This window comes from Acidimicrobiales bacterium, from assembly GCA_035540975.1.
In the GTDB taxonomy this organism is placed as follows: Bacteria; Actinomycetota; Acidimicrobiia; order Acidimicrobiales.
The window spans coordinates 1-43,214 of sequence record DATLFN010000139.1 but is presented as its reverse complement, the minus strand read 5'-3'; the positions used below and the strand labels follow the sequence as shown (position 1 = coordinate 43,214).

49 protein-coding genes are annotated in these 43,214 nt (G+C 75.3%); 25 read left to right on the top strand and 24 right to left on the bottom strand.

What is annotated here, in order from left to right; translation table 11 throughout:
• Positions 1–201: hypothetical protein (locus VM242_14115; protein HVM06298.1), on the bottom strand; the 201-nt coding region annotated here is incomplete at its 3' end.
• A gap of 134 nt (positions 202–335) precedes the next feature.
• On the opposite strand from VM242_14115, the gene VM242_14110 reads away from it, so the two are divergent.
• Positions 336–1,496: a DUF222 domain-containing protein gene (locus VM242_14110; GenBank protein HVM06297.1), complete on the top strand. Its 1,161-nt coding sequence runs from the start codon at positions 336–338 to the stop codon at positions 1,494–1,496.
• Positions 1,493–1,669: a hypothetical protein gene (locus VM242_14105; GenBank protein ID HVM06296.1), complete on the top strand. Its 177-nt coding sequence runs from the start codon at positions 1,493–1,495 to the stop codon at positions 1,667–1,669. The genes VM242_14110 and VM242_14105 overlap by 4 nt, the downstream gene beginning before the upstream one ends.
• Before the next feature lie 293 nt (positions 1,670–1,962).
• Here the strand turns inward: VM242_14105 and VM242_14100 are convergent, their stop codons facing one another.
• Both VM242_14100 and VM242_14095 read right to left on the bottom strand, forming a co-directional pair.
• On the bottom strand, positions 1,963–2,436 hold the full coding sequence (locus VM242_14100; GenBank protein HVM06295.1) for an Rrf2 family transcriptional regulator: 474 nt from the start codon (positions 2,434–2,436) through the stop codon (positions 1,963–1,965).
• 20 nt (positions 2,437–2,456) lie between these two features.
• Entirely contained in the window at positions 2,457–2,690 is a 234-nt protein-coding gene (locus tag VM242_14095) for a TOBE domain-containing protein (GenBank protein ID HVM06294.1), read from the bottom strand.
• A 149-nt stretch (positions 2,691–2,839) separates the two neighbouring features.
• On the opposite strand from VM242_14095, the gene VM242_14090 reads away from it, so the two are divergent.
• The 4 genes from VM242_14090 to VM242_14075 all read left to right on the top strand — a co-directional run bounded on the left by VM242_14090 (position 2,840) and on the right by VM242_14075 (position 7,616).
• On the top strand, positions 2,840–4,633 hold the full coding sequence (locus tag VM242_14090) for a nitrite/sulfite reductase (protein ID HVM06293.1): 1,794 nt from the start codon (positions 2,840–2,842) through the stop codon (positions 4,631–4,633).
• Positions 4,618–5,310, top strand: coding sequence for a phosphoadenylyl-sulfate reductase (locus VM242_14085; protein ID HVM06292.1), 693 nt, complete (start codon positions 4,618–4,620; stop codon positions 5,308–5,310). The genes VM242_14090 and VM242_14085 overlap by 16 nt, the downstream gene beginning before the upstream one ends.
• A 66-nt stretch (positions 5,311–5,376) precedes the next feature.
• On the top strand, positions 5,377–6,330 hold the full coding sequence (gene cysD, locus VM242_14080) for a sulfate adenylyltransferase subunit CysD (protein ID HVM06291.1): 954 nt from the start codon (positions 5,377–5,379) through the stop codon (positions 6,328–6,330).
• 2 nt (positions 6,331–6,332) lie between these two features.
• Complete coding sequence (locus tag VM242_14075) at positions 6,333–7,616, top strand: GTP-binding protein (protein HVM06290.1); 1,284 nt, start codon at positions 6,333–6,335, stop codon at positions 7,614–7,616.
• A 103-nt stretch (positions 7,617–7,719) separates the two neighbouring features.
• Here the strand turns inward: VM242_14075 and VM242_14070 are convergent, their stop codons facing one another.
• Positions 7,720–9,027, bottom strand: coding sequence for a VCBS repeat-containing protein (locus tag VM242_14070; GenBank protein ID HVM06289.1), 1,308 nt, complete (start codon positions 9,025–9,027; stop codon positions 7,720–7,722).
• 51 nt (positions 9,028–9,078) lie between these two features.
• Here VM242_14070 and VM242_14065 point away from each other — a divergent pair, with 51 nt between their 5' ends.
• The 4 genes from VM242_14065 to VM242_14050 are packed head-to-tail and all read left to right on the top strand — an operon-like array spanning position 9,079 to position 13,439.
• Positions 9,079–10,404, top strand: coding sequence for a hypothetical protein (locus VM242_14065; protein ID HVM06288.1), 1,326 nt, complete (start codon positions 9,079–9,081; stop codon positions 10,402–10,404).
• A gap of 56 nt (positions 10,405–10,460) precedes the next feature.
• Positions 10,461–11,411, top strand: a complete 951-nt coding sequence (locus VM242_14060) for an alpha/beta hydrolase (protein HVM06287.1) — start codon at positions 10,461–10,463, stop codon at positions 11,409–11,411.
• Positions 11,408–12,682 (top strand): phospholipase D-like domain-containing protein, encoded by a 1,275-nt coding sequence (locus VM242_14055; GenBank protein ID HVM06286.1) that lies wholly within the window; start codon positions 11,408–11,410, stop codon positions 12,680–12,682. Before VM242_14060 ends, VM242_14055 begins: the two co-directional genes overlap by 4 nt.
• 22 nt (positions 12,683–12,704) lie before the next feature.
• Positions 12,705–13,439, top strand: a complete 735-nt coding sequence (locus VM242_14050; GenBank protein ID HVM06285.1) for a hypothetical protein — start codon at positions 12,705–12,707, stop codon at positions 13,437–13,439.
• A 109-nt stretch (positions 13,440–13,548) separates the two neighbouring features.
• Here the strand turns inward: VM242_14050 and VM242_14045 are convergent, their stop codons facing one another.
• Positions 13,549–13,824 carry a hypothetical protein gene (locus VM242_14045; GenBank protein HVM06284.1) on the bottom strand — a complete coding sequence of 92 codons (276 nt, stop codon included), beginning with the start codon at positions 13,822–13,824 and terminating at the stop codon, positions 13,549–13,551.
• A 124-nt stretch (positions 13,825–13,948) separates the two neighbouring features.
• Here VM242_14045 and VM242_14040 point away from each other — a divergent pair, with 124 nt between their 5' ends.
• On the top strand, positions 13,949–14,581 hold the full coding sequence (locus VM242_14040) for a hypothetical protein (GenBank protein HVM06283.1): 633 nt from the start codon (positions 13,949–13,951) through the stop codon (positions 14,579–14,581).
• A gap of 24 nt (positions 14,582–14,605) precedes the next feature.
• Here VM242_14040 and VM242_14035 read toward each other — a convergent pair whose 3' ends face one another.
• Both VM242_14035 and VM242_14030 read right to left on the bottom strand, forming a co-directional pair.
• Entirely contained in the window at positions 14,606–16,291 is a 1,686-nt protein-coding gene (locus VM242_14035; protein ID HVM06282.1) for a hypothetical protein, read from the bottom strand.
• Positions 16,288–16,740, bottom strand: coding sequence for a MarR family transcriptional regulator (locus tag VM242_14030; GenBank protein HVM06281.1), 453 nt, complete (start codon positions 16,738–16,740; stop codon positions 16,288–16,290). The genes VM242_14035 and VM242_14030 overlap by 4 nt, the downstream gene beginning before the upstream one ends.
• Positions 16,741–16,813: 73 nt before the next feature.
• Between VM242_14030 and VM242_14025 the strand changes: the two genes are divergently transcribed.
• Entirely contained in the window at positions 16,814–17,320 is a 507-nt protein-coding gene (locus VM242_14025; protein ID HVM06280.1) for a VOC family protein, read from the top strand.
• Positions 17,321–17,387: 67 nt separating this feature from the next.
• On the opposite strand, the gene VM242_14020 is transcribed toward VM242_14025, so the two are convergent.
• The 4 genes from VM242_14020 to VM242_14005 form a co-directional block, all read right to left on the bottom strand.
• Complete coding sequence (locus VM242_14020; GenBank protein ID HVM06279.1) at positions 17,388–18,338, bottom strand: VWA domain-containing protein; 951 nt, start codon at positions 18,336–18,338, stop codon at positions 17,388–17,390.
• Positions 18,335–19,258 carry a DUF58 domain-containing protein gene (locus VM242_14015; GenBank protein ID HVM06278.1) on the bottom strand — a complete coding sequence of 308 codons (924 nt, stop codon included), beginning with the start codon at positions 19,256–19,258 and terminating at the stop codon, positions 18,335–18,337. The genes VM242_14020 and VM242_14015 overlap by 4 nt, the downstream gene beginning before the upstream one ends.
• The gene (locus VM242_14010) at positions 19,255–20,271 is read right to left on the bottom strand and encodes a MoxR family ATPase (GenBank protein HVM06277.1); all 1,017 of its coding nucleotides are present in this window, start codon (positions 20,269–20,271) and stop codon (positions 19,255–19,257) included. Before VM242_14010 ends, VM242_14015 begins: the two co-directional genes overlap by 4 nt.
• Before the next feature lie 162 nt (positions 20,272–20,433).
• A complete protein-coding gene (locus tag VM242_14005) occupies positions 20,434–21,711 on the bottom strand; it encodes a trypsin-like peptidase domain-containing protein (protein ID HVM06276.1) in 1,278 nt (425 codons plus the stop codon).
• A 141-nt stretch (positions 21,712–21,852) separates the two neighbouring features.
• Between VM242_14005 and VM242_14000 the strand changes: the two genes are divergently transcribed.
• Positions 21,853–22,053 (top strand): hypothetical protein, encoded by a 201-nt coding sequence (locus tag VM242_14000; protein ID HVM06275.1) that lies wholly within the window; start codon positions 21,853–21,855, stop codon positions 22,051–22,053.
• A 22-nt stretch (positions 22,054–22,075) separates the two neighbouring features.
• On the opposite strand, the gene VM242_13995 is transcribed toward VM242_14000, so the two are convergent.
• A complete protein-coding gene (locus VM242_13995; GenBank protein HVM06274.1) occupies positions 22,076–23,089 on the bottom strand; it encodes an acyl-CoA dehydrogenase family protein in 1,014 nt (337 codons plus the stop codon).
• A 111-nt stretch (positions 23,090–23,200) separates the two neighbouring features.
• On the opposite strand from VM242_13995, the gene VM242_13990 reads away from it, so the two are divergent.
• On the top strand, positions 23,201–23,629 hold the full coding sequence (locus VM242_13990) for an ATP-binding protein (protein ID HVM06273.1): 429 nt from the start codon (positions 23,201–23,203) through the stop codon (positions 23,627–23,629).
• Between the two features lie 5 nt (positions 23,630–23,634).
• On the top strand, positions 23,635–24,141 hold the full coding sequence (locus tag VM242_13985) for a hypothetical protein (protein ID HVM06272.1): 507 nt from the start codon (positions 23,635–23,637) through the stop codon (positions 24,139–24,141).
• Between the two features lie 64 nt (positions 24,142–24,205).
• Here the strand turns inward: VM242_13985 and VM242_13980 are convergent, their stop codons facing one another.
• A complete protein-coding gene (locus tag VM242_13980; protein ID HVM06271.1) occupies positions 24,206–24,595 on the bottom strand; it encodes a hypothetical protein in 390 nt (129 codons plus the stop codon).
• Between the two features lie 201 nt (positions 24,596–24,796).
• Here VM242_13980 and VM242_13975 point away from each other — a divergent pair, with 201 nt between their 5' ends.
• The gene (locus VM242_13975) at positions 24,797–25,000 is read left to right on the top strand and encodes a cold-shock protein (GenBank protein ID HVM06270.1); all 204 of its coding nucleotides are present in this window, start codon (positions 24,797–24,799) and stop codon (positions 24,998–25,000) included.
• Positions 25,001–25,192: 192 nt separating this feature from the next.
• Here the strand turns inward: VM242_13975 and VM242_13970 are convergent, their stop codons facing one another.
• The 3 genes from VM242_13970 to VM242_13960 all read right to left on the bottom strand — a co-directional run bounded on the left by VM242_13970 (position 25,193) and on the right by VM242_13960 (position 27,568).
• The gene (locus VM242_13970; GenBank protein HVM06269.1) at positions 25,193–25,690 is read right to left on the bottom strand and encodes a helix-turn-helix transcriptional regulator; all 498 of its coding nucleotides are present in this window, start codon (positions 25,688–25,690) and stop codon (positions 25,193–25,195) included.
• A 145-nt stretch (positions 25,691–25,835) separates the two neighbouring features.
• A complete protein-coding gene (locus VM242_13965) occupies positions 25,836–26,339 on the bottom strand; it encodes a VOC family protein (GenBank protein ID HVM06268.1) in 504 nt (167 codons plus the stop codon).
• Positions 26,336–27,568: a thiolase family protein gene (locus tag VM242_13960; protein ID HVM06267.1), complete on the bottom strand. Its 1,233-nt coding sequence runs from the start codon at positions 27,566–27,568 to the stop codon at positions 26,336–26,338. The genes VM242_13965 and VM242_13960 overlap by 4 nt, the downstream gene beginning before the upstream one ends.
• A gap of 263 nt (positions 27,569–27,831) precedes the next feature.
• Here VM242_13960 and VM242_13955 point away from each other — a divergent pair, with 263 nt between their 5' ends.
• Positions 27,832–28,785 carry a pirin family protein gene (locus tag VM242_13955; protein HVM06266.1) on the top strand — a complete coding sequence of 318 codons (954 nt, stop codon included), beginning with the start codon at positions 27,832–27,834 and terminating at the stop codon, positions 28,783–28,785.
• 4 nt (positions 28,786–28,789) lie between these two features.
• Here VM242_13955 and VM242_13950 read toward each other — a convergent pair whose 3' ends face one another.
• Positions 28,790–30,091: an MFS transporter gene (locus VM242_13950; GenBank protein HVM06265.1), complete on the bottom strand. Its 1,302-nt coding sequence runs from the start codon at positions 30,089–30,091 to the stop codon at positions 28,790–28,792.
• Positions 30,092–30,191: 100 nt separating this feature from the next.
• On the opposite strand from VM242_13950, the gene VM242_13945 reads away from it, so the two are divergent.
• Together VM242_13945 and ygiD are read left to right on the top strand one after the other, a co-directional pair.
• Entirely contained in the window at positions 30,192–30,608 is a 417-nt protein-coding gene (locus VM242_13945) for a hypothetical protein (GenBank protein HVM06264.1), read from the top strand.
• A 20-nt stretch (positions 30,609–30,628) separates the two neighbouring features.
• Positions 30,629–31,489 (top strand): 4,5-DOPA dioxygenase extradiol, encoded by an 861-nt coding sequence (ygiD, locus tag VM242_13940; GenBank protein ID HVM06263.1) that lies wholly within the window; start codon positions 30,629–30,631, stop codon positions 31,487–31,489.
• 52 nt (positions 31,490–31,541) lie between these two features.
• Here ygiD and VM242_13935 read toward each other — a convergent pair whose 3' ends face one another.
• The 5 genes from VM242_13935 to VM242_13915 form a co-directional block, all read right to left on the bottom strand.
• The gene (locus VM242_13935; protein ID HVM06262.1) at positions 31,542–31,970 is read right to left on the bottom strand and encodes a YbaN family protein; all 429 of its coding nucleotides are present in this window, start codon (positions 31,968–31,970) and stop codon (positions 31,542–31,544) included.
• Positions 31,967–32,362 carry a hypothetical protein gene (locus tag VM242_13930; GenBank protein HVM06261.1) on the bottom strand — a complete coding sequence of 132 codons (396 nt, stop codon included), beginning with the start codon at positions 32,360–32,362 and terminating at the stop codon, positions 31,967–31,969. Before VM242_13930 ends, VM242_13935 begins: the two co-directional genes overlap by 4 nt.
• Before the next feature lie 71 nt (positions 32,363–32,433).
• On the bottom strand, positions 32,434–33,924 hold the full coding sequence (locus VM242_13925; GenBank protein HVM06260.1) for a DUF5979 domain-containing protein: 1,491 nt from the start codon (positions 33,922–33,924) through the stop codon (positions 32,434–32,436).
• A 167-nt stretch (positions 33,925–34,091) separates the two neighbouring features.
• Positions 34,092–35,222: a glycosyl hydrolase gene (locus tag VM242_13920; protein ID HVM06259.1), complete on the bottom strand. Its 1,131-nt coding sequence runs from the start codon at positions 35,220–35,222 to the stop codon at positions 34,092–34,094.
• Between the two features lie 93 nt (positions 35,223–35,315).
• On the bottom strand, positions 35,316–36,056 hold the full coding sequence (locus VM242_13915) for a hypothetical protein (protein ID HVM06258.1): 741 nt from the start codon (positions 36,054–36,056) through the stop codon (positions 35,316–35,318).
• Between the two features lie 142 nt (positions 36,057–36,198).
• Here VM242_13915 and VM242_13910 point away from each other — a divergent pair, with 142 nt between their 5' ends.
• Positions 36,199–37,830: a LuxR C-terminal-related transcriptional regulator gene (locus VM242_13910; protein ID HVM06257.1), complete on the top strand. Its 1,632-nt coding sequence runs from the start codon at positions 36,199–36,201 to the stop codon at positions 37,828–37,830.
• Positions 37,831–37,974: 144 nt separating this feature from the next.
• Positions 37,975–38,397 carry a nuclear transport factor 2 family protein gene (locus VM242_13905; protein HVM06256.1) on the top strand — a complete coding sequence of 141 codons (423 nt, stop codon included), beginning with the start codon at positions 37,975–37,977 and terminating at the stop codon, positions 38,395–38,397.
• A 122-nt stretch (positions 38,398–38,519) separates the two neighbouring features.
• Here VM242_13905 and VM242_13900 read toward each other — a convergent pair whose 3' ends face one another.
• The gene (locus VM242_13900) at positions 38,520–38,933 is read right to left on the bottom strand and encodes a TraR/DksA C4-type zinc finger protein (protein ID HVM06255.1); all 414 of its coding nucleotides are present in this window, start codon (positions 38,931–38,933) and stop codon (positions 38,520–38,522) included.
• A gap of 88 nt (positions 38,934–39,021) precedes the next feature.
• Entirely contained in the window at positions 39,022–39,672 is a 651-nt protein-coding gene (locus VM242_13895) for a class I SAM-dependent methyltransferase (GenBank protein HVM06254.1), read from the bottom strand.
• A gap of 51 nt (positions 39,673–39,723) precedes the next feature.
• Here VM242_13895 and VM242_13890 point away from each other — a divergent pair, with 51 nt between their 5' ends.
• The 4 genes from VM242_13890 (at position 39,724) to VM242_13875 (ending at position 43,051) form a co-directional block, all read left to right on the top strand.
• Positions 39,724–40,221 carry a crosslink repair DNA glycosylase YcaQ family protein gene (locus tag VM242_13890; protein HVM06253.1) on the top strand — a complete coding sequence of 166 codons (498 nt, stop codon included), beginning with the start codon at positions 39,724–39,726 and terminating at the stop codon, positions 40,219–40,221.
• Positions 40,206–40,862 carry a crosslink repair DNA glycosylase YcaQ family protein gene (locus VM242_13885; protein HVM06252.1) on the top strand — a complete coding sequence of 219 codons (657 nt, stop codon included), beginning with the start codon at positions 40,206–40,208 and terminating at the stop codon, positions 40,860–40,862. Before VM242_13890 ends, VM242_13885 begins: the two co-directional genes overlap by 16 nt.
• Positions 40,859–41,884 (top strand): non-homologous end-joining DNA ligase, encoded by a 1,026-nt coding sequence (ligD, locus tag VM242_13880; GenBank protein HVM06251.1) that lies wholly within the window; start codon positions 40,859–40,861, stop codon positions 41,882–41,884. The genes VM242_13885 and ligD overlap by 4 nt, the downstream gene beginning before the upstream one ends.
• Before the next feature lie 114 nt (positions 41,885–41,998).
• Positions 41,999–43,051, top strand: a complete 1,053-nt coding sequence (locus tag VM242_13875) for a DUF222 domain-containing protein (GenBank protein ID HVM06250.1) — start codon at positions 41,999–42,001, stop codon at positions 43,049–43,051.
• The last annotated feature ends 163 nt before the right edge of the window (positions 43,052–43,214 follow it).

The following is a 43,214-nucleotide window of genomic DNA, read 5'->3' as shown; positions in this document are numbered from 1 at the left end:
GTGGTGGTCGGGGTGGAGGTCGGTGGACGCTCCCCCCGCGTGACCGGCCCGGGGTGCCGGACCGTGGGGCTCACGGGCGGCCTGGTGCTCGGGGTGGTTGGCGTGCGCCGGCTCCACACCTCCAGCCTGACGCGTTCCGTTGCCGGCGTGCTGTGTGGTCCCGTGCGACATGTCGTCCTCCGTGTCCTTCTCGGTCGGCATGCCCAAATCATATACCCCCATGGGGTACCAAGTCAACCCCCACGGGGTATCTTGGCATCGGCGTGGCGGCACGGTCGTGGCGATGGAGGCCGCAGGCAAACCCACTGTCACAGCCTCGGTGTAAGATCGAACATGTGTTCGGTACCTCGGAGATGAACGAATTGCGGGGGGAGGTGAGCCGGTTCGCAGCCGGTTTCGACCCGGCGCTGATCTCCGCTGCCGATGCCGAGCGCATCGTGGTCGACGCCGCCGCGGCCGAGAACATGCTGGCGACGGTGAAGGCGCTGGCCGCCGCCCGGGTGGCCGAGACGGAGTTGTGGCGCCGCCGCGGTGATGCCAGCGCCGCCCACCACCTGGCCCGCACGTCGGGGACGAGCGTGGCGAAGGCGCGCCAGGCCCTGGAGGCAGCCGGCCGGCTCTCGACGTTGCCGGCGGTGGCCGCAGCCGCCCGCCGCGGCGAGCTGTCGCCGGCGCAGCTGGCGCCCATCACCGACGCCGCATCGAAGGCGCCCGCGGCCGAGCGCCGCCTCCTGGCCGCCGCGGGGTCCACGTCGCTGGGAGAGCTGTTGGACGCCTGCGCCCGCACGAAGGCAGCCGCCGATCCCGATCACGAGGCACGCCACCGTGCCATCCATGCCGGGCGGTTCCTCCGCCGGCGTCGCTGCCAGGACGGCGCAGGCGAGCTCCACTACCGCTCGACCCTCGAGGAGGTCGCCGAGATCTATGCGGTCGTCCGCGCCCACGCCGATCGTTGCTTCCGGGCCGCACGGGCGGACGGCCGGCGCGAGCCCTCCGAGGCCCATCTCGCCGACGGGCTCCTGGCGGCAACGCGCGCGGCGGTGATGAGGACGACTGCGGCCACCACGGCAGCACCCGAGCCACCGCCGCCATCGGAGGACTTCGCCGACACGGGCACCGAGAACGACCCGGTCGCCGGTGACCGGGCGATGCCGCCGTCCAGCGCCCCGCCGGTGCCCGCCAAGGTGGTGGTGAGGATCGACTGGGACACCCTGCTACGGGGATGGCCGATCGACGGCGAGGTCTGCGAGATCGCCGGGCTCGGCCCCGTGCCCGTGTCGGCGGTGAGGGCCATGATCGGATCGGGCAACGCCTTCCTCGCGGCGGTGGTCACCCGCGGCGTCGACGTGGTGAACGCGCCCACCTCGGTCGCAGCCCGACCGCCTACCAGCGCAGCGCGTTGCAGTGGCTCAGCCCGTCGTGCACGGTGCTCGGCTGCAACGCGACCGAGCACCTCGAGATCGACCACCGGGAGGACTGGGCGACGTCGAAGGTGACCCTGCTGTCGGCGCTCGATCCGATGTGTGACCACCACCACGACCTCAAGACCAGGGCGTCGTGGGCGCTCGTCCACGGCGCCGGGAAGCGCCCCATGGTCCCGCCCGCCGACCGCCGCCACCCCCGCCACGCCCATGCGGCGCGGGCGCCCGACGAGGAGGGCGCCGCATGAAGCGGCGGCTGAGCCCGGGTTCGCCAGTGCGCAGGCGCCCGCCTCTGGGGGGGCCGCCGTGCCGAGGCCATCCCCGGTCGACCACCCGGCCACCGCCGGCGCCCTCGTCAGGCGCCCTCGCAGGCGCCCGTCTGGCGGCGGCGCCCGTCCCGGAGGTGGCGCTCGTCGGGCGATCCACAGGGCCCCGACCCGTCGCAGGCGGCCGCCGGAAGCCGTGCGCCCGCCGGCGCCGGCGGCCACCGGCCAGCCGGTCTCGTCGTCTGCGGGCGGACCACGCCGGTGGCCGCGATGGCTCAAGAGACCGGGCGGCGGACCCAGGCGTCGGCGGCCTTGGTGAGGCGGTGAACGACGTCGGGGAGGTGGCCGGTGGCGACGTCGGCGATGGTGACCTCCTCGAGCACGGCCCGCAGGCTGGCCCGGGTGGCGACCCAGACGGCCCGGAGCGACTCCGCCGGGCCGGGGTAGTCGAGGTCCTCGAGCGGGCCGCCGCGGACGTCGGCGAGGGGCCCCTCCACGGTGCGGATGACGTCGGCGACGGTGATGGTGTCGGCCGGTACGGCCAGCCAGTAGCCGCCGACCGAGCCGCGCTGGCTGGCCACCATGCCGGCGCGGCGGAGGTCGGCCAGGATGTTCTCGAGGAAGTTGACGGGGACGCCCTGGCGGGCGGCGATCAGGTCGCCCTTGACGGGACCGGCCGATGCGGTCGCGGCGGCGGCCAGCTCGACCAGGGCGCGGACGGCGTAGTCGACACGGGCGGAGACGCGCACGGGGCGAGCGACCCGACCCTCTACCGGCGCCGCGGCATCCGCTCAGCCTGCCCGGCCGGCGGCGGAGCCACGGAGAGCCCGGTGTCCATGGCCCTCACGTGTACCTCGGCGCCGGGGGCGAGCGCCAGCCGGTCGGCCTCGCCCCGGGTGAGCTGCACCCACAGCTGCTCGCCGCCGGCCGGCAGGTCGACGCATAGCCTCGAGCCCGGCCGGACCAGGCGCACGACCGTGGCGGGCACCGTGGCGATGGACACGCCCGGCTGGCCGCGAGGCGCCGGCTGGCCCTCCGAACGAGATTGTTGTAAAACCTGATCGGAGTACTCGGATTTTGGCGTAGGCTTGACGTCACCGAGGGGTCCCACGGCGCGGGCGCCGCCGGACCGCCCGAAAGGAGGGCCGCCGCATGAGCCAGACGATCGACGTGGAGGTCGGACCGGGCGCCATCAGCCCCGCTGCCCTGGCCGACATCGAGAAGTTCGAGGCGCTGCTGGAGCAGTACCTGGCCGGGGAGATCGAGGAGGACCGCTTCCGCATCTTCCGCCTGAACAACGGCATCTACGGCCAGCGCCAGGGCGGTCACAACCAGATGATCCGGGTGAAGGTCCCCTACGGGTCGCTCCAGCCCGAGCAACTCGACATGCTGGCCCACATCGGCGAGGAGTACTCCCGGGGCTGGGGCCACATCACCACCCGCCAGAACATCCAGTTCCACTTCGTGCAGCTGGAGCGGGTCCCCGCCGTGATGCGGGACCTCGCCTCCGTCGGGCTCACGACCCGGGAGGCGTGCGGCGACACCGTCCGCAACGTCACCGGCTGCCACCTGGCCGGCGCCTGCCCGTACGAGGTGCTGGACATCTCGCCGTGGGCCGAGGCCACCTTCCGCCACTTCCTGCGCAACCCCTACGCCCAGCGCCTCCCCCGCAAGTTCAAGATCAACTTCTCGGGCTGCGTCACCGACTGCGGCCAGGCCATGTTCAACGACGTCGGGGTGATCGCCGTCAACCGCCCCAACCCCGACGGCACCGTCGAGGCCGGCTTCCGCGTCTTCTTCGCCGGGGGCCTCGGGGCCAACCCCCACCCGGCGGTGGCGCTGGAGGAGTTCACGCCGCGCGAGGAGCTCATCCCCACCATCGAGGCGGCCCTGCGAACGTTCGACCACTACGGCAACCGCGACAACAAGCTGCGGGCCCGCATGAAGTGGCTGCTGGACACCATGGGCGCCGACGAGCTGCGCAGGCGCATCCTCAAGGAGCGCCGCCTCCTCCTCGCGGCGACCACGTGGACCCGGGTGCCCGAGTACGTGCAGGAGCACGGCGACGCCCCGGCGGGCACGTCGGGGACGATGTCGCCGACCCCGATGGGGTGGGGCACCAACGTGGTGCTCCGCTCCCGGGACGCCTACGGCCGATGGGAGGACGCCAACGTCGTCCGGGGGAACGCCAAGGGCACCGTCTCGGCGTACGCCTACGCCCGCCTGGGCGACGTCACCTCGGACCAGTTCCGGGCCGTCGCCTCCATCCAGCGCGAGCTGGGGCTCGAGGTCCGGGTCACCAACCGCCAGAACTTCGTGTTCCGCGGTCTCAGCGAGGAGCAGCTGCGACCGCTGCACGACCGGTTGTCCGTGCTGGGCATGGCCGAGCCGGGCGCCGAGCTGGCCCGCGACGTGGTGAGCTGCCCGGGCGCCGACACCTGCAACCTGGCCGTCACCCAGTCGCGGGGCCTGGCCGACGCCATCGGCGCCGCCCTGGAGGAGGCCGGGCTGGCCGACGTGGGCGGCGTGCGCATCAACATCTCGGGCTGCACCAACTCGTGCGGCCAGCACCACGTGGCGGACATCGGCTTCGTGGGCCTGGAGCGCCGGGCCCACAAGCGGGCGGCACCGGGGTACCAGATGCTGCTGGGCGGCCACGTCGGCATGGAGGCGATCCAGTTCGGCCGCAAGGCCACCCGCCTCCCGGCCAAGAACGCGGGCGTCGCCACCGTGCGGGTCATCGGCCGGTTCGCCGCCGAGCGGGAGGCGGGCGAGTCGTTCACCACGTGGCTGGCCCGGGTGGGCGGCGCCGAGGCGATCGGCGCCGAGCTGGCCGAGCTCGACATCTTCCCGACGTTCGAGGAGGACCCCAGCTTCTACGTCGACTACGACGAGACGGGCCCGTACGTGGCCGAGGTGGGCGTCGGGGAGTGCGCCGGGTCGTGACCGCCGTCGACCGCGCCGCCGTCCCCGACCTGGCCGAGCTGGCCGAGGTCTCGGCCGGCCTGGAGACGCGCTCGGCCGGCGCCGCCGTGCGGTGGGCGTACGAGCGCTTCGGCGACGACCTGGTCCTCGCCGCCTCCTTCCAGGACGCCGTGCTGATCGACGTCGCCGTCGAGGTGGCGCCCCGCATCGAGGTGGTCTTCCTCGACACCCAGTACCACTTCGCCGAGACGCTGTGGTACGTCGAGGAGCTGCGCCGGCGCTACGACCTGAACCTGAGGGTGATCGAGCCCCTGGTCGAGCCCGACAACCGCTGGCGGACCGACGTGGAGGGCTGCTGCGGCGCCCGCAAGGTGGAGCCCCTGGCCCGGGCGCTGGCCGGCAGGGCGGCCTGGATCACCGGCCTGCGGCGGACCGACGCGCCCACGCGGGCCAACGCCCCCATCGTGTCGTGGGACGTGGCCCGCTCCATGGTGAAGGTGAACCCCCTGGCGCCGTGGACCGACGCCGACATGGCCGGCTACGTGGCCGACCACCAGCTCCCCGTGAACCCGCTCACCGAGCGGGGGTTCCCCTCGATCGGGTGCTGGCCGTGCACCCGCCCGGTGATGCCGGGCGAGGACCCCCGCTCGGGGCGGTGGTCCGGCAAGGGCAAGACCGAGTGCGGGCTCCATGCCTGACCCCACCGGAACGACGACTCGAGGCACTCGACGCACTCGACGCACCCGCCGCAGGAGGGCGGCCTCATGACGACGACGCCGATCGATCCCCTGTCCGTCCTCGACGACCTGGAGCTGCAGTTGGCCGCCGAGCGCACCCACCTCGACGCCCTGGAGGCGGAGGCGGTGTTCATCCTCCGCGAGGTGGCGGCCGAGTTCGACCGCCCCGTCCTGCTGTTCAGCGGCGGCAAGGACTCGGCCGTGCTGCTGCACCTGGCCGAGAAGGCGTTCGCGCCGGGGCCGCTCCCCTTCCCGGTGATGCACGTCGACACCGGTCACAACTTCCCCGAGGTCCTGGAGTTCCGGGACCGGCGCACGACGGGCAGGGGCCACCGCCTGGTCGTGGCCTCCGTGCAGGACACCATCGACCGCGGCCGCGCCTCCGACTCGGGCGGCGGCAGTCGCAACCGCATCCAGGCCGTCACCCTGCTCGACGCCATCGCCGAGCACGGCTTCGACGTGTGCCTGGGCGGTGGCCGCCGCGACGAGGAGAAGGCCCGGGCCAAGGAGCGGGTGTTCTCGTTCCGCAACCGCCGGGGCCAGTGGGACCCGTCCGGCCAGCGACCGGAGCTGTGGAACATCTTCAACGGCCGCGTGCACGAGGGCGAGCACATGCGGGCCTTCCCGATCTCCAACTGGACGGAGCTGGACGTGTGGGAGTACATCGCCCGGGAGGGCATCGAGCTGCCCTCGATGTACTACGCCCACCGCCGCCTGGTGGTCGAGCGCGACGGCATGCTGCTCGCCGTCTGCCCGCAGGTGCAGCCGGGCGAGGACGAGCCCATGTTCGAGGAGGCGGTCCGCTACCGCACGGTGGGCGACATGTCGTGCACCGGCGCCGTGCGCTCCACCGCGTCGTCCGTCGGGGCGATCCTGGAGGAGCTGGCGCTCAGCCGGGTCACCGAGCGGGGCGCCACCCGGGCCGACGACCGCTTCTCGGAGTCGGCCATGGAGGACCGCAAGAAGGAAGGGTACTTCTAGGCGTGAGCGCCGAGGATCCCACGGGGCGGGACGCGGGGTTGCTGCGCGTCGCCACCGCCGGGTCGGTGGACGACGGCAAGAGCACGCTCATCGGGCGACTGCTGTGGGACGCCAAGGCCCTGCTGGAGGACCAGGTGGCGGCCGTCACCACCGCCAGCCGGGCTCGGGGCCACGACGACGTCCACCTGGCCATGCTCACCGACGGCCTGAAGGCGGAGCGGGACCTGGGCATCACCATCGACGTGGCGTACCGCTACTTCGCCACTCCCCGCCGCCGCTTCGTGGTGTCCGACACCCCGGGCCACTTCGAGTACACCCGCAACATGGTCACCGGCGCCTCGAACGCCGACCTGGCCGTCATCCTGGTGGACGCCCGCAACGGCGTGCTGGAGCAGACCCGCCGCCACGCCGTCATCGCCTCGCTGCTGCACCTGCCCCACGTCGTCGTCGCCGTCAACAAGATGGACCTGGTCGACTGGGACGAGGCGGTGTTCGTGCGCATCTGCGAGGACCTCACCGCCTTCGTCAACCGCTTCGACGAGCCCAGCCTCACCTTCATCCCGATGTCCGCCAAGCTGGGCGACAACGTCGTGGAGCCGTCCTCCAACATGCCGTGGTACCAGGGCCCGCCCCTCCTGCGCTACCTGGAGGAGGTGCCCGCCACCGAGGAGACGGGCCCGGTGGGCGCCCGCCTCCCCGTGCAGTGGGTCATCGAGCCGGCCGGCGACGGGCGGGACCGCCCCGGGTTCGCCGGCCAGCTGGTGTCCGGCGTCCTCCGGGTCGGCGCCGGCGTCACCGTGCTGCCGTCGGGGGCCACGTCCACCGTGGTGTCGCTCGACGGGCTGAACGGCCCGGTGCCCGTGGCCACCGCCGGGGACGCCGTCACCGTGCGACTGGCCGACGACGTCGACGTGTCGCGCGGCGACCTGCTCTGCGCCCGGGGCGCCGAGGCCGAGGTGGCCGGCTCGCTGGACGCCCTGGTGTGCTGGATGAGCGAGGAGCCGCTCGCCGTGGGCTCCCGCTACCTGCTCAAGCACGCCAGCCGCTGGCACGAGGCCACCGTCTCGGCCCTGCACTACCGCCTGGACGTGGAGTCGCTGGGCCACGACGACGCCGCCAGCCTGGGCCCGAACGACATCGGCAGCCTGTCGCTGCGGCTGGCCGCCCCCATCGCCTTCGACCCCTACCGGGCCAACCGCACCACGGGCAGCTTCGTCCTGGTCGACGAGCGCACCAACGCGACCGTGGCCGCCGGCATGATCACGGGCGCCCCCGTCCCGGCGTAGGCTCCGGCGGCAGAATCGGGCGGATAGCGCCCCGATCTGCCGCCAGAACCCGCCCGTCCGCCGACGGCCCGCCGGCGCCCCCGTCCCCGCGTAGGCACCATCGTCAGCCGGCGGGGCGGCCCGTCTGCTCCCACAGCTCGACCGGGCCGCCCTGCCAGTTGGCGCCCACCACGTCGAGGTCGCCGTCCATGCCGATGTCGGCGACCCGGACGTTGTGCGAGCCGCCGCCCGACAGCGCCACGTAGCTCCACGCCCGCCCGCCGCCGTCGTTGCGGAAGATCCCGACCCGCCGGCGGGACGACTGCTGCATCTCGGCGAACACGACGTCGTCGTCCCCGTCGCCGTCCATGTCGGCGACCTCGAAGGTGTGCACGAAGTCCACGTCGTCGTCGATCCGGTGCTCGACCCACCCACCCGAGCGCGGGTCGGGCGGCGCCTCGTACCACGCCATGCGCCCCTCGCTCTCCGATCGGGCCAGCACCACGTCGAGGCGGCCGTCGCGGTCGAGGTCGGCGACGATGACGGCCACGAAGCCCTCGTCCCAGCCGGGCGCGAACGTGTGGCGCGTCCACGCGTGGCCGGCGGTCACATCGGCCGGGGCGGCCAGCCAGTAGCCGTTCTGCACGATGTCGAGGCGGCCGTCGCGGTCGAGGTCGCCGAGAGCGGTGCCCTCGCTCGACGGGGCGGCGGAAATGGTCACCGCCTGCCACGACCCCGGGTCGGACTGGCGGAACAGCGTGGTGGGGCCGGCGTGGCCGCGGGTGACGACGTCGAGCCGGCGGTCGCCGTCCACGTCGCCGACCTCGACGTCGTGGGCGGTTCCGGGCCGCCCGATCTCCACGGGCGTCCATCCTCCGCCGCCCCGGGCCGGGTTACGGTACCAGACGACGGTGCCCTCGTCGTAGTGCGGGGTCACCAGGTCGGTGTCGCCGTCGCCGTCCACGTCGGCCGCCTGCATGTCGGTGGTGAAGTTGTGGCCGGCGGCGATCTCGCTGCGGGCCCAGCCCGGGGCCCGGTACCAGACCAGTCGGGAATCGGTGCCCACGGCGATGTCGGGGAGGCCGTCGCCGTCGAGGTCGCCCACCGCCTTGTTGTCGAGCGACCCCGGCAGCGAGGCGTCCACGACGGTGGAGGCGAACGAGAAGCTGGACGGGCGGGGCGACCCGGCGCCCCGGTGGGCACCGGCGGGCGGAGCCGGACCGCGAGGTGCCGAGGCCGGGGCGGAGCCGTCCGGCGTGGGCTGCGCCGACGCCGTCGTCGTCGTGCCTCCCGCCCGCTCCGACGATCCCTCGCAGCCGACGGCCGCCAGCACGACGGCGGCGGCGACGGCGACCAGCGCCCGTCGGTACCACGGCGACCCGCAACCGCATCTGCGCCGCACCACCACCTCCTCGGCTGCGCCGCGCACCATCGTGGCCCAGGGCCCGCCCGGGTGGTGCGGCGGACGTGCCAGGCTGGGGGCATGCCGGGCGGTGAGGCTCAGCGGGTCCCCTTCAACGTGGTCGACGAGGTCGTGCACAACCTCGACACCGACACCGAGCCGTGGAGCATCCAGCTCGAGGTACGGGTCAAGGGCTCGCTCGACGAGGGATGCCTGCGCACGGCCCTGAGCGAGGCGTTCCTGCGCCACCCGATGGCGCGCGCCCGCAAGGCGCCCACCGGCCGGGCGGGCGAGAACCAGTACGAGTGGGAGATCCCGCCCGAGCCGGAGGTCGATCCCCTGCGAGTGGTCGACTGCCGGGACGACGACGCCCTCGGCGCCACCCGGGCCGACCTCCAGAGCCGGGGGGTGCCCCTCGCCGAGTCGCCACCGCTGCGGCTGCGGCTGGCGCGCAACGACGGCGGCGACGTCGTGATGGTCAACGCCAACCATGCCGCCATGGACGGGTTCGGCACGCTGCGCTTCGTCCAGTCGGTGGCACGGGCCTACGCCGGCGAGCCCGACCCGGTCCCCGACCTCGACCCGCTGGAGGCCCGCAACGTCACCATGCTGGTGGGGACCGGGGACCGGCGGGTGAAGCTGCGACGCCGGGCCCTGCTGGCCGAGAAGGCCCGCGACCTCGCCGTCCCGACGGCCCGCCTCGCCCGCGACGGGGGCCGCGACGGACCCGGCTACGGGCTCCACCACGTCCGGCTGTCGGCCGAGCGGACGCGGGCGCTCGTCGAGAACGACCTGCCCGGGACGGTGAACGACGTGCTACTCGCCGCCCTCCACCTGGCCGTCGAGGGCTGGAACGAGCAGCACGGCAGCCGGGCCGGGCGCATCAGCGTGATGGTCCCGGTCAACATGAGGCCGAAGGACTGGCACGACGAGGTGGTGGGCAACCTGCTCCTGCCCGTCCGGGTCACCACCACCAGGGCCGAGCGCTCGTCGCCCCTCGCCGCCCTGGAGGCCGTCGCCGAGCAGAGCCGGCGGATCAAGGAGGAGGGCGGCGGCGGGGCCCTCATCGAGGTGCTGTCCCGGTCGCCGTCGTTCCCCCTGCGGGTGAAGCAGGCCACGTCGCCCGTCCTGAGCCTCCTCACCCGCCGCCTGGCCGACACCGCCATGCTGTCCAACCTGGGCAGCCTGGACGAGCCGCCCGCGTTCGGGGCGGGGGCCGGGGAGACGGCCGAGATGTGGTTCTCCGGCCCGGCCCGGATGCCGCTCGGCGTGTCCGTCGGCGTCATCACCACGGCCGGCCGGCTCCACGCCGCCGTCCGCTACCGCCACCCCCAGTTCGGCGCCGACGCGGCCCGGCGCTTCACCGAGCGCTGGGTGGGCGCGCTGGACACCTACCTCGCCCTGTAGGGCGTCCCCTCGGCGGCGCAGGCGTGGAGCGGGCGGCCGGCGGGAACGAAGGCCCCATGGCCACGGTCGAGTCGCTGCGTCACGAGCTGGCGAAGGCCCGCCGCTTCGCCCGGCGCCTGAAGGACGAGGAACACGAGGACCCCGTCCCCCCGCCCCTGCCACCCGGCCGCGTCCTCCACGTGCCCGGGCGGGGGGAGATGTTCGTCCGCATGACGGAGGGCGAGGACGACGGGCCGCCCGTCGTCCTCCTCCACGGCTGGACGTTGAGCGCCGACCTCAACTGGTTCTCGGGAGGGTTCGAGGTGGCCGGCCGCCACGGCCCGGTGGTCGCGCCCGACCTGCGGGGGCACGGGCGGGGGCTGCGCAGCGACAAGCCCCTGACCCTGGAGGCCATGGCCGACGACGTGGCGGCCATGCTGGAACACGTCGGGATCGGTCCGGCCGTGCTGGTGGGCTACTCGATGGGCGGCTCGCTGGCCCTGCTGGCGTGGCGTCACCACCGCCCCGTGGTCGCCGGCATGGTGCTGGTCTCCACCGCCCTCCAGTGGCGCAACAGCCTGTGGGAGCGGGTGATCTGGAGCTCGATGGCGGCCGTCGAGTACGGGTTCCGGCTGGGCACCCCCGAGGGCGGCATGGCCGACCGGTACCTGCGCATGGCGGTCGAGCAGTCGCCCGGCCTGGAGCGGTACAAGTCCTGGGTCAAGGCCGAGATCCGCCGCGGCGACCCCAGCGACATCGCCGCCGCCGGCCGCGGTCTCAGCGCCTTCGACGCCCACGACTTCGCCCGCCAGGTGGACGTGCCCAGCGCCGTCGTCGTGACCGCGCACGACCGCCTGATCCGGGCCGAGCGACAGCGCCGGCTGGCCGAGGCGATCCCGGGCGCCCACGTCGTGGAGGTCGACGGGGGCCACAACGCCTGGCTGGTGAAACCCGACGAGTTCTCCTCCGCCCTGGACGAAGCCCTGGGCCATGTGGTGGCTTCGGGCGCCCCAGCCGTGGCAGTATGACGGGCGGACGGCGCCTCGCCGCCGCCGGCGCCGCCGGCCTCGCCGCCGCCTACGGCTGGACGGCCGCCCGGTACGCCAGGGAGCAGGCCGACGGCTTCTCCGCCCGCGGCGTGCCGCCGGCCGGGAGCCCCGAGTTCGGCCGCGTCCTGGAGAGCCTCACCATGACCCCGGTCCGGGAGGGGAACCGGGTGACCATCCTGCGCAACGGCGTCGAGACGTTCCCCTCCATGCTCGAGGCCATCGAGGCGGCCGAGCACACTGTCGACTTCTCCTCGTACATCTACTGGCCGGGCGAGATCACCGAGCGCTTCACCGAGGCGTTCGTCGAACGGGCCCGCTCGGGCGTCGAGGTGAGCGTCGTCCTCGACGGCTACGGGTCGGCCAGGCTCGACCGCGACACCGTGCGCCGGATGGAGGACGCCGGCGTCGACGTGCGGTTCTTCCGGCCCCCGCGGTGGCACTCGATCGGCGACGCCAACAACCGCATGCACCGCCGCCTGCTGGTGGTCGACGGCCGGGTCGGGTTCGCCGGCGGCGTGGGCATCGCCGACGTCTGGACGGGCGACGCCGAGGATCCCGAGCACTGGCGGGAGACCCACGCCCGCTTCGAGGGGCCCGTCGTCCGGGACGTCCTGGGAGGGTTCCTCGAGAGCTGGACCGACGCCAGTCGCGAGCTGAGGGCCGGCCGGCGCTTCCCGGAGCTGGAGCCGTTCGAGGGCGGCTGCCCGGTCCAGGTCACCCGCAGCTCGCCGCTCGGCGGGGACACGGCGGTCGCCCAGCTGTTCCTGCTGTCGCTGGCCGCGGCCCGCGAGCGGGTGTGGATGACCACCGCGTACTTCACCGCCGGCCGGCGCTTCCTCCGGGCGCTGTGCGACGCGTCGAACCGGGGCGTGGACGTGCGGATCCTGGTGAACGGGCGGGCCGTCGACAAGGAGGTCGTCCGCAAGACCGGCCAGCGCTCCTACGGGCCGCTCCTGGAAGCGGGGGTGCGGATCTTCGAGTACGACCGGACGATGCTGCACGCCAAGACCATGGTCGTCGACGAATCCTGGTCGACCCTCGGGTCCAGCAACTTCGACCACCGCTCGTTCGCCCTCGACGCCGAGCTGAACGTCGCCGTATACGACCGGACGGTGACCGAGGTGCTGGCCGACCACTTCCGAGAGGACGTCAAGGAGGCCCGCGAGCTCGACCTCGACGGGTGGCGGTCGCGGCCGTTGCGCAAGCGGGCCCTCGAAGCGGCCGGCGAGCTCGCCCGCCAGTCGTTCTGACCGCCGTCGGGGAGGGACCGCCATCGACGTCGCGATCGCCGGGAAGACGGGGTCGGGCAAGACCACGCTGGCCGCCCTGGTGGCCCTGGCGTGCGCGGCAGCGGGCCGGAAGGTGGTGGCCGTGGACACCGACGACCCCCCCAACCTCGGGCTCACCCTCGGGACGGGCGACGGGCGGCCGCCCGTGCCGCGGGCCCTGGCCCGGGGCCGCGGGGGTGGCGGCATCACGGTGGAACGCCTCCTGCACGGCTACGGCTCGCCGGCACCGGGCGGGGTGACGCTGCTGCACGCCCTGCGGGCCGACGAGGACGAGCCGGCGTGCGGGTGCGCCGGCCATTCGTCCGCCCGCAGCCTGCTGGCGGCGGCGCTGCACGAGATGTTCGACCTGGTGGTCCTCGACCTGGAGGCGGGCCTCGCCCACGTCCGGCGGGCCGAGGGCACGCTGGCCGCTGTCGACGCCCTACTGGTGGTCGTCGACCCCAGCCGCAAGTCCCAGGTGACCGCCGCCCGCACGGTGGAGCGGGCGGCGGCGGCGGGGGTGGCGCCGGTCGCCCTGGTGGGCAACCGGGCCGTCGACGGCGACGACGATGCCTTCGGCCGGGCGGCCGCCCGGCTCGGCGTGCCGCTCGCCGGGGTGGTGCCGTTCTCGGCGCCGCTGGCCGAGGCCGACCGCGCCGGGCGGGGCATCGAGCCGGTGCCCGAGGACGTGCGCACGGCGGTCGGGGCGGTGGTGGCGTGGCTCCTGCCTCCGCCGTGACGCGGCCGGCACCACGCGGGCGCCGACCGGTCTCACCTCGACGGCGCCCGGTGGCGGCGCGCCTCCGCCGCCACCGGACGAGCGGGCCGGCGACGCGACGAGCGGGCGGCTACGGCGTGCCGTTGGGCCGGCCGCAGAAGAGGTGCCCGAGGCGGATCAGGAGGCCGGGCTTGGCCGGCTTCTCGGCGGCCGGCGCCGCGAGAAGCGGGGCGGGCGCGGGGATGCCGCCGCCGCCCGGGTCGCCCCCGCCGCCCGGGTCGCCCCCGCCGTCGGCGACCATGGCGGCCGGGAACGTCGGCGGCGGCAGGAAGCTGGTCGGACGGTCGCCGTCTCGGGCGCCCTCCTCCTCGGCGAGGTCGTCGCTGACGTCGATGGCGTCGGACATGGTGGCCCCCTTTGTCGCCCGACCGGTCGCCGGAGCGTCCATTTATTGTCCCATCTATTTCGCCCGCTGCCACCCCCCGTTTCACCGCCGGCGTGACCGGCCGTGTGCCGGGTAGGAAGGGGGCGTGGCCGACCTCGAGTTCTTCTGGGACCCCGGCTGCCCGTGGGCGTGGATCACGTCCCGGTGGGTGGTCGGCGTCCAGGCCCAAAAGCCCCTCTCCGTCGACTGGCGCTTCATCGCCCTGCGGTTCGTGAACGCCCACCGGGACTACGAGGCCGACTTCCCGGCCGGGTACGAGCGGCGCCACGACCGGGGGCTGTCGCTGCTGCGGGTGGCGGCCGCCGTGCGCCGGGAGCTGGGCGGCGACGCCGTCGGGCCGCTCTACACGGCGTTCGGTCGCCGCATCCACGTGGACCGGGCCGCCGAGTCGCTCGACCAGCCGGACGGCATCGAGGCGGTGCTGGATGCCCTCGGCTACCCGGCGGTCCTGGCGGCGGCGGCCCGCTCTACCGAGCACGACGACTTGATCCGCTCCGAGACCGACGAGGCCCTCGACCGCTGCGGCGGCGACGTCGGCACGCCCGTCCTCAGCTTCGCCCCGCCCGACGGTCCCAGCTTCTTCGGCCCCGTGCTGAGCAAGGCACCCAAGGGGCACGAGGCCCTCGAGGTCTGGGACGCGGTCACCACGCTGGGCGCCAACCCGTACTTCAGCGAGCTGAAGCGGTCGGCCCGGGGCCGCCCGCAGCTCGACGAGTAGTCGTCCCGGCGCCGGGCCGGCGCGTCAGTGGCGGGGCAGCGGGGCGGTGGCGACGAGGCGGAGCTGGGCGACGTAGGCCTGGGCGAAGCGCCGGGCGGCCTCGGGGTCGAACAGCCGGCGGGGGTAGCGGAACGTGAGGTGCAGCCGACCGGCGACGACGGCGCCGCCCACCGAGAGGCCGTGCGGCATCCGGGACGGGACGGAGATCCACACCTCGGTGGTGTCGCCGGCCTCGGCGCCGAAGGAGGGCGGTTCGTCGAGGCGGCCGACGTAGGCGAGCACGCCGCTGTCCAGCAGGTGGTTGGCGGTAAGAGGCTGCAGCACGATCACCGACTGCCGCGCCCACAGCGGGAGCAGCGAGTGCCGGTCCAGGGCGTCGATGAGGGCCGTCCCGGTGCGGGTCCGGATGTTGCGGTGCGTCTGGTCGACCACCGCCTGCAGCGCGTCGGTGGGGCTCGACCGGTCCCTGGTGTCGGTGGAGATGCGGGCGGTCACCGAGAAGTTGCCGACGACCTCGGGCGGCCACGGCCGGGAACGGAGGTCGACGGGGACCAGCACCGAGATGCGACCGTCCTCCTCGCCATGGTCGGCGTTCCAGGCGGCCACGGCCAGGTGCAGGGCGGCGAGGAGGACGTCGTTGTCCAAGTCGCGGTCGCCCAGCGTCGCCAGGCTGGCGGGGTCGAGAGCGTCGATGCGGACGTGGTGGTAGGCGTGCCCCGGCTCGTCCACCGCCCCGTCGCGGTGCAGCAGCACGGGCCTGGCCAGGGCGTCGCGCAACCGTTCGAGGCCGCTGCGGTAGCGCAGGGCGAGGCTCTTGGGCTGGGCGGCGGTGGGGCGGATGGGCAGGTCCCGGGTGGCCAGGAAGTCCAGCACCGGAGTGCCCGACCGGCCGGCGTAGGCCCCCGCCACCGCCTCGAGCACCTGGAGGGCGCCGGCGGCGTCGGCGGCGGCGTGGTTGAGGTTGAGCATGAGCACGTCGCCGTCGGGTGAATGGGCGAGGACGGCCCGGAGGGGCGCGCCACGGGTCAGCGGGACGGCGACGGCCTGGAGCTCCTCCCGGGCCGCCTCGAGGGCGGCACCGTCGGGGCAGTCCACGGTGGCGAGCGGGTCGCCGTCGCCCACCGCCTCGGCCAGGGCGGCGCCCATCCGGCCCTCGTCGAGGGTCCCCGCCACCCGGACCTCGGCGTGGAGGCTCCAGGGGCTCTCCTCCGGCTCGAGCAGCGGGATCCCCAGGCGGGTGGCCCGGTCGGCGTCGTCGCCGCCGTCGGTCTCCTCGGCCGGCACCCACTCGCAGTCGAGCTCGCAGCGGTGGTCGCCCTGGCGGCCGCGCACCAGGCGAGCCAGGTCGGTGGCCATGCCGGAGAGGTTGTGCAGGGCGACCCGGCCCAGGGCATAGCGGGACCGGCGCTCGGGCCGCAGGTCGAGGGGCGACACCCGGTCCACGTGGGCCAGGACGCGGTCGTCCTCGATCGTGATGTGGAGGCTGTTGCCCCGCACGTTCTCGCGGAACGACACGGCGCCGGGGTGGAAGATGCGCCCGAGGACCCGGTCGCGGTGGAAGCGCCTGCTCGTCTCCAGCTCGTGGAACAGCGTCGCCCGGTCGTCCAGGATGTGCTCCACGGGTGGGTCGCGCCGGCGGCGGGGCCGCCGGGAGAGCGACGCCTGGAGGGTGCGGTTCTCGCCCGGAGCCGGGCGGCGGTCGCCGCTCATCGCCGGTCCCCCAGGATGGATTCGCACACGCCCCGCAGCTCGACCACCTGATCGGCGCTGAGGCGGTCGAACACGTGCCGGCGGACGCTCTCCACGTGGCCCGGGGCGGCCGCTTCGAGCATGTGGAACCCGTGGTCGGTGAGGGTGGCCAGGGCGCCCCGGCGATCGTCGGGCGACGGCGTGCGCCGCACCCAGCCCGCCTCCTCCAGCCTGGCCACGGCGTGGGACAGCCGGCTGGGCGACGAGTCGCACACGGCGGCCAGCTCGGTCATGCGCATGGCCCGGCCGGGCGCCTCCGAGAGGGCGACGAGGACCACGTAGTAGGTATGGGGCATGCCGGCGTCGCGCTGGAGCTCACGGTCCAGCTCGCGGAACACGAGCCTGGTGGCGGCGAGGAACGCCCGCCACGCGCCCTGCTCCTCGTCGCTGAGCCAGCGGGGGTCGGCCATGGGTCATGCTAGCAGGAATGCTTGAACCCTCAATAACGTTGCACCGGTCGGTCCGCGCCCTAAGGAGCCACCCATGGCCATCACCCGACTCAACCACGCCGTGCTCTACGTGCGCGACGCCGAGCGCTCGGCCGCATTCTACGAGGACGCCCTGGGCTTCCGGCGGGTGATGAGCACGCCCGGAGCGGTCTTCCTCCAGGCGAGCGGCTCCACCAACGACCACGACCTCGGCCTGTTCTCGGTGGGCGAGGCGGCCGGGCCGTCCGAGGCGGGACGGCGGACGGTCGGCCTGTACCACCTGGCCTGGGAGGTCGACACGCTCGACGAGCTGGAGCGGGTCGCCGCCGTCCTGACCGGGCGGCGCGCCCTGGTGGGCGCCAGCGACCACGGGTCGACCAAGGCGATCTACGCCCGCGACCCCGACGGCATCGAGTTCGAGGTGTCGTGGCTCGTCCCCGCCGACCTGCTGGACGACGAGGCCACCACCGCCCGGTCCACCATCCGCCCCCTCGACCTCGAGCGCGAGAAGGCCCGGTACGGGGCCACGACGCGGGGCGGGATCGGCGTCTCGATCCCCTGATACCGGTTTGCCTCGCGATTGCGCGCCACCTGCCGGCGCGCGATCGCGATGTGAACCGACGCGGCGGTCAGAGCATCCGGCCGGTCCACACCAGGGCGGCGCCCAGGGCGGCGACGAGCAGGGCGACGGCGATGCCGACGAACGTGAGCCCCACCTCCCGATCCTCGGTGGTGTAGCCGACGCGGCTGCCGATGTCCTCGTACACGCCCTCCAGCTCCTCACCCGACGCCGCCTCGAAGAAGGCGCCCCCGGTGACCTCGGCCAGCGAGGTCATGGCGCCCACGTCGGCGGGGACGGGGATCACCCGGCCGCCGATGTCGACCGTCCCCTCGGGGGTGCCGAAGGCGATGGTGGTGACGGGCACGCCCTGTTCGACCGCCGCCTGGGCGGCCACCTCCACCGGCGTGCCCACCGTTGTCGCGCCGTCGGAGAGGAGGACGATGGCGGCCGTCTGCTCGCCCTCGGTCTCGCCCGCCCCGCCGGCGTTGGTGATGGCGTCCAGCGCGGTGTGGATGGCGTCGCCCGCCGCCGTGCCCGGGCCCGTGTAGAGGCCCTGGATCCCCGTCTCCACCAGCGTGTGGTCGGTGGTGGGCGGGGCGATCACCCGCGTGCTGCGGTCGAATGCCACCAGGCCCACCCGGAGGCGGTCGGGCAGGTCGTCGACGAACGACAGGGCGGCGTCGCGGGCGGCGTCGAGGCGGGTGGGCTCGACGTCGGTGGCCTGCATGGACGCCGACACGTCCACCACCAGCATCACCGTCGCCGCCTCCTTGGGCACCCGCACCTCCCGGACGGGCCGGGCCAGGCCGATCACCAGCCCGACCAGGGCCAGGGCCATGGCGGCGGCGGGCACGTGGCGGCGCCACCCCGGGCGCCTGGGCGCCACCGACGCCAGCAGCTCCAGGTTGGTGAACCGGACGGCGTACTGCCTGCGCCGCCGCTGGAGGACCACGTAGGCGGCGACCAGCCCGGCGACGACCAGGAGGAGCCAGAGGCGGCCGGCGGCGAGGAAGCTCACCGGCGTCGCCTCCGGGCGGCGACGAAGCGGACCACGTCCAGCACCCAGTCGCGGTCGGTGGACAGCACGAGGTGGGCGGCGCCCGCCCCCTTGACCGAGCGTGCCCGCGCCGCCAGCTGGGCGGCGGCCGCCTCGGCGAAGCGGGCCCGCAGCCGGGCGTCGGCCGTCTGGACCTCCAGGCGCCGGCCCGTCTCGGGGTCCACCAGGGTGAGCAGGCCCACGGGCGGCAGCTCGCGCTCGCGCGGGTCGCGCAGCTCGGCCACCACCACGTCGTGGCGGGCGGCGAGGGCGCGCAGCTCGCGCTCCCAGGGCCCCGGGTCGATGAGGTCGGAGACCACCACGACCAGGCTGCGGCGCCGGGCGGCCAGGCGGGCCCGGCGCAGGGCGGCGGCCAGCGAGGCGCTCCCCTCCACGGCCCGTTCCCGGCGCTCGAGGCGGGCCAACAGGCCGAACAGGGCGGCCCGGCCGCTGCGGGGCGGCACGATCTCGGGCTCGCCGGGTCCGAACACCAGGGCGCCGACCCGGTTGCCGTCGCGCGACGTGAGGAAACCGAAGGTGGCGGCGGCGGCGACCACCAGGTCCCGCTTCTCGCAGGCCGCCGTGCCGAAGTCGACGCTGGCGCTGCCGTCGACCACCAGCCACAGCTCCAGCTCCCGGTCGGCGACGGTGTTGCGCACGTGCGGGTACCCGGATCGGGCGGTGAGGTTCCAGTCCATGCGGCGCACGTCGTCGCCCGGCTCGTAGATGCGGCCGTCGTCGGGCTCGCTGCCGCCGCCGGGGACGAGGCCCTGGTGGTCGCCCTGGAGCAGGCCGTCGAGGCGGCGCATCACCAGCAGCTCGAGCTGGCGCAGCTTCGCCTCGTGCCGGGAGGCCTCGTGGCGGGGGACGGCGCCCTCGTACGGGGCGACGGCGTCGGTCACGACGCGGCCGCCGACACGGCGACCAGCTCGCCGTCCTGGCCGGGGGTGATGCGGGGCGCCACGATCGTGCGCACCACCCGCTCGACGACCTGCTCGGCGGTGACGCCGTCGGCCAGGGCCTCGTAGGACAGGAGCACCCGGTGGCGCAACACGTCGCGGGCCACGTCGTAGACGTCCTGGGGGAGGACGTAGGTGCGGCCCCGCAGCAGGGCGAGGGCCCGGCCGGCCGCCACCAGCCCGAGGGTGGCCCTTGGGCTGGCGCCGTGGGCGACGTGGGGCGCGATCTCGCCCAGCCCGTACTTGCGCGGCTCGCGGGTCGACAGGACGAGTCGGACGGCGTAGTCGACGACGGCGTCGTGCAGGAACACCTCGTCGGCCGCCTTCTGGAGCGCCAGCAGGCCCTCGGGGTCGAGCACGGCCACGGGCTCGGGGCGGTCCACGCTCATGCGGTGGACGATCTCCGCCTCCTCGCGGGCGGACGGGAAGTCCACCAGCACCTTCATGAGGAACCGGTCCCTCTGGGCCTCGGGGAGGGGGTAGACGCCCTCGCTCTCGATGGGGTTCTGGGTGGCGAGGACCAGGAACGGCTCGGGCACCTCGTAGGTGACGCCGCCGATCGACACCTGGTGCTCGGCCATCACCTCGAGCAGGGCCGACTGCACCTTGGCCGGGGCCCGGTTGATCTCGTCGGCCAGCACCACGTTGGCGAACACGGGGCCGAGCTCGACGTCGAACGCCTCCTGCGACGGGCGGTAGATGCGGGTGCCGACCAGGTCGGCGGGGACGAGGTCGGGCGTGAACTGGAGGCGGGCGAACTCACCCCCCATCACGGTGGCGAGCGTCTCGGCGGCCAGGGTCTTGGCCAGGCCCGGCGCCCCCTCGAGGAGGCAGTGGCCCCGGCCCAGCAGGCACACGAAGAGCCGCTCGATCATCCGGTCCTGGCCCACCACCACCCGCTTCACCTCGAAGAGGGCCTGCTCGAGGATCTCCCCGGGGGTGCGGCTGGGCGTCATGCGGTCTCTCCTTGGGGTGGGTGCGGGGCGTGCCGGGGGCGTCCGGCGCCCGGCTGCGGCCCCACCATGGTGGCCTGCCACGGCGCCGTTCGGTACCGACGATCCCCGCCGGTCCTGAGCAGAACGGTGCGAATCGGCTCAGAGGTTGCTGGGGACCGGCCGTCAGCCGGCGGGCTGGGTGCCCAGGGTCGCCTTGACGCCCACCTCGTCGTCCTCGCGGAGGACCCGGAGATCGATGTCGGCGCCCGGCTCCTTCGACTTGACGGCGCTGGACAGGGCCGCCGCCCCGTCGATGGCCCGGCCGTCGACGTGGGTGATGAGATCGCCGGCCCGCACACCGGCCGCGTCCGCCGGCGAGCCCGCCTCGACGCTCATCACGGTGGCGCCCCGGCTCCCGTCCTCGGGGTCGGAGGTGCTGACGCCGAGGTAGCCGACGCGTGCCGACGGGGCGTTGCCCCGGAGCCGCTCCATCACCGGCAGGGCCCGGTCGATGGCGATGGCGAAACCGATGTTCTCTGCCGCCGAGCCGCGGCCCGACGAGGCGACGGCGGTGTTGATGCCGATGACCTGCCCCAGGGCGTTGACGAGGGGGCCGCCGGAGTTGCCCGAGCTGATGGAGGCGTCGGTCTGGATGAGCCCGGTCATGGTCCCGTTGCTGGTGTCGAGCGAGCGGTCGAGGGCGGAGACGATGCCCCTGGTCACGGTGGGGCCGCCCCGCAGGGCGAGGGCGTTGCCGATGGCGACGACGTCGTCGCCCACCGCCACGTCGGCCGACGAGCCGAGGTCGGCGGTGGGGAGGCCCTGGGCGCCGGGGATGCGCAGCAGGGCGAGGTCGGCGGCCGGGTCGGTCCCGACGACGTCGGCCGTGCGGGCCCGGGACTCCCCCGCCAGGGTGACCCGCACGGTGCGGGCGCCGTCCACCACGTGGGCGTTGGTGAGGACCTCGCCGTCGGGGGTCAGGATGACGCCGGTGCCGGCGCCGGTGGCGCTGCGGAAGCCGTTGTCGACGTCCACCCGGATGGACACCACGGCGGGCTCCGCCTTGGCGACCACACCGGCCACGTCCAGCTTCTCGCCGTCGAGCACGATCGAGCGGCCGGCGCCGGCGGCGCCCACGACGGCCCTCGGCGAGGCGGCCTCGTCGCCGTCGAGGGCCATGGTGAGGGCCGACCCGGCGGCGGCGCCGGCCAGGGCGACGGCGAGGAGGGCGGCGCCGGTGCGGGCGCGGAGGGCCCGCGGCCGGTCCGGGGGCGGGGACAGGGGCATCCCCGGACCGGGCGCGGGTGGCGTGGAGCCGGCCACGGGCGGGCCGTCGTGCGGGTACGGCGGCGCCTCGGCGGGCGGCGGCTCCAGCGGGGGGAGGGCCTCCGGCGGCCCCGCCGGCCCGGGCGGCTCGTCGAGCGTGTCGATCCCCCAGCGGCCACGATCGGGCATTTCCATGCTCTCGAGGATGGGCCTCGTTCCTGGGAACCACCTGTGAACCACCTCAGGAGTTGGTGGGTCGCCCGGCCGGCGACGGCGACCGGCTCGGCGACCGCCCGGAGGGCTGCGCCGGTGTCGGCGGCCCGTAGGGTAGGGGCCGTGGCGACGGGAGGCGGGGCCGGTTGGTACTGGTGCGTCCGCCACGACCGGGTCGAGCAGGCGGGCGGCGCCTGCCGGGCCGACGACCGGATGGGCCCTTACCCCACCGAGGAGGCGGCGCGGAACTGGCAGGGCACGGTAGAGGCGCGCAACGCCGAGTGGGACGCCGAGGAGCGCGCCTGGAGCGGCGACGAGGCCTGAGCGGGTCGCCGACGCGGCGCCGTCAGCCGGCGCCCAGCCGACGGAGCAGGGCGGCGCGGATGGCGGGGCGGCTCCCGAAGACCAGCAGGAACGTGGCCTCCCGGGCCAGGCGCTGGGCGGAGGCGCCGAGGGTGACGGAGCTGCTCCCCTCGTGCACGACGAGGGCGGAGGCGGCCCGCACCGCCAGCTCGGAGGCGGCCGCCCGGGCGTCGGCGATCTCCTCGGGGCCGGCGGCGTCCAGGGCGGCCCGGCAGTGCGCCAGCTCCGGGCCCAGCCCGCTCGGCCCCATCAGCCGGCAGCACCGGCCCGCCACGCCCAGGGCCAGCGAACCGTTGGTCCGCAGCGACGCCGCCGGCCCGCCGGCCACCTCGGCACAGGGCTGCACCGCGATCAGGCGGTCCCGGGGGACGACCAGCCCGTCGAAGTCCGCCCGCACCGTGGCACTGGCGTCCACGGCGACCAGCCGCTGGCGCTCGACGGTGAGCCCACCGCCCTCGACGGCGTCCACCACGAGCCACGCCACCATGTCGTCCGGGGCGCGGGCGGCCACCAGGAGCACGTCGACGTGCCCCCAGCCCGTCACCCACGGCGACGAGCCCTGGAGGGCCCAGCCCTCGTCCCGGGGCGTCGCCCGCAGGCGCGCCGGGCCGGGCAGCAGCCCGGCCAGCGCCAGCCCGGCCCGCCGCTCGCCGCGGCACAGCGGGCCCAGCCACTCGTCGCGCAACTCGCCCGGGGCGGCGGACGCCAACATCCGCACCAGTCCGTGGTGCTGGACCCACACGAACGCCGTGGCCAGGCAGCCGCCGGCCAGCGCCTCGACCACCGCCCATCCCGACGCCCGGTCGAGGTCGAGCCCACCGGCCGGCACCGGGCCGGCCATGCCGTAGAGACCCGCCGCGGCCAGCGCGTCGAGCGAGGTGGTGGGGACGTCGCCGGCCGACTCGGTGTCGAGGGCCGACGGGAAGAGCACCTCGTCGGCGAAGCGGGAGGCGAAGGCGACGGCGTCGCCGCCCGTCTCGGGTCGCCGGTCCGACACAGGCGGCCACGCTAGGGGCTCGTGCCGTGCCGCCCTTGCACCGCCGGAATTCGCGGCGGACCGGGTAGCGTTGGGTCGTCTGTCGCCCACGTACCGAGGTCACTCCCACCCATGAACGCCGCGGCTGTCGAGGCCTGGACCTTCGACCCCGAGCCGTCCAGCACCCGGGCCGCCCGCCGCCTGGTGACGGACGCCCTGGAGGCCGCCGCCCTGGACGGCGCCGTCACGTCCGCCGCCCTGGTGGTGAGCGAGCTCGCCACCAACGCCGTGCTCCACGCCCGCACGCCGTTCGAGGTGCGGCTGCGCGTCGGCGCCGGCGCCGTGCGCATCGAGGTGCGGGACGGGAGCACCCGCCGGCCGACCGTGCGCAACTTCAGCGACGCGGCGAGCAGCGGGCGCGGCCTGCAGGTGGTGCAGCAGCTCTCCGAGGAATGGGGCGTGGAGGCCGACGCCGATGGGAGCGGGAAGACGGTGTGGGCGCTCGTCGCCGTGGACGACCCCGTCCTCCCCGCCTTCGACCTCTCGGCGGCGGAGTGGTGACGGCCATGGGTGACGGGTCGGGGGAGGTGCGGCTCATCGGCTTCCCCCTCGACCTCCACCAGCGGGCGACCGAGGCGTTCGAGGGGCTGCGGCGGGAGTTCCAACTGATCGCCTTGCGCAGCCCGGAGGCGGACGACGTCCCCGAGCGCCTGCTCCGCCTCGTCGACGCCCTGTCCGTCGAGTACGAGGGGCTGAGCGCCGAGATGGACGGCATCCGGGACGCGGCCGCCGCCCGCGGCGACGCCGAGGTCGAGCTGGTCTACCGGGTCCCGCACGACGTCGCCGGCGCCTGCATCGCCCTGAGTGAGATGGTCGACGAGGCCGACGAGTTCTGCCGGCGGGGCGACGTCCTGCTCAGCCTCGCCTCTCCTCCCGAGGCGGTGGCGTTCCGTCGCTGGTACCTGGGCGAGTTCGTCGCCCAGCTGGGGGGCGAGCCGCCCCTCCCCTGGGCCGACGCCGACCACGAGGCCCTGGCCCGCGAGCCGCGCCTGCGGGGGACGCCGGTCCCCTGACCACCGGTCCTCCCGGCTCCGCTCCCCTCGACGGACCGGCGCGGTGGGCCCCGTCGGCCCGGCGTCAGGGCCCGCCCCCGCCGAGGGGTGAGCCGGCCTCTCCCGCGCCGCCCCCTCCCGATGCGGCCTCCACGTGGGCGACGACGTCGGCCAGCAGCCGCTTCGCGCACAGGGTCGCCCGGCGCGTGCCCTCGTCGCCGAGGGCGGCGATCTCCGGGCCCAGGGACTCGGCGTGCTCCCAGAGCAGCATCACCTGGTCGAGCTCCCCGGCCTCGCCGTAGCGGACCACCAGGTCGATGGCAGCCTCGGCGGCGCCGATGCCGAGGATGTCGGCCCGCAGGCCGCTGCGGTCCAGGAGGGCGTGCTCGGCCGCCCGCCGCTGGTCCTGCCCGGACAGGGCGTCGTCGACCCCGAGCGCCCGGTAGCACAATGCCAGCCAATCGCTGCCGTCCACCGCCGGGCGCCTCCTGTTCGACCATCCGCACGGCGGCCGCCGGACGCGCCGATCTCCCCATTGTGTCGGCTCCGGACCGGACGCCGCGGTATCGCCTCGATCCGGCTCCCGGCGCCGGTTGTGAAGGGGTGGGCCCGCCGGCGGCTACCCTTGAGTGCGAGGGCACCACGCGGGTGCTCTCGATCACGAGAAGAGATCCAGTTGTCGATTATCGGAACAGTCAAGTTCTTCAACGCCGAGAAGGGCTTCGGCTTCATTTCCCGCGACGGGGGCGACGACGTCTTCGTCCATTACTCGAACATCCAGGGCGGCGGCTACAAGTCCCTCGAGGACGGCCAGCGCGTCGAGTTCGACGTCGCCCCCGGGCGGAAGGGCGAGGAAGCGCAGAACGTCCGGGCCATCTAGGTCTAGGAGCGTCCCAAGGTCTTCGGATCGCCGAGGAGCCGCCGGCCGAGCCGGCGGCTCCGTCGCGTCCGGGGCCGGGGCGGAGCGACGCCTACGAGGCCGGCGCCTACGGCGCGACCCGCCTCGGGTGGCGAGCCGGCGTCCGTCGCTCGTCGATCGACACCGCCCCCATGGCGCGCACGTCGTCGTTGATCACGTGACCACGACCGAAGGCACGCTCGAGCTTGCGCCGCGCCGACTGCGCGTCGCTGGCCTCACCCGGAGCTGGGTCGCCACCGTGAACTCGAAGGTCACCCTCGACTTCAGCACCGTCCGCAGGTGGCGGAGGAGGAACTGGGACTCGTCGTCGTCGGCGCCCTTGGCCCGGCGACGCAGGGCCGGGGCCACCAGCTCGAGGGCCGAGCGGCCCGCCGGCGTCACGGAGAAGACCTTCCGGGCCGGGCCGGCGCTGGAGGTGTCCCACCTCCCCTCGACGAAGCCCACCTCCTCCAGCCAGTGGAGGCTGCGATAGACCCGGCCGAAGCTGTCGACCACCGGCTTCACCCGCTCGGCCAGGCCGTAGCCGTGGTCGCGGCGTTCCTCGAGCATGACGAGCATGAGGGCGGCCGTGTGCCGGCGCGGCGAGGCGAGGTCGGCTTCGGGCGGGTGGCCCCGGGGCCCGTGGCTGGCCGTCTCGGCGTCTTCGGGCACTCGTGGTGTCGCTTCTGCCGCGCGCTGGACGGCCATCGGAGCACCAGGGGCGTCTGGGTCTCCACCCCTGTCGAAGGCGACGGTACAACCCGGCCCCCGGGGCCGGGTCAAGGCGATTTGCCCGGCGCGCTCCTGCGTCGCGCGCCTACCCCACCTTCTTGCCGTACATCTCCAGGAGGGGGTCGGCGATGATCTCGACGCGCGCGCCGTCGGGGTCGCGGAAGTACACCGACGTGCCGCTCTCCTCCTGGTAGGGCACGCCCGCCTCCTTCAGCCGGCCCCGGGCCGCCTCCCACTGGTCGGGCTCCATCGAGATGGCCAGGTGGTGGAGGCCGCCCAGCACCTCGGCATAGGGCCCGAGGTCGAGGTTCGGGAAGTCGAAGAAGGCGAGCAGGTTCCCGTTGCCGATGTCGAAGAAGAAGTGGTTGGAGCCCTTGTAGTCGCGGTTCTCGAAGATGTCGGTGAGCGGGAAGCCGAGGATCTCGGAGTAGAAGCGCACGGTGCGCTCCACGTCCCCCGACAGCAGGGCGACATGGTGGACGCCCCGGGCCGAGCTGGCCGGCCGCTCCCCGGCTGGGCGCATCCACGCCTCGGCGATGCGCCGGCGCTCGGCATCGATCCTCTCCAGGTCGATCGTTCCGTCGGTCACGTTCCTTCCTTTCCTCTGCCGGTCCCGGGCCGCGGGCCGTCGCCCGCCTCGGCTTCGACCACCACGGCGATCCCCTGGCCGACCCCGGTGCACAAGGTGGCGAGCCCGTGGCCGCCGCCCCGCCGCCGCAGCTCCCACACCAGCGTGGCGAGGACGCGGGCGCCCGAGCAGCCGACGGGGTGGCCGAGGGCGACGGCGCCGCCGTTGGGGTTCACGACGGCCGGGTCGAGCTCGGGCCACGAGGCCAGGCACGCCAGGGCCTGCGCCGCGAACGCCTCGTTGAGCTCCACCGCCGCCAGGTCGGCCCAGCCGATGCCGGCCCGCTTCAGCGCCCGCTCGGCCGCCTCCACCGGGGCGATGCCGTACAGCGGGGGCGACACCGCGCTCACGGCTGCCGACACGACCCGAGCGAGCGGGCGCCGGCCGAGCCGCCCGCACGCCTCCTGGGAGGCGAGCAGCACGGCCGCCGCGCCGTCGGCCAGGGGCGACGCGTTGCCGGCGGTGACGGTTCCGTCGGGCCGGAACGCCGGCGCCAGGCGGGCCAGCGCGCCGGCCGACGCGTCGGGGCGGACCGCCTCGTCGCGGGCCGGCGCCACGCCGTCGACGGCCACGACCTCGTCGGCGAAGTGCCCGTCCGCCCAGGCGGCCGCCGCCCGGCGGTGGCTCCCAAGGGCGAAGGCGTCCTGCGCCTCCCGGGTGACGCCGTAGGCGTCGGCCAGGCGCTCGGCACCCTCGTCCAGCGAGACCGTCCAGCCGGCCGGCATTCGCGGGTTGACCAGGCGCCATCCGAGCGTCGTGTCGACCAGCACCGCGTCCCCCCGGCCGTGCAGCGCCTCCGGCCTGGGCAGGACCCAGGGCGCCCGCGACATCGACTCGACGCCTCCGGCCAGGCACACCTCGGCGTCGCCAACGGCGACGGCCCGGTCGGCGGCCACCACCGCCTCCAGGCCCGACCCGCACAGCCGGTTCACGGTGGCGCCGGGCACGCCGACCGGGAGCCCCGCCAGCAGGAGGGCCATGCGCGCCACGTTGCGGTTGTCCTCACCCGCCTGGTTGGAGGCGCCGAGGTACACGTCGTCCACGGCCGCCGGGTCGAGGACGGGCGTGCGGGCCAGCAGGTGGCGCAGGACGCCGGCGGCCAGGTCGTCGGGGCGCACACCGGCCAGCACGCCCCCGTGGCGGCCGATCGGCGTGCGCACGGCGTCCACGATCACGCTCCGGCGAATCACGCACGACCAGTATCGCAGCCGCCTGCGGCGCCGGCACTCGAGGCGCTGGGCGCCCCCGGACCGCAGGCCCGTCGTGGTGGTCGGCGGCGTGCCGCCGTCGGCCGGCCGCGGGCCGCGGCGACCGCCCGGCCCTCCGGGACCGGTGCCTCGTCGGTGCCGGTGACGTCGGTTGCGTCGTGGTGGAGCCGGGGTGGCAGGCGCGGAACAACGCCGGGGCCCGCCGCGTTGAAGATCCTTGAACTCGCAAATACCCGGAGGCCGCCATGCCCGCCGTCACCGCCGACACCCTGACCCTCCCCCGCATCGAGGTTCCCCTGGAGGGCGCCACCCCCCGGGCCGCCCGCTCGGTGACCACCGCGCCCACCGGGTTCGAGGGCGAGGGCTTTCCCGTGCGGCGTGCCTTCGCCGGCGTCTCGCTGGCGGATCTCGACCCGTTCATCCACATGGACCAGATGGGCGAGGTGGACTACGCGCCGGGAGAGCCCCGGGGGACCGACTGGCACCCCCACCGCGGGTTCGAGACGGTCACGTACATCATCGACGGCACGTTCCTGCACCAGGACTCCCACGGCGGCGGGGGCACGATCAGCAACGGCGCCACCCAGTGGATGACGGCCGGAGGCGGCATCCTCCACATCGAGACGCCGCCCGAGGAGCTGGTGGTCAAGGGCGGCCTGTTCCACGGCATCCAGCTGTGGGTCAACCTGCCGGCCAGGGACAAGATGGTGGCGCCCCGCTACCAGAACCTCGAGGCCGGCCAGGTCGTCCTGCTGTCGTCGCCCGACGGCGGCGCCCTCGTCCGCCTGATCGCCGGCGACGTGGCCGGGCACCGGGGGCCCGGTGCGACCCACACCCCCATCACCGTCGCCCATGCCACCGTGGCGCCTGGCGCCCGGCTGGAGCTGCCGTGGCGGCCCGACTTCAACGCGCTGGCCTACGTGCTCGACGGCACGGGCAGCGTCGGCGTCGAGCGCAGGCCGATCGCCACCGGCCAGCTCGCCGTGTTCGGGCCGGGCGACACCGTCACCGTGGACGCCGCCGGTGCCAGGCCCGTGGAGATCCTGCTCCTCGGCGGCCAGCCCATCCGCGAGCCCATCGCCACCTACGGCCCGTTCGTGATGAACAACAAGGCCCAGCTCATCCAGGCCATGGAGGACTTCCGGGCCGGCCGGCTCGGCACCGTCCCGGCCGACGGCCTGCGGCCGTACCGTCCGTAGGCCCTCAGCCCGGGCCCGGGGCGGGCTCGGGGAAGCCGTCGATGCGGCGGAGGTCGGGGAAGATCACCCACCACGCCCCGGCCACGGCCAGCGTGGCGACACCGCCGAGCACGATGGCGGCGGACGGCCCGAGGACCTGGCCGACGGCGCCCGACTCGAACGCGCCGAGCTCGTTCGACCCGCCGATGAACACGTTCTCCACCGCCATCACCCGGCCCCGCTTGTCGTCCGGGGTGACCAGCGGCACCAGGGTGGCCCGGATGAACACGCTCACCGCGTCGGCACCCGAGAGCACGACCAGGGCGGCGAAGGCCACCGCGTAGTCCCGGGTCAGCCCGAGGACGATCGTCGCCAGCCCGAAGGCGGTCACCACCATGAACAGCGTGGGCCCCACCCGGCGGCGCAGCGGGCGGACGGCGAGGGTCAGCGTCACGGCCGCCGCGCCCAGCCCGGCGGCGGCGCGGAGCCACCCGAGGCCGACGGCGCCGACGCCCAGCCGGTCGGTGGCCACGGCGGGCAGGAGGGCGACGGCGCCGCCGAACAGCACGGCGAACAGGTCGAGCGAGACGGCGCCCAGCAGCACCGGCACCCGGCGGATGAAGCGGAACCCCTCGACGGCCTCGGACAGCCGGGCCCGGACCGGCGGCCGCGCGTCGACGCCGCCCATAACCGGCTCGACGGCGGCCTCGACCAGGGCGTCGCCCGCGCCCGGGACGCCGGCCGTGGCGGACGCGCCGGCCGGGGCCAGCACGTGCACCGACCGCAGGGCGGCGGCCGACGCCAGGAGGAGCAGGGCCGACGCGACGTACGGCAGCCGCACGTCCACCGCGTACAGGGACCCGCCCAGCACGGGCCCCACCACCAGGGCCGCCTGCCAGGCGCCCGAGAAACGGGCCACCACCCACGGGAGGCGGTCGCGGCCGACGACGTCGGCGGGCAGCGCCCGGGACGCCGGCGCGGCGAAGGCGCGGGCCGTGCCGAACAGGAACACCAGGGCGAACACGGGGGTGGCCGACGTCGGCGCCGACCCGGCGTAGAGCGCGAGGACGCCGGACACCACCGCCTGGGCCGTCGCCGCCGCGGCGGCCACCCGCCGGCGGTCCCACCGGTCCGCCGCCGCGCCGGTCACCAGCACCAGGAGGGCGGCCGGCGCGAACTCGGCCAGGCCCAGCCAGCCGAGGTCGAGCTCGCGCCCGGTCAGGTCGTACACCTGCTTGCCCAGCGCCGTCAGCTGGGCGGCCGTGGCCGTGGCCGCCGCGAAGACGCCGAACAGCAGCAGCCACACCGACCGGTCCGCCCGACGCATCGGCGGATGATGCCCGCGTTCTCGACCGGGAGGCGCCGGCGACGGCGCCAGTCGCCCACGCGACGGCGTACGGCGGAGGAGCCGGCGCCGTAGACAGGCCATGGAACGCCTTTCCCGACTGGCCGCCGCCACCTTCGTCGCCGCCGGCGGCCTCGTCCACCTGGATCTGTGGCGCACCGGCTACCGAGGCATCCGCTACATCGGCCCGCTGTTCCTCGCCAACGTCGCGGCGTCGGCCGTGCTGGCCCTCGCCGTGCTCGTGGTCCGCGACCGGCGGGTGGTGGCGGCCGGCATCACCTTCGCCGTCGCCTCCCTGGCCGCGCTCGTGGCGAGCCGCACCGTCGGCCTCCTCGGCTTCACCGAGCGGGCGTGGACGGACGACGCGGTGCGGGCGGCCACCGCCGAGGTGGGCGCGGTCGTCGCCCTGGCCGCCGCGGTCGTCGCCGCCACCTACCGCCGGCGCCTCGAGGCGGCGCCGGTGCCGGTCCGGGCCGGGCGGAGGCGCGCCGTCCGCTGACCACCGGGCAGGATGGGGCGGTGCCGACCGACCTGATGCCCGCGGCGTTCCTCGGCCATGGCAACCCGATGAACGCCCTCGACCACAACCGCTACACCGAGGCGTGGCGGGCGTTCGGCGCCGCCGTGCCGCGGCCCCGGGCGATACTCGTCGTGTCGGCCCACTGGTACGTCAACGCCACCGCGGTCACCGCCATGGAGCGGCCCCGCACCATCCACGACTTCTACGGGTTCCCGCCCGAGCTGTTCGCCGTCGACTACCCGGCCCCCGGAGACCCCGGGATCGCCGCCCTCGTGCGCGACGTCGTGCGGCCCACATGGGTCGGGCTGGACCACGACAGCTGGGGCATCGACCACGGGACGTGGTCGGTGCTCGTCCACGCCTTCCCCGACGCGTCGATCCCGGTCGTCCAGCTCTCCGTCGACGCCACCAAGGGCGTCGACCACCACCTCGAGATGGGCGCCCGCCTGGCGCCGCTGCGCGAGCAGGGCGTGCTCGTCGTGGGGAGCGGCAACGTGGTGCACAACCTCCGCCGGGTCGACTTCTCGGCGCCCGACGGCGCCTTCGAGTGGGCCCAGCGCTTCGACGAGGACGCCCGGGCGCTGATGACGTCGGACCCGTCGGCCACTCCCGGCCTGTCGTCGCACGGGGACTGGTCCGCCGCCGCCCCCACGCCCGACCACTTCCTGCCGCTGCTCTACCTGGCCGGCCTGGCTGCCGCCGCCGGCCGCCCGGCCGCCGTGCTGGTGGGCGGCTACGCCTACCGCTCGCTGTCCATGACGGCGTACACCCTCGACGCGCCGCCCCTGCCGGCACCGCCGGGCGGCGACACCCGGCCGCCCGCCGGCCCCGCCGCCCCGGCCGACGCCAGCAACCTTTGACGGTCGGCTTCGACCTACCGGCGACCGTCGCACCGGGATGCGCCCGCGACGGTCAGTCGGCGGCGGCCCCCAGCACCCGCTCGCGCGTCGGGACCCGCACGCCGACGTACCACACGCCCACCAGCCCGGCCGCCACCACGGCGGCCCGGGCGGCGGGCGCGTCCAGCCCGACGGTTGCGCTGAGGGTGCACGCCGCGACGATCATCCCGATGGCCGTCACCTTGGCCCGCCGGGGCATCCCGAGACCGGCCCGGTGGTCGCGCACGAGCGGACCGACCTTGGGCAGCGACAGCACCCACTGCTCGAACCGGGGGCTCGACCTGGCGAAGCACGAGGCGGCCAGGACGAAGAACCCGGTGGTGGGGAGCCCGGGGACGACCACGCCCAGGCCACCCAGCCCGACGGACGCCCACCCCAGTGCCAGCCATCCCCACCGGGCCGCGCCGCGCCGGGGCTCGCCGGCCGGGCCGGCCCGGCTCACCCCAGCAGGTCGGCCACGTCGCCGGCCATGAGGACGAGCAGGAGGACGATGACGCCGGCGCCGACGGCCGTGTAGGCCCACCGCCACCGGTGGTCGGCGGCCCAGAACCGGCGCATGGTCACCACGTTGGCGACGATGGCGACGGTGCCGAGGGGCAGGCCGATCCACGGCCCCACGCCGGCCGCGAACCCGAGGGCGGGCGCCACGAACGGCAGGAAGATGTAGGTGAGGAGGCAGCGGGTGGCCGACACCAGGATCGACCGGCTGAACGCCTGCTGCAGTTCGGACCGGGAGCGTCGGGGGGCGGCGTCGTCCACGCGCAGCAGCCGGCGCATGGCCCGGTCGGCGGGCGGGCGGGACCGCACGGCGCCCGTCGACTCGATCGTCGTCACGGCCACGATGATGTCAGCCCGCTCGCCGGTACGCCCACCCGGAGAAGGCCCCCGGGTGGGCGGCGGCGGGGTTACCCCTGGCGGGCGGCCATGCCGACGACGGGCCGGGCCAGGCGGAGCGCACCGGTGGACCCGCGGAAGACGGCGTCGCCGAAGGCGAAGATGCCGCCGTCGGAGGCCACCAGCCAGTAGCCCTTGCCGGTCGGGGTCGACGCCATGCCGGCGATGGGCTGGGCCAGCCGCATGGCGCCGGTGGAGCCGGCGAAGGTGGCGTCGCCGAAGGCGAAGATGCCGCCGTCGGAGGCCACCAGCCAGTAGCCCTGGCCCGACGGCGTGGGCGTCATGCCCACGATGGGCCGGGCCAGGCGCATCCCGCCCGTGGAGCCGAAGAACGCGGCGTCGCCGAAGGCGAAGATGCCGCCGTCGGAGGCCACCAGCCAGTAGCCCTTGCCCGACGGGGTGGGCGCCATGCCCACGACGGGCTGGGCCAGGCGCATGGCGCCCGTCGAGCCGGCGAAGGTGGCGTCGCCGAAGGCGAAGATGCCGCCGTCGGAGGCCACCAGCCAGTAGCCCTTCGCACCCGGGTGGGGGGCCATGCCCACGATGGGCTGAGCCAGCCGCATCGCCCCCGTCGACCCGAGGAAGGGGGCGTCGAAGGCGAAGATCCCGCCGTCGGAGGCGACCAGCCAGTAGCCGGGTTGGGCGCCCGGGGTGGTCGGCGTGGTCGGGGTGGTCGGGGTCGCCGCCTCCCGGACGTTGGTGAAGCTCACCGTGTTGGTGCCCGACGCGATGGTGACGTTCTGGGCGGGCTGGGGCACGAACCCGAAGGCGGTGGTCTCCGACACCGTGCAGGTCGTACCGGTGGGGATGCCGGCGATCGGGGCGCTGGACGTACCGGCTCCGCCCGCTGTTCCCACGGTGACGGTCACCGGCTGGTTGCTCACCGCGCCGGGGCAGTTCACGGTGAAGTCGAAGGTCCCCGGCGTGTCGGACACCTTGTTGATCACCAGGCTGCCGGTGTCGGAGGCGGTCACCAGCCGGAAGTAGTCGAGGAACGCCTTGCCGGCCTCGGCCGTCCCCGAGACGTTGACCCGGTGGATACCGGCGGGGAGCGTCGCCGAGCTGGCCAGCGTCGCCTGGCACTCCATCGCCCCGGCCGTGGTGGGCGGCCTCACCAGCTTGGTCTCGTTGTGGTCCAGGTTCGCCCCCATCCAGAAGTAGAACGGCCGGGACACGTTGTCCCGGAGCCCGACGACGCTCACCACGCCCGTGTGCCCCTCCGGGATCGTGAAGGTCCAGGCCAGGTGGGCCGTCACGTTGTCGAGGGACTGGGCGCTGCCCCCCGACCACTCGGAGCCCCCCTGAGGGCACTCGGTCGCGGTGAGGACGGCGCCGGGCGCCTCGTTGTAGAGGGTCGGGTCGTTCGTCTCGATCGTCTGCGGCGCCAGGTGGGCGGCGCCGGCCGGCGCGGGGAGGAAGCCCACCGCTGCCGCCGCGGCCAGCATGAAGGCGGCGGCGGTGCGCTTCCAGCCGCGCGTGGACAGTCCGGTCTGCCAGCTCATGTGAATGACGTGCCCCAGTTCTCGGTTCCAAGCGGCCAGCCGCCGTGTCTGGACCACTGCCGCCGTGCCCGCCCGGGCGCGAACCCGTGGTAGCGGAACGCGGCCACCCTGCCACTGCACGTGGGGGCCGTCAAGGGGTCAAATGGCCAAACAGGGAATCCGGCCAATCAGCGCCCGGCGAACCGGTCGTCGCTCAGCAGCCGCGGATCCGTCGGGTCGCTCCCGACATAGGCGGCGGAACCGACGGCGGTGCGGTAGGCGCCCAGGGCGCGATACGTCGTCCGGCCCGAGCGGACCGTCTCGTCGCCCCCGGCGCCGCCGAACACGGCCCAGTCCGTCTCCTTGTCGGCGTCGAACCAGACGACCATCCGCACGCCGCTGGCGGGCAGCCACGCGTAGAGCTCGGCGACCCACGCCCGTTTGGCCGCCAGGCCGGCGCCGTCCGCCGCTGCCGACGTGGAGGCCGTCTCCGTCACCGCCACCGGCCTGGCCGGCGCAAGGGACCGGACGCGGGCGACCATGGGGGCAAGGGTCGACTCGGGCGACCGCCACGTCGACCACGCCTGGCTGGCGCCCCAGTTGTAGCCGTCGACGGCGACCCAGTCGGCGTAGGGCTCGCCGGGCCAGAACGCCTCCGCCGGGTGGCCGCCGACGTCGTCGTGGTTCACGGCCCACACCCACTGCAGCTGTGACGGCCCCACGCCGGCCGCCGCCACCAGACCGTGCACCCGCCGCCACATGGCCACGTAGTCGGACGGGTCGTTGCCCCCCACCGCCGCGCCCCACGGGTACCAGTCGCCGTTCGCCTCGTGGGCCAGGCGGAGGTACGCCCGGCGGTCGTCGCCCGTGCCGAGGCGACCGTCGCCGCCGGCCAGGAAGGCGGCCAGCCGCGTGGCCCAGGTCCGCACGTAGCCGTCGTGGTCACCCCGGGCGATGCGGACCTCGACGTCACCGGGCGTGTTGGAACCGGTGAACGGCTCCCAGGTCACGAGCGGCACGTTGCCGCTGTTCCAGACGTTCGGCAGCTGCTGGCCGAAGAGGTTGTCGAGCGTCTTCCTCGAACCGTTCCAGCTCGTGAACAGCTCGACCACCGCGTGGCGCTTGCCCTGCCACCCCTCCATGGCCCGCACATCGCGCATGGCCCAGCCCTGGTTGCCGTAGTAGACGCCCAGCAGCACCGGCGCCGGCGGAGCCGGCTCCGTCGCGTCGGCGGGGCCCACCACCGACGCCGCCGTCACGGCACCCGCCACCGCCGCTGCGCACCACCAACCCCGTCCGCCGTCCCGCCGTGCCCCCATGCACCAAACGGTACGGCACCACTGCGGCGCCGCGGACGCGCCGAACCGGGGCTGCGACCGGGCGCCGGGCCGGGACGCCGGCGCGGACCGGTCTCATCCGCCGGTGGTCGGCGTCGCCGGCGCGGTGGCCGGCGCGGTGGTCGGCGCCGGGATGGGCGGGGTCCCCGACTGCACCTCAGCCGGCGGCTCGAAGGCCGCGTCGTCCACCTCGGTGTCGGCCGCGGTCAGCACCAGCTCGGCTCCCGAGAACGTCAACTTCACGGGCACGTCGTCGTCCCGGAGGCACAGGACGTCAGCCGTGGCGGGGTCGAGGGTGTAGCACTCGGCGTCCTCGTCGCCGACCCTGGCCCCCGCCGAGGTCACCTCCTTGCCGTCCAGCGACGCGACCAACGCGTCGATGATGCCGGCGCTGGCACCGGCGTCGGCCGTCGAGGCGCCCCGCTGGCACGACCACGGGCCGGCGTCCCTGCGCTGGCAGAACACGTTCCCGTCCCCGAGCACGAACGCGGTCGACTCCTGGCGGCCCTGCCCGGGGGCCTCGGCCACCAGCGACTGGCGGGCTCGCTCGCCCTTCCACCACACCTCGATGGTCAGCCTGCCCTCCTCCCCGGCCGGCAGGGCACCCGAGTACACCAGGTGCAGGTCGCGGGTGCGGGCGTCGGCCAAGCGGTCCACCAGCTCCTTGGCCGCCGCGTTCAGCGGCCGCGTCGTGGTCGTGGTCGTGGCCGGGCCCGCCACGTCGTCGTCGTCGCCGAGCACGGCGAAGAGGGCGGCGCCACCCAGGCCGCCCAGGACCAGGGCGCCCAGGACGACCACCACGATGCGCCTGGTCACGCCGGCCGACGCTAATGGGCCGCCCACCTCGCGGTGCAGCCGGAGCATCGCCGCCGTTGGGGCTCCCCGGCGTCGAGCGGGACGTCTCGATGCCGTCGGCCGTTCCGATTGCCCCGCCGCCGGCACGGCGCGATCCTTGGGTGTGCCGGGGGACACGCGCCAGCGGGGCCTGGCCGCCTTCGGGCGGCGGGCGTGGAACGAGGCGTTCGCGCGGCTGGCGGAGGCGGACGAGGCCGAACCCCTCGGCGCCGACGACCTCGAGAGGCTCGGACTGGCGGCCGCCCTCGTGGGCCGGGACGACGACTGCGACCGGTGCTGGATCCGCGCCCACCAGGGGTACCTCGACGCCGGGGACGTCCAGGGCGCCGCCCGGGTGGCGTTCTGGCTCGGGCTCACCTTCTTCCTGGTGGGCGAGGACGCCAAGGGCAACGGGTGGCTGGCGCGTGCCCAGCACCTGCTGGACGAGGCCGGCCTCGACTGCGTCGAGCGCGGCTACCTCCTGGTCGCCCCGGGGATGGACGCCCTGTTCAGCGGCCGGGACGAAGAGGCGGCCGAGCTGTTCGGCCAGGCCGCCGCCGTCGCCCGGCGCTTCGGCGACGCCAGCCTGCTGGCCCTCGCCGGGTGTGGGCGGGGCCAGGCCCTCATGCGGCTCGGCCGGCTGGCCGAGGGGGTCGGGCTGCTCGACGAGTCCCTGGTGGCGGTGACCGCCGGCGAGGTCGAGCCGCTGGTGTGCGGCATCGTCTACTGCGCCTCCATCGAGGCGTTCCACGAGGTCTTCGACCTCAACCGGGCCCGGCAGTGGACCACGGCCCTCTCGCGCTGGTGCGCCTCCCAGCCCGACCTCGTGCCCTTCCGGGGGAACTGCCTGGTGCACCGCGTCGAGGTCATGCAGCTGGGCGGCGCCTGGGCGCAGGCCCTGGAAGAGGTGCGGCGGGCGTGCGAGCTCCTGTCGCAGCCCCCCCAGCCGGGGGTGGGCGAGGCCCACTACCTGTGGGCCGAGCTGCACCGGCTGGCGGGCCGCTTCTCCGAGGCGGAGGAGGGCTACCGCCGGGCCGCCGAGCACGGTCGCCCGCCGCAGCCCGGCCTCGCCCTGCTGCGCCTGGCGCAGGGGCGGCCGGAGGCGGCCGCCGCCACCAGCCGCCGCGTCCTCGAGGAGACGACGGACTGGGTCAGCCGGTGCAAGGTCCTGCCCGCGCACGTGGAGATCCTGCTGGCGGCGGGCGACGTGGCGGGCGGGAGGGAGGCCGCCGACGAGCTGGCGGCCATCGCCGCCGAGCACGGGGTGCCGCTGCTGCGAGCCATCGCCGACACGGCGGCGGGAGCCGTCCTGCTGGCCGAGGGCGACGCCTCGGGCGCCTGCGTCACCCTGCGGCGAGCGTGGCGGGCGTGGTGCGACCTCGACACGCCCTACCAGGCGGCCCGCACCCGGGTCCTGCTGGGCGAGGCGTGCCGGCAGCTGGGCGACGAGGACGGCGCCGCCTTCGAGCTCGACGCCGCCCGGGCGGCGTTCCAGCGGCTGGGCGCGGCGGTGGACCTCTCGACGGTGCCCGCCGCCGGGCGAGCCCCGCCGGCCCGGGCGGCCGGTGGGCTGACGGCACGCGAGGTGGAGGTCCTCGGGCTGATCGCGTCGGGCCGCACCAACCGGGCCATCGCCGAGGCCCTGTTCATCAGCGAGAAGACGGTGGCCCGCCACGTGAGCAACATCTTCACCAAGCTGGGGCTCGGCTCCCGCTCCGCTGCGACCGCCTACGCCTACGAGCACGGCCTGGTCTGACCGCCTGGTCCGGCCGTGTGGGTGGTTCTACCCATGCACCGGGCGGCCGGCGAATGGGAACTTCGCCCGAAGTCGCCGGACGGCCTCGTCCGTACCTTCTCCTCTGACGGCACAGCGCCGCCGACGTCGAGGAGGGAGAGGCGAATGGGGCAGGCACGGGAGACGATCGACCTGATGACGGAGGCCATGGTGAGCAAGGACCTGGAGCGGCTGGCCGGCGTGTACGCGCCCGACGCCGTGGTCACGACGCCCGACGAAGGGGAGATCAAGGGCCGCGAGGACATCGTGGAGTACCTCCGCAAGTTCATCGTCGCCATCCCCGACTTCACGTGGGAGGCCATGGCGCAGTACGAGTGCGGCGACACGGCGGTCGACGAGGGTTGGGTCGTCGGGACCAACACCGGCCCCGTCCCGACCCCGGGCGGCGGGACCCTCCCGGCCACGGGCAGGGCGGTCCGGGTCCGGAGCGTCGACATCGCGACCGTCCGTGACGGGCAGATCGTCCGCCACAACTTCTACTTCGACCAGCTCGACCTGCTGTCCCAGCTGGGCCTGGCGCCCGAATAGGCGGCGGTCGTACCCCACGGGCGGTGCCGCCGGTCACCCGACCGGCGGCACGGCCGCGTCCCTACCGCCGCCTCGTGGGCCGCTCCGGGCTCGGCGGCTCGGCGACCGTCGAGGAGCTCCGCTCAGCGGCCCCGGAGCAGGCGCAGGCCGCCGGTCTTGCAGCCGACGCAGTGCGTCGCCTCGGGGACCGCCTCCAGGCGGGCGTCCGGGATGCGCAGCCCGCAGCGCTGGCACACGCCGTAGGTCCCGGCGGCCAGCCGGCCCAGCGCGGCCTCCACGTCCTCGGTGCTGCGCCGGGCGGACACGGCCAGGGCCACCAGCCGGTCGCGCTCGACGTTGCTGCCGTCGGCGTCGCCCGCGTCCTCCTCGTCGGGGGAGTCCAGCGACGCCGGCTCGGCGGCCAGGTCGGCGATGGCCTGCTCCAGGTGGGCCAGCCGGGCGCGGTAGCCGTCGAGCTGGGCCAGGAGCGTGTCGCGGTAGGGAACGCCGGTCGCCGCGTGGGCCGCCGGGGCGCCGGGATCGGCAACAGCTGTCATGAGAGGACCTCCCGCCAAGGAGCCGACGGCCCGGTCGCCGTCGCTGCGGAAGGACCCAACGCGCCGGGCCCGGCGCGCATTCCCTCGCTCACCGGGCGGCGGTGAGGAGGACCCAGCTCCCCCGGTCGTCCAGCCGGCGGGCGACCCGCAGTCCGCTGGCCGCCGCCAGCCGCTCCAGCTCCTCGTCCGGGGTGACGCTGGCGGCGAAGCGCTGGGTCCACGACCGCCCCTCCAGCGTGTAGGTCACGGCGGCCGTGAACGAGCCTCCCGGGCCGGGGCGCACGTCGGCCAGCCGGACCCCGACGACGCCCAGCGCTCCCGCCGCCTCGCCGGGCTGCCAGTCGGGCGGGTAGCGCTCGACCACCACGACACCGCGGGGGGCCAGGTGCCGGCGGCACACGGCGAGCAGGCCGAGCTTGCCGCCGGCGTCGGGCTGGTCGAACAGGTGGGCGGTGGCGAGCACGGCATCGAAGCGCCGACCGAGGTCGAGCCCCCACACGTCGGCCCGCACCGTCTCGGCGCCCTGCACGAACGCCAGCATCTCGGCCGACTCGTCCACCGCCACGACGGCGTGGCCCGCCGCCACCAGCGGGTGGGTGAGACGACCCGGCCCCGAGCCCAGCTCCAGGACGGTCGCCCCGGGCGGGAGGGCGGAGCGGACCGTCGACAGGGCGGGCTCGGGCGGAAGGCGGCGGTAGACGGCCAGCGGGCTGCCGTCCGGCGCGATCGCCTCGTCCACGCCCGCATCCTCCCCCGGCGGGCCGCCGAGGCGCCGTCGTAGGGTCGAGGGGTGGCCAACCCGGCTCTCGGCGTGCTCCACCGGCTGGCGCCGGCCGCCCGCGCCGCCACCGCCGAGGAGGCCGCCGGCGCCGTCGTCGCCCTGCACGCCACGGACCCGGCGACGGTCCACCTCTCGGTGGCCGCCCGCACCGCCGGCCCCGGCGCGACGGTCGCGGCCGTCGACCGCGCCCTGTACGACGACCGCACGCTGGTGCGGGTGCTGGGCATGCGGCGGACGATGTGGGCCGTCCCGTGCTCGCTCGTACCCGTGGTGGTCGCCGCCTGCGGGCGGGCGGTCGCCGGCGAGGAGCGGCGCAAGGTCATCGCCGCCCTGGAGGCCCAGGGCGTGGTCGACGACGGCGCCCGCTTCGTCGCCCGCCTGGAGGAGGAGGCGCTGGCCGCCCTGGTGGAACGGGGCGAGGCGACGGCGCGCGAGCTGGCCCACGACGTCCCCGACCTGGCCCGCACCATCCGCCTGGGCGGCGCCTCGAAGTGGCGACCGAGGTGACCCTGGCCACGAGGGTCGTCGTCACCCTCACCGCCGAGGGGCGGGTGACCCGGTCGCGGCCCCGGGGCTCGTGGACGTCCACGCTCCTCCGCTACGTCCCGGTGCCCCCCCTCGGCGACCCGGTCGACCCGGGCGAGGGCCGCGCCCAGCTGGCCCGGCGGTGGCTGGCGGCGTTCGGGCCGGCGTCGGCCGACCCCGGGCGCGACCTGCGCTGGTGGGCGGGGTGGACGGTGGGCGCCACCAGGAAGGCGCTGGCCGACGCCGGGGAGCCGTCCCCGGTGGCCGGCCCGGGCGCCGGGGCCGACGGCGACGGCGAGCCGTGGGCCGCCCTCCTCCCCAGCCTCGACCCGACCACCATGGGTTGGAAGGAGCGGTCGTGGTACCTGGGCGACCTCGGCGGCGCCCTGTTCGACACCAACGGCAACGCCGGGCCCACCATCTGGTGGAGCGGGCGCATCGTCGGCGGCTGGGCCCAGCGGCCCGGAGGCGAGGTCGTCACCCGGCAGCTGGTCGACGTGGGGGCGGAGGGCGCGGCGGCCGTGGGCGCCGAGGCCGCCCGCCTCCAGGCGTGGCTCGACGCCGGCGGCGCCGTGGTCCGGCCCCGCTTCCCCACCCCTCTCCTGAAGGAGCTGTGCGGGTGAGCGGCGGCGACGAGGTGACGCTGGTCCTCGACGGCCACGAGGTCACCATCTCCAGCCCCGGCAAGGTCTTCTTCGCCGAGCGGGGAGAGACGAAGCTCGACCTGGTCGAGTTCTACGGAGCCGTCCGCGACCCGCTCCTGGCCGCCATGGGCGGGCGCCCGGTGCTCCTCCAGCGCTTCCCCGACGGCGCCGGCGGCAGCTCCTTCTTCCAGAAGCGGGTCCCCTCGTCGCGGCCGGCGTGGCTGCGGACGGCCGACGTGAGCACGCCCAACGGCACCCACTCCGACGCCCTGGTGGCCCACGACCTGGCCCACGTCGCCTGGGCGGTGAACATCGGCTGCCTCGGCTTCCACGTGTGGCCCACCCGGGCCGACGCGCCCGACGTGGCCGACGAGCTGCGCATCGACCTCGACCCCACGCCGGGCGTGGACTTCGCCATGGTCCGGGAGGCCGCCCTGGAGGTGCGCGACCTGCTGGCCGAGCTGGGCCTGACGGGCTGGCCCAAGACGACGGGTAACCGCGGCATCCACGTCTACCTGCGCCTCGAGCCCCGTTGGGACAGCTACCGGGTGCGGGCGGCGGCGGTGGCCGTCGCCCGCCAGCTCGAGCGGCGCCGCCCCGACCTGCTCACCGCCGCGTGGTGGAAGGAGGAACGGGGCCGGCGGGTGTTCGTGGACTTCAACCAGAACGCCCCTCACAAGACGGTGTTCGGTGCCTGGTGCGTCCGGGCCCGGCCGGGCGCCCAGGTCTCCACGCCCTTCGCCTGGGACGAGCTCGACGGCTCGTTCCACCCCGACCGGATGACGGTCCCCGTCGTGGCGGCCCGGGTAGCGGCCGACGGGGACCCGTGGGCGGGGATGTACCAGCGCCCGCAGTCGATCGAGCCGCTGCTCGCCATGTACGACCGCGACATGGCGGACGGCCTCATGGACGCCCCCTGGCCGCCCGTCTACCCGAAGCAGCCCAACGAACCGCCCCGGGTGGCCCCCAGCCGAGCCCGCAAGACGCCCCCTGCCGGGTGAGGGCCGACGTACCCGGCGCCCGGCCCGCAGGGGCTGCGGGCCACCGACCGAAGCGGCGACGGCGGCGAGATCGAGGTCCGCTGCGACGATCCCGAGGTACGCCTGTGTGCCGCCATGGGGGTGCTCAACGCCGCCACCGCCGAGGTGGTGGCGGCCATCGCCCAGGCGCTGGAGGACCCCGCCGGCTGGCAGGGCGACGGCATCGTGTCGCCCGAGCACTGGGTGGCCCTGCGCGCCGGCGTCAGCTCCGCCCGGGCCCGGCGCCTGGTGGCCATGGCCCGGGCACTGGCGCAGCTGCCCTCGGCGGCCGCCGCCTTCGCCGAGGGGGCGTTGAGCGAGGACCAGGCCAACCTGGTGTGCGCCCATGTCGACCCCGCCCACGACGAGCGGGTCACCGAGCTGGCCCGGCGCTGCACCGTCAACCAGCTGCGCCGCATCCTGCCCACCGTGGCCCCGCCCCCGCCGGCTCCCGGTCCCGGGCCGGACGCCGAGGAGGCGGCGGGCGAGGAGGGCGACGCCGGCGCCGGCGTTGGCGACACCCCGGGCCGGCGTGAGGTGGCCTTCGGCCACCGCGACGACGGCCGGTGGTGGGCCCGCATCCTGTTGCCGCCCGACGAGGGCGCCGTGGTGCAAACGGCCCTGGAGGCGGCCCGCCGCGCCCTGGTGTCGGCCCGCCGCCCCGGCGGCGACGGCGACGAGGCCCACGACCGGGTGGGATGGGCCGACGCCGTGGTGCACATGGCCGAGGCGGCCCTGTCGGGCATGGAGGGCGCCGGGCGCCTGCCCGCCGACCGCTTCCAGGTGGTCTTCCACGTCGATGCCGACCACCCCGAGCGGGCCCGGCTGCACCTCGGGCCGCTGCTGGGCGGCTCGCTGCGGGACTACCTGACCTGCGACGCCACCGGGCGGGTGGTGGTGGAGCGCCACGGCACCCCCGTGCACGTCTTCGCCCGCCGGCGCACGGTGGACGACCGGCTCCGCCGGCTGGTCGAGCACCGCGACGGGGGCTGCCGGGTGCCCGGTTGCGGCGCCCGGCGGGGCCTGCACGTGCACCACCTCGTTGCACGGCAGAGCTCACGATCGCCGGGTCGGCATAACGCGTCGGTCGGCATAATGCCCGGCCCACCACCGCCTGCACCACCTCGGCCGCCTGGGCATCGAGGGTGACCCCACCAGCGTCGACGGGCTGCGCTTCAGCGACCACCGGGGCCGGCCCATCCGGGGCCCGAGCCCGACGCCCCCCGGCGCCCCACCGGCCGAGGTGGTGCAGGCGGTGGTGGGCCGGGCATTATGCCGACCGACGCGTTATGCCGACCCGGCGATCGTGAGC

Bases quoted from the DNA above. Each gene is read 5' to 3' on its own strand.
- VM242_14090 (HVM06293.1), top strand. From the start codon at position 2,840: ATGAGCCAGACGATCGACGTGGAGGTCGGACCGGGCGCCATCAGCCCC.
- cysD (HVM06291.1), top strand. From the start codon at position 5,377: ATGACGACGACGCCGATCGATCCCCTGTCCGTCCTCGACGACCTGGAG.
- VM242_14070 (HVM06289.1), bottom strand. From the start codon at position 9,027: ATGGTGCGCGGCGCAGCCGAGGAGGTGGTGGTGCGGCGCAGATGCGGT.
- VM242_14065 (HVM06288.1), top strand. From the start codon at position 9,079: ATGCCGGGCGGTGAGGCTCAGCGGGTCCCCTTCAACGTGGTCGACGAG.
- VM242_14060 (HVM06287.1), top strand. From the start codon at position 10,461: ATGGCCACGGTCGAGTCGCTGCGTCACGAGCTGGCGAAGGCCCGCCGC.
- VM242_14055 (HVM06286.1), top strand. From the start codon at position 11,408: ATGACGGGCGGACGGCGCCTCGCCGCCGCCGGCGCCGCCGGCCTCGCC.
- VM242_14045 (HVM06284.1), bottom strand. From the start codon at position 13,824: ATGTCCGACGCCATCGACGTCAGCGACGACCTCGCCGAGGAGGAGGGC.
- VM242_14035 (HVM06282.1), bottom strand. From the start codon at position 16,291: ATGAGCGGCGACCGCCGCCCGGCTCCGGGCGAGAACCGCACCCTCCAG.
- VM242_14030 (HVM06281.1), bottom strand. From the start codon at position 16,740: ATGGCCGACCCCCGCTGGCTCAGCGACGAGGAGCAGGGCGCGTGGCGG.
- VM242_14025 (HVM06280.1), top strand. From the start codon at position 16,814: ATGGCCATCACCCGACTCAACCACGCCGTGCTCTACGTGCGCGACGCC.
- VM242_14010 (HVM06277.1), bottom strand. From the start codon at position 20,271: ATGACGCCCAGCCGCACCCCCGGGGAGATCCTCGAGCAGGCCCTCTTC.
- VM242_14005 (HVM06276.1), bottom strand. From the start codon at position 21,711: ATGGAAATGCCCGATCGTGGCCGCTGGGGGATCGACACGCTCGACGAG.
- VM242_13990 (HVM06273.1), top strand. From the start codon at position 23,201: ATGAACGCCGCGGCTGTCGAGGCCTGGACCTTCGACCCCGAGCCGTCC.
- VM242_13985 (HVM06272.1), top strand. From the start codon at position 23,635: ATGGGTGACGGGTCGGGGGAGGTGCGGCTCATCGGCTTCCCCCTCGAC.
- VM242_13955 (HVM06266.1), top strand. From the start codon at position 27,832: ATGCCCGCCGTCACCGCCGACACCCTGACCCTCCCCCGCATCGAGGTT.
- VM242_13950 (HVM06265.1), bottom strand. From the start codon at position 30,091: ATGCGTCGGGCGGACCGGTCGGTGTGGCTGCTGCTGTTCGGCGTCTTC.
- VM242_13945 (HVM06264.1), top strand. From the start codon at position 30,192: ATGGAACGCCTTTCCCGACTGGCCGCCGCCACCTTCGTCGCCGCCGGC.
- VM242_13925 (HVM06260.1), bottom strand. From the start codon at position 33,924: ATGAGCTGGCAGACCGGACTGTCCACGCGCGGCTGGAAGCGCACCGCC.
- VM242_13920 (HVM06259.1), bottom strand. From the start codon at position 35,222: ATGGGGGCACGGCGGGACGGCGGACGGGGTTGGTGGTGCGCAGCGGCG.
- VM242_13905 (HVM06256.1), top strand. From the start codon at position 37,975: ATGGGGCAGGCACGGGAGACGATCGACCTGATGACGGAGGCCATGGTG.
- VM242_13900 (HVM06255.1), bottom strand. From the start codon at position 38,933: ATGACAGCTGTTGCCGATCCCGGCGCCCCGGCGGCCCACGCGGCGACC.
- VM242_13875 (HVM06250.1), top strand. From the start codon at position 41,999: ATGGGGGTGCTCAACGCCGCCACCGCCGAGGTGGTGGCGGCCATCGCC.